A 55,365-nucleotide genomic window follows, 5' to 3' on the forward strand; every position below is an offset into this window, starting at 1 on the left:
GACCATGAGGGTGCCTATGCCGTAGACCCCGTGGACCGCTCCCGCTCGGTTTACAGCGACCTGTCCGACGCGCTGATGTTCACGGTCCGCTCGGTGGTGAAAATCGTGCAGCAGGTGCCGGCCCCATGAAAAAAATCCCGCTTCCCCTGCTTATCCCGCTGGCGATGATACTGCTGGCGGCCGGATTTTATATTTATAACTATGTGACGTTTGTGCATACGCCGCCGGCGTTAACGGACAAGGAAAAACGTATGGTCGATACCCTGTTTACCACCACCAAAGTCCAGTGCGTGGGGCGCTACGTGTTTGAGGTTCCCGCCTCGTTTGAAAATACCCTGACGGACCGCGCCCAGATTAATGAGGTCAGTATCAGCAGCAGGCGGCTCTACCGGCCGGCGTTTGTGCAGCGTATCCGGCTGCGGGAGGAGGTGCTGAAAAACAGCCATACGGTTGACCCGATAGATCGACCTTTTCTTAAGCAGGTGTACCGGCTGAGTGAGAAGGCGGTGATCTTTGATCGTAATAAAAATGAGAGTGCAGCGGGGTTTGGGCGTGTTCTGGAAGGGCACCTGTATATTGACGGGGTGGCATTTATCCTCACTCAGGAGATTACCGATTTAACAGACCCCAGGTATCAAAAAGATAAGGACGAGTTCATCAATGCTGGCGTCAATGCTGGCGATCTTAACACCAAGCTGCAGAAACTGGCGGAGCTACAGGATTTAATGTCCCGTCTGAGCGGGCGAAAAGACGATGAAATCCCGACGCAGCCGGGTACCTGTATTTCGCAAGGGTTTATTCGCGACGGGAACGGGAAGCCGAAGGAAGATATTACCTTTGTCTATCCGCATAATCCGGTCTTTTCTTTTGCTGTCTGGAGCAATAATACCTTAAAAGAAAGCACCACCATGTTGGAGCGAAGCGGTGAAATTCAGTCTTATATTCGCAGTGTTGACGGACGGACGCTGCGGAAGGGGCAAACGCAGATTGCCGGTTTTGATACCAGCGAATGGCTTATCACTGCCCCGCCACAAAAATCATCCGATAATCCGTCAAAACAGTTAATGTTTACTGCTATCGCCAATGAGAAAACGGCGGATTTCAGACATCCCAATCTTGACCTGACGTTGAGTAACGAGATCATGCCTGCGAGCGGTGATAGTTTGCTGACTTACAGCGATGCCGAACTGGTGGAGATATGGGATCGTATCACGGGCTCTTTCCGTCTCAGGAATAATGCGTTCTGAGTAAAATATCGGGCAAGGGGCAAAGATATTTGGTTTGTGTTTTATGGAGACGAACGCAGGAGAAAAGTTACCTGAACGGCGCGCTGGTCGGACGAACAGGGAAGATCGAGCAATCTGTTAAAAAGGGTCGGACATAATCCGGCCCTTTTTAATATAAGGTTCAGCGCAGCCAGACGAAACGTTGCCGGACTGCATAACAGAGGTTACTGAGCGCTTACTTTCTTCTTCACAAACAGCCAGCTCACCAGCAGCAGCGCAATCCAGCCTACCCCAACATACAGCGACACACGCGTATCCGGAAAGTAGCCAATCAGGCCGATAATAAAGGCCAGCGACAGTACGCCCACCATCGCAGTGAACGTACCGCCAGGCATGGCGAACTTCAGCGCCCGCGCCTGCTCTTTGCTCAGCGTCCGGCGGAAGCCAATTTGAGCGAAGAGGATCATTATCCATACCCAGACGGTGGCAAAGGTCGCCAGTGAAGCGATCACCAGGAACACTTTGCCCGGCATAAGATAGTTAAGATAAACCGCGACCAGCATCGCTATCATCATCACCAGCACCGTTACCCAGGGGATGCCGCGACGTGAAACCGTGGCGAACATTTTTGGCGCATGCCCCTGTTCAGCCATACCGTGCAGCATGCGGCCGACGCCAAAGACGTCACTGTTGATAGCCGACAGCGAAGCGGTGATAACCACAAAATTTAAAATAGCCGCAGCGGCGGCAATCCCCATATGCTGGAAAGTCAGCACAAAGGGGCTGCCGTTGGTACCAACCTGATTCCAGGGGAAGATCGACATAATCACGAACAGCGTACCCACGTAAAACACCAGAATACGCAGCGGAACGGTATTGATCGCACGGGGAATTGAGGCTTCAGGATCTTTCGCTTCACCGGCGGTGATACCAATAATTTCTATCCCGCCATAGGCGAACATCACAATCTGCAACGACAGCACCATGCCGATCACGCCGTGTGCAAAAAAGCCGCCGTTGGTCCATAGATTATGGATGCCGGTGGCCTGACCGCCGTTACCAATGCCCCAGAAGATAATGCCTGTCCCGGCCACGATCATGATGATAATGGTGGCGACCTTAAACAGCGACAGCCAGAACTCCACTTCACCAAATACCTTCACGGTCGCCATATTGATCGCGCCGATAATCAGCACCACGCTCAACACCCAGATCCAGTGTGGGACGTCCGGAAACCACACGCCCATATAGATGCCGAAAGCGGTCACGTCGGCAATCGCGACAATCAGGATTTCAAAGCAGTAGGTCCAGCCAGTGATATAGCCCGCCAGCGGACCCAGATAGTCCTGCGCATAACGTGAAAACGAGCTGGCCTGGGGGTTATTCACCGACATTTCACCCAGCGCGCGCATAATAATGTAGGCAATAGCCCCGCCGATAATATAGGCGAGGATAACGCTCGGGCCGGCCATTTTCATGGCATCAGCCGAGCCGTAAAAAAGCCCGGTACCAATTGCCGATCCCAGCGCCATAAAGCGAATGTGTCGGGTACTCAGTCCCTTCTTGAGCGTATTTTTTGTCATTTCTCTGTTTCTGATCCTGCTACGTTTGCCTCCCCGACGCATTAACGACGGGGAAGACGGATGATCGATTACTGTTGCGGCACGTTAGCGGGTTGACCACCGCGAACACGGTCATAGATAGCGGCCACGACCAGCATCGCCAGTGAAGGCGGCAGCCACGCCAGCCCCTGCTCTGCCAGCGGAAGATGCTGGGCAAACGCGGGCAGTATGGACGTCAGCTCACCGGCTTTGATGGCATCAATAATGCCGAACACCAGGCTGATAAGCATTGTTGGTGCGATAATGCGGCTACTTTTGTTCCACCAGCGCAGGGTAAAGCTCAGCAGGATCAGCACGATGCAGGGCGGGTAGATACCGGTTAGCACGGGGACAGAGATGCGAATCAGATGGCTCAGACCGAGGTTAGATACCAGCATGGAGAACAGGCCGAGAATAAATACCAGCTGACGGTAGGTCAGCGGCAGATACTGCTCAAAGAACTCCGCGCAGGCGCAGGTCAGCCCTACTGCCGTTACCATACAGGCTACAAAGATCAGCGCTGCCAGAAAAGTGCTTCCCATGCCGCCAAAGGTCTGCTGCACGTAAGCGTGAAGGATAGCGGCACCGTTGGCGCTTTGTTCAACCAGACCCGCGCTGTTGGAGCCGAGCTTGAACAGCGTCAGATAGACCAGCGTCAGGCCCACACCCGCGATCAGCCCCGCCAGGACGGTATAGCGCGTCAGGAGCTTAGCTTCACTGACGCCGCGAGAACGTGCGGCATTGACAATCACAATGCCAAACACCAGCGCGCCAAGGGTATCCATGGTCAGATAGCCATTGACGAAGCCGGTAGAAAAGGCCGCCTGTTGATAGGCATCCGTGGCCGGTGCCACCCCCCCGGCAGGCCAGATCAGCGCGGCAATCCCCAGAATGGCCAGCGCCACAATTTTCAGCGGCGCGAGAAAATGACCGACGGTATCGAGCAGCTTACCGGGATAGAGAGAGATACCGATAACCAGCGCAAAATAGATCAGGCTGTAGATCAAAAGCGGTAATGAGCCGTCACCGGTCAGAGGAGCAATACCCACCTCGAAAGAGACCGTCGCGGTGCGCGGCGTAGCAAACAGCGGGCCGACGGCCAGGTAGCACACGGTCGCCAGTACCAAACCGGCGGCTTTGCCAATCGGCGTGCTAAGTGCGTCGATGCCGCCGCCCACGCGCGCCAGCGCAATGACCGTAATCACCGGCAGGCCAACGGCGGTAATCAGAAAGCCTATTGCTGCGATCCAGACGTGTGCGCCCGACTGAATACCCACCATAGGTGGAAAAATAATATTACCTGCCCCCACAAACAGGGCAAAGGTCATAAAGCCCAGCGCGAGGATGTCTTTAGAAGATAATCGATTTGTCATAATCAGCGAAGCTGCCTGTACTGGTGTTAAGTGGAATCGTGATGTCAGAAATATCGCCCCGTGTGCGCTGAAAACACCGCCTTATCAAACCGATACAGGGAAATATATTGACCCAACGTCGCTCTGGCAGCGAATGTACGCTGATTTTGATTTTCTAACGGGGGATAATGTAAAAACGGCGCTAAGTAAACCGTTTATAGCGGAGAAAGGCAATACGGGATCGGGAATGCAGAGTGATATAGCGTAAAAAAAAGCTTATCCAGTGAATCTGTTCAGTTTATCGGCTGGTTGCCTTACATGATTTGTATGATTTGCAGGCAGCTCAGGGGGTTTTCCTGCTTTACCGACCTCATAAAGGCACAAAAGGCGCACCCTGGCGCGCCTTTGTGACCCTTTGCGGCGTTTACCAGACCTCTTTAGCGATATCGACCACCAGCCGCAGCTTTTCCCACTGTTGTGCTTCGCTCAGGCTGTTACCCTCTTCCGTCGAAGCGAAGCCGCACTGCGGGCTGAGGCAAATCTGGTCGGGGCTGACGAACTGCGCGGCTTCCGCAATGCGTTTTTTCACCGTCTGCGGATCTTCCAGCTCACCCGTTTTGGTGGTGATCAGCCCCAGCACTACCTGCTGTCTGCCCGGTTTGATAAAGCGCAGCGGCTCAAAGCCACCGGCGCGCTCGTTATCGTATTCCAGGAAGAATGCATCAATATTTACGCTGCCAAACAGAATTTCAGCTACGGGCTCGTAGCCGCCCTCCGAAATCCAGGTCGATCGGAAGTTACCCCGGCAGACATGCAGACCGATGGTGAGATCCTCGGGCTTGCCTTCGAGAGCCTTATTGAGCACCTGCGCATAGATGTGCGCCAGCTCTTCAGGGTCTTCGCCGCGCTCGCGGATTTGTGCCTTTTGGTCTTCGGAGCAGAGATACGCCCAGACGGTATCGTCCAGCTGCAGGTAGCGGCAGCCCGCGTTATAGAAAGCCTGAATCGCATCGCGATAGGTTTGCGCCAGATCGTCAAAATAGGTATTCAGATCGGGATAGACGGTGGCGTCTATCGCCTTACGGCCGCCGCGGAAGTGCAGCACGCTAGGGCTGGGAATGGTCATTTTCGCCATGGCGTCACCGCTGATGCTGTTCAGATAGCGGAAATCTTCCAGCATAGGATGCTGACCAAAGCCCAGCTTGCCCGTGACGCGTACGCTGTGTGCTTTGGTCTGCACGCCGTTAAACTGGATACCCTGCTCTGCTTCATAAAGCTCCACGCCCTCCAGGCCGTCAAAGAAATCGAAGTGCCACCAGGCACGGCGGAATTCGCCGTCAGTCACCACCTTAAGGCCGCAGGCACGTTGATATTCCACGACGTCACGGATGGCCTTATCCTCAGTATGACGCAGCTCTTCGGCGCTGATTTCACCGTTCTGGAACTGCTCACGTGCTTTTTTAATTGCGGCGGGACGCAGAAAACTGCCGACCACTTCGGCACGGTACTGAGCGGAATCTCTTTGCATGTTAGGTTACTCCTGGCCTGCGCGCACGGCGCATAATTTACCGGTGAAATAGTTACAACGGGTTATTTTTAGACTTCTGGATGTCTATATGTCCAGACGCAAGAATGTCATGAGAAAGTTTCAGGCGCAAACGAGTAAAATTCATCACAGCTGAAAAAAATTCATGTTGAGAAGGGTCGGGTAAGGCGGGTGTCTTACAACCGGGGCCATTGCCTGAAGCCGGGGTTACTTCGTTTCCAGCCCGGCCAGCCTTAGCGCGTCCAGACGCTGTGCGTCAGAAAGCGCCAGATAACCTGCCCGATTCACCTGCGTCTGTCCCTGCGGTGAAAGGATATGCCGCAGAAAGGCGGCAGTCAGCGGTGCCAGCGGCTGGTTTGGCGCCCTGTTGACGTAGATATAGAGCGGTCTGGCCCAGGGGTAGCGGCCACTGCGAATATTCTCTGCGTCAGGCGGGATCCAGTCATTCCCTGTGCGCGCGATGGGCAGCGTTTTAACCCCGCTGATATGGCTGCCCATACTGGCATAGCCGATACCGTTCAGCGTGGCGGCAACGGCCTGGGCGACCGCCGCCGCCCCGGGATACTCGCCGATATCATTGCGAAAATCACCGTGGCAGAGCGCCTGCTGCTTAAAAAAACCCCAGGTGCCCGAGGCGGAGTTGCGGCCAAAACGCTGAAGCGCCCGCGTTCGCCAGCCGGGCTGGGTCAGTCCGAGGTCACCCCACTGACGGATGATGGCGGTATCGCCACAGCGGCGGGTAACGGAAAAAATCGCATCGAGCTGGCGGGTATTTAGCCCCGCCAGCGGATTATCCTGATTCACCATCACCACCAGCGCATCCATGGCAACCGGCACGGCGAGGGGCGGATAGCCGTAGCGGGTTTCAAACAGCTGACGCTCTCCCTGTTGCATTGGACGACTCATTGCTCCCAGCTGAGCCGCCCCGGCAGCCAGCGCGGTTGGCGCAGTGGAGGAGCCGGCAGCCTGAATCTGCACGTTCACGCCGGGATACTGACGATTAAAACTCTCTCCCCACAGCGCCATCAGATTACCCAGCGTATCCGAGCCTGCGCTGCTCAAATTCCCCGCCAGCATTGCTTCGTTTGCCCGGGCCAGCAGGCTAAACAGCAGCAGCCCGGCAATAATCAGCTTTTTCATTATTGTTATCCGCATCAGTGAAGAAGCGCATTCTGTGATGATTCAACGCTGACAATCAACTCCGGCGGCAGAACAAAACTGAAACAGGTCTCGTCTCCCGGCTGGCTGCGTATTTCCAGACGACTGTGATGATGACTCAGGGCATGTTTTACAATAGCCAGGCCCAGACCGCTGCCGCCGGTTTGCCGCGATCGGGCTTTATCCACGCGATAGAAGCGCTCCGTCAGGCGCGAAATATGCTCTGCCGCAATGCCGGGGCCGTTATCCCTCACCCTGAACTCAGCCCCTTTCGGCGTGTTCAGCCATGCAATGTCAATCTGCGTGCCGTCCGGCGTATGGTTTATCGCATTGTAAACCAGATTAGAAAATGCGCTGTGCAGCTGCTCTTCATTACCGTAAACCCACAGATGAGGATCGGTGGAGAACTGCAACAGGTGATGTCCCTGACTGAGCGTGGCGGCTTCGTCCTCCAGCCGCCGCAGCATTGCGGGTATATCAACCTGCTCGTCCCTTCCCCGCATGGGTGCGGCTTCAATACGGGCCAGCGTCAGCAGCTGCTTCACAAGCCCATCCATACGGCGGGCTTGGTCCTGCATAGTCTGTAATGCTTTCTGCCGCCGTACGCCTTCCATCTCTGACGTTTCCATCATCTCAAGATAGCCCCCCAGCACCGTTAACGGCGTACGCAGCTCGTGACTGACGTTGGCAAAAAAGTTGCGCCGCGCGCCTTCCAGCTGATGCATCTGCGTGACGTCCCTTGCTACCAGAAGCCACTGCCCTTCGCTATAGGACATAACGCGAAATTCAAGATGGCGCTGGCTATTTAACACCAGCATCAGCGGACGGGTAAATTCGCGCTGGCGCAGATAGCGGGTGAACTCGGGATAGCGCAGCAGGTTGAGGATATTTTGTCCGTTATCTTCGGGCCAGCGCAGACCGAGCATCTGCTGGGCGAGGCCGTTGCACCAGAAGATGCTGCCCTCTTCGGTGGTCAGCACCAGCGCATCAGGCAGGGATTCAGCGCCGCTGCGAAAGCGTTTTATCAGATGACCGAGTTCGCGACGTCGACGGCGGTTTCGCGCCTGCATCTGATAAATACCGTAAAAAAGGGGTTCCCAGCTGCCGCGCCCGCCTGGCGGCGTCATGCTGCGGTCGATCCACAGCCAGTGCGACAGACGCAGGATGTTGGCAAAATGCCAGCCCAGCAGGGCCAGCACGGAGAGCAGCAGCAGCCACGGCAGATAGCCGATCAGCAGGCTGATAGCCAGCGCGGGCAGGCACGCCAGCAGCAGTTCAAGCAGTAATCTCTTCCAGGAGAGGCGTTCCAGCACGGTGGATACTCCGTTGCGAGATCAGTAGCGTGAGGAAAAACGGTAACCTGTGCCGCGCACCGTTTGCACCATGCGATCGTGTCCGGTAAGTTCGAGCGCTTTGCGCAGTCGGCGAATATGCACATCAACGGTACGATCTTCGACGTAAACGTTAGTGCCCCATACGTGATTAAGCAACTGTTCACGGCTGTAAACCCGCTCGGGATGGGTCATAAAGAAGTGCAACAGCTTATATTCCGTCGGTCCCATCTCAACAGGCTGGGTATCGGACATAACCCGGTGAGAGGAGGGATCCAGTTTCAGCCCCTGGATTTCGATCGCTTCTTCCACCGCCATCGGTGAAATGCGGCGCATGACCGCTTTGATGCGGGCGATAAGTTCTTTCGGTGAGAATGGCTTGGTGATGTAGTCATCGGCCCCCACCTCAAGGCCGCGAACGCGATCCTCCTCTTCGCCGCGCGCCGTGAGCATCATGACCGGTATATGCCGGGTCATGGCTTCACGCTTTAAGTGCCGGATAAGCTGAATTCCCGATCCACCGGGTAGCATCCAGTCCAGCAGTATCAGGTCAGGCCAGGGTTCAATGAGCAGGTTGATGGCGCTGTCATAGTCTTCTGCTTCGATCGGATGATAATCGTTTTGTTCCAGAACGAAACAGAGCATTTCACGAATGGGGGTTTCATCTTCAACCACCAGAATGCGCTTAGCCATTATTACTCCTGCTGTGGTAACGGGATTACACTGAGACTTGCGGCGCTATTATGCGTCACTTTTATGACATATTTATGAATAAAGCCCCAGCCCCTGGCGCAATTATGCTGCATGGGACGAATGTCTGCGCTGCCGGTGGGTAATCCCAGCGGGTGTCGGGAGTCGCAGCTACACGCTTCGCATGGTGCCTTTGGCTCCGGCTTCAGGCCGGACGGCCCGGTCGCGAGCGGGCATCCCCGCCCGCCGCTCCCTGAGTGCAGCATCCCTGCTGCCCTCGCCTGGCCTTCCGTCTGGGCCGCTTTGAGTAAAAACGTTTATCTGTCCGCGGGATGCAGAGCTGCTCCGGTAAAACCGTTTATCTGTCCGCAGATTTCCGAGCCTGTTTCCGTTAAGGTTTGCTCTCGCGCAGGATTCGGCTCACTTTTCGATTTAGTTTTTGGTGCCGCTATTCAGGTCATTTATCTGCACCACGAAAAAAACAGTCACAATAAACTGTGCACTCTCAGTCTTCTGATTTTCTTCATATCCTAACTATTTTGGTCATTGCTTATTTCCTGTACACATTCATATCTGGCGAAGAGTTTCCGGGGATCTCCTACACCGCCCTTACCCGCAGCCAGCACAATGCAGTAAGCCGACGGGTGGTGCCCGGTGACAGGCAATCCGCAGCGCTGAGTGGAGAGAGGAAGACCCGGATGGGCCAGCAGGGAGGCTGGCACAAGGGCATGCCGGGACAGGGATGTCACGTCATGCCCGGTCCGCAAGGTCGACGAGCGAAGCGAAGGAACCGTGCAAAGCACGGCGCGAGGACCGCCAGGCACCGGGCACCACTCGTAAGCGACAGCACTGAGCCTTTGCTACACCGGGCACATAACACAATGCATTGCACCCCTGGCGCGATAAATTAGCGCTTAATCAGTCAGGTTATCCCTTTCAGGCTGGGGTTTTGCCGCACGACGTTTATAATCGGCGCATCGGGTTTGCTGACCAAAGGATTTTCATGCGCATTATTCATACCTCCGACTGGCATCTTGGACAGTTTTTCTATACGAAAAGCCGCGCGCCTGAGCATCAGGCCTTCCTCGACTGGCTGCTGGTACAGGCCGTTGAACAGCAGGCTGATGCTATTATTGTCGCTGGCGACATCTTCGACACCGGATCGCCGCCGAGCTATGCGCGTGAACTCTATAACCGCTTTGTCGTAAAGCTACAGCAGGCGGGTTGCCAGCTGGTGGTGGTGGGCGGAAACCACGACTCCGTAGCCACCCTGAATGAGTCCCGCGAACTGCTCGCCTGCCTGAACACCACCGTTATCGCTGCGGCCAGCGACACCCCCGCCGAACAGGTTCTGCTGCTGAAAACCCACGACGGGCAGCCCGGTGCCCTGCTCTGCGCCATCCCTTTTTTACGCCCGCGTGATATCACACTCAGCCAGGCCGGGCAGTCGGGCCATGAAAAACAGCACTCCCTGCTGGAGGCCATCACTCACCATTACCAGCAGTGCTGGCTGGCGGCGCAGGCACAGCGCGACGCCCTTGGCCTCTCGCTGCCGATAATCGCTACCGGACACCTGACGACCGTCGGCGTGACCAAAAGCGACGCGGTACGCGACATCTATATCGGATCGCTGGATGCATTTCCGGCGCAGGCTTTCCCTCCCGCTGACTATATCGCCCTGGGCCATATCCACCGTGCGCAACGCATCGCCAACACCGAACACATTCGCTATAGCGGCTCACCTATCCCTCTCAGTTTTGATGAGCTGGGTAAGGAAAAAAGCGTCTTTATCGTCGATTTCGCCGGGGGGAAACTGAGCCGCGTCGAACCGCTGACTATCCCCCTGTTTCAACCCATGCAGATGATCAAAGGCACGCTGGAAGAGATTGAGCAACAGCTGGCGGCAATTGAAGCTCGCGAGGATGGCAAAAAGGTGTGGCTGGATATTGAGATTGTGACCCAGGACTGGCTGAATGATCTGCAGCGCCGTATCCAGACGCTGACCGAACAGTTGCCGGTTGACGTCGTGCTGCTTCGCCGCAGCCGCGAGCAGCGCGAGCAGACCCTCGCCCGTCAGGATAACGAAACCCTCAGCGAACTGAGCGTGCAGGAGGTGTTCGCCCGCCGACTGGCATCCGAGGCAGGCCGGGATCCCGGGCAGCTGGCCCGTGCCAGCCAGCTGTTTAGCCAGACGCTGGCAGAAATGGAAAATGAAGAGCCTTCATGAAAACTCGGAGGCAGGCTGAACTCCGTCACCAGGAACCATCATGAATACGCTAACGCTGGCTAAAATAAGTCACCGGGGATCACTATGAAAATCCTGACGCTGCGCTTTAAAAATCTGAATTCGCTAAAGGGCGAGTGGAAAATCGATTTCACTGCCGAGCCGTTCGCCAGCAACGGGTTATTTGCCATCACTGGCCCGACCGGTGCAGGCAAAACCACCCTGCTGGATGCCATCTGCCTGGCGCTGTATCACGAAACGCCCCGGCTGGGTAAGCTGTCGAACGCGCAAAACGACCTGATGACCCGCGATACGGCGGAGTGCCTCGCCGAAGTGGAGTTTGAAGTTAAAGGCGTGGCATGGCGAGCATTCTGGAGCCAGACCCGCGCGCGCGGCTCAGCGGAGGGTAACCTCCAGGTGCCTCGCGTCGAGCTGGCCCGCTGCGACGATAACACCATCGTTGCCGATAAGGTGAAGGATAAGCTGGAGATGCTCACCGCCCTCACCGGGCTGGACTTCGAACGTTTTACCCGCTCAATGATGCTGTCGCAGGGGGAGTTTGCCGCCTTCCTCAACGCCCCTGCCAACAAACGCGCGGAGCTGCTGGAAGAACTGACCGGCACGGAGATTTACGGACGGGTTTCGGTCAGCGTCTTTGAACATCACAAGCGTGCCCGCGCCGCGCTTGATACCCTTCTCGCCAGAGCCAGCGGCCTCTCCCTGCTGACGGAGGATGAAGTTACGCAGTTAACCGGGCAGCTACAGCAGCTTGAGGCAGAGGAGCAGGCGCTTACTTCACTTTCGCACCAGCAGCAACATCTGCTTCACTGGCACCGTCAGCAGATGGCGCTAACGGATGCCGTTACCGCCGCCCGTGCTGAGCACCAGCGCTCTGAAGATCGCTGGCAGGCGGCCCAGGCCGAGCTGGGTAAACTCACACTCGCGGAGCCAGCGGAAAAGCTACGGCCCCTCTGGCAGCAGCGTAACCAGCTCAGGCTGGATGCTGACAACCTGCAACAGCAGTTGCAGGCGCTGTCCACCCGGCAGCAGCAGGCGCGCGAACAGCTGGAAAGCAGCACTCAGGCGCTGCAAAAAGCCGAAGAAGCTCAGCGACAGCACGAAATGCAGCGTCAGCAGCAGGAGATGCTGATTACGGATAAGGTCGTGCCGCTGGATAACCGGTTAGCCACGCTGGCTCAGGAGCTGGAAGCTCTGACAAAAGAGGTCAGTGAGTACCAACACTTGCTGACGCAGCGTCGCGCAGCCCTGCAAACCAATCAGCAGGCGCAGCAGGATAAGCTGGCTCAGCAGGCACAGTTTCAGCAGTGGCGGACGGGCCATGCACGACTGGCCGACTGGGGGGAGTCCCTGCAACCCTGGCGGATGCAGTTTGAGCAGCAGCACCAAAGTGAGCAGGCGCTTACTGCGCTGCACCAGAGCCGGACTGAACAGCAGCTTACCGTTACCGCCCTGCAGCAGCAGCTCGATCGGCTGGACCTCACACTTCGCCCGCTGCAACAGCAGAGTGAACTTGCCCAGCGCAAAGTCAGCGAGGCTGAACAACACTACGTCACGCTCCAGCAGCAGGTTTCCGAAACCGCGCTCCAGGCCAAACTGACCAGGCTCCATCAGCAGCGCCCACTTCGGCAAACCCTGGCGCTGCTGGTGCAGCAGTGGCAGCAGCTCGCCGCGCGTCGCCAGCGAACGGAAGAGAGGCAGCAGGCCCTGCGGCAGCAGCTGGAGCAGGCAGAACAACAGCTACAGGCCTTACGCCGCGACTGGAAAGAGAAGCATCAACACCAGCAGGATCTGGATACGCGCTACAGGCTTGAACAACGTATCGTCAGCCTGGAACAGCACCGCGCACAGCTGACTGCCGGGCAGCCCTGTCCGCTGTGCGGAGCCTGTGAGCACCCCGCCATTGCCGATTATCAGGCCCTGCAGCCCTCAGAGACGCAGCAGCGCCTCGCGCAGCTCACCGCTGACGTGCAGCTATTGCATGATCAGGGAACGGCGAAAGGCGTGGAAGTCAAAAACCTGACGCAGCAGCTCGAACGGATGAAACAGGAACGGCAGGAGGCAGATGCCGATGCCGCCCGCCTGCTCAGCCAGTGGCAGACCACCGCTAACGCGCTGTCGCTGTCGCTGGCACCGGAACAGCAGCCGTCGGTTGCGGCGTGGCTGAACGAGGAGGAGCAGCAGGAAACCACCCTTCAGGCGCAGCTCACCCAGCTTCAGCAGGCCGCCCGAATGCTGCAGGAGCATAAGGATGCGCTGATTCAGCAGCAGAACAAGCTTAACGCTCTCCAGCAGCAGCGACAGCTTACCGAACAGCAGCAGCTTACTGCGACCCAGATGCTGAATGAGCGCGAGCAGCGTCTGACGCAGGCGCAGCAGCAGCTTGACCATCAGCGCGCCACGCTGGCCGCCTCGCTCGATAAATGTGGGCTGACGCTGCCAGAATACGGTGAGCATCAGCGCTGGTTAACACGCCGTGAAGAGGAGTGGCAGCAGTGGCAGCAGACGGAGCAGGCGCTAACTCACCTTGGCCCTGAGCTGGCCGCGCTGGCTACCCAGCAGCAGGCGCTGGCCGAAGCCATTGCTGACAGGCAGGCCAGTCTGGAGGGGCTGGAGAAGCGCCTTCAGGCGAAAACCGCCGAGCTGACTGAAGTCAAACAGCGGCGTCACCGTGCCTTCGGCGAGCAGCAGACGGCGGAGGTGCAGCAGCAGCTCAGACGTACGTCAACGCTGCGAGCGGAAGCCTGTCAGGTTCTGCAACAGCAGTGGCAGCAGCAGCAAAACCAGTTAAATACCCTGACCGGCCAGCATAATTCACTGACTGAGCAGTTATCTACGCTGGCCGACCGGCTGGCACAGCGGGAGCAGGCCTTTAATACGGCGCTGGCGGCCAGCCCTTTTAGCAACGAAGCTGAGTTTACTGCCGCCCTGCTGGAGGAAGAGCATATCCAGCAGCTGCAGAACCAGCATAAAGAGCATCAGGCACGGCGACAACAGACCGCCACTCTGCTGCAACAGGCGGAGAAAAACCTGGCGCAGTGGCTTGAGACCCGGCCGGAGGCGTTTCCAGAGGATGCCAGCAGCCTGCAGGTCGCGGTCGACGATACGGCGCGGGCGCTGCGGGAAAATGCCCAGCGCCAGGGCGAAGCGCGTCAGCAGCTTAACAGCGACGCGGCCCGCCGGCAGCAGCAGCAGGCCATGCTTAGCGAGATTGCCGTCAGCGAACGCCAGGTTGAAGACTGGGGCTGCCTGAATGACCTTATTGGCTCCAGCGGCGGCGACAAATTCCGCCGCTTCGCCCAGGGGCTGACCTTGGATCACCTGGTATGGCTGGCAAATAATCAGCTTATTCGTCTGCACGGACGCTATATGCTGCAGCGCAAGGCAGGTGAAGCGCTGGAGCTACAGGTGGTGGATACCTGGCAGGCCGACGCCCTGCGCGACACCCGCACCCTGTCCGGGGGGGAGAGCTTTCTGGTTAGCCTGGCCCTGGCGCTTGCGCTCTCCGACCTGGTCAGCCACAAAACGCGCATTGAGTCGCTGTTTCTCGACGAAGGCTTTGGCACCCTGGATGCGCAAACCCTGGACACGGCGCTGGATGCGCTGGATGCGCTCAATGCCAGCGGCAAAACCATTGGCGTGATAAGCCACGTCGAGGCGATGAAAGAACGTATTCCCGTTCAGATAAAAGTACGTAAAATGAACGGACTGGGCTACAGTAAGTTGGAAACTCCCGCGCATTAATATTGCGGCGGCGGGTCGGAAAGCGTTCACTTAAGGAGAAGTAAACCATGGAAACCATCAGTCATCAGCTCGACAACGGCATTGCCCTGACGCTCAGAAAACCCCTCTCTACGCTGGGTAATCTGCCAGTCATTATCCTGTGCCACGGCTTTTGCGGCATTCAGGAAATTCTGTTGCCGCCCTTTGCTGAAGCTTTTACCCGGGCAGGATTTTGCACTATCACCTTTGACTACCGGGGCTTTGGGGACAGTGCAGGCGAGCGTGGGCGTCTTGAGCCCGCCATGCAGATCGAAGATATTCTTACGGTTATCGACTGGGTGAAACAGCACCCTTTCTTTAATAATCAGCGTATCGGTCTGTGGGGCACCTCCTTTGGCGGCTGCCACGTATTTGGCGCGGCGGCGGACAACGCCGATATCCGCTGTATTGTCAGCCAGCTGGCTTTTGCCGACGGCGAGGATATCGTTACCCGGCACATGTCGGCGGAGGAGAAAGAAGGTTTTATCGCCACGCTAACGAAAATGGCAGACAAAAAGCGCGCGTCGGGTAAAGAGATGTTCGTTAACATCACGCGCGTGCTAAGCGATGAGGAATCAAAGGCATTTTTCGAGGAAAATAAGACGCGCTATCCGGCGATGGATATCAAGATCCCCTTTCTCACCGTCCGGGAAACGCTCCAGTATAAACCCGCTGAAAACGCCGCGCGCGTCACCTGCCCAACGCTGGTCGTGGTGGCCGGCAAGGATAACGTTAACCCTGCCGCTCAGGGGCAGGCCCTGTATAACGCGATAAAAGCGACCGATAAGCAATTTTATTGTGAAGAAAACGCCCACCATTATGACGTCTACAGCGGCGCACATTTTGACAGCGTTATTCAGGTCCAGCTCGACTGGTTCAAAACGCACCTTTAACTGACATTATTTGCCCGCAAAAGGATCGCCACGCGCGCGATCCTTGCTTACCAGGATCGCCATCATGATGGGCGATCCTGCATCCTGTTCATCGTGCGTCCTGCCGCTGCAATCCGCGAATAATCTGTAAATCTCCCAACCGCAGCGGATTACTCTGTCAGCCTCTCGCTAACGCGGTAAACTGGCGGATAACTTCGAAATTTTCTATCAGGGTGAGAAATGGCATCAAACGGGAACCGGTTCGCACTTATCGCGATGGGAACAGCGGGCATGTTGCTACTGCTGGCGGGATGTCAGTCAGCGCCAAAAGAGCGATCTTCGCTGACAGACTGGCAGGCTCAGGGAAAGAAAATTTGTGCAATCCGCAGCAGCGTTACGCAGGATGCGTGCGTGTACAGTTACGTTATGCGTGAAGGGATCCAGTCTGAATTTCCCGAAGCCGCCCGCTATAAAGGCCGTCAGTGCACGCTGGAAGTAGCGTATGGCAAAAATCATCGTTATAGCGTGCTCAGTACCGCTGGCGACGAGGCGCTTTGCCTGAAGGCCTGGAGCCTGGTCAGCAGCAATGACAACCTGCCACCGCCACCGCCCACCCTGTCAGGTCATACCATTGTCACTGTTGCGCCGCGCTGATGAACAGGATAGCCGTGCTGGCTGCGCATGGTTATCGCGCGCGCTCCGGGCAGGCCTGCGGCTTCCTGAGGCCTGTCTCGCGAAGCGGTGCGGAATACCGCTCCACGTTGCTCTGTACGCGGATTGCACCGCCTGAGACAATTTAGCTGGCCAGCTCATCCTGACGCCACTGGCGGGGGCTGATGCCAAACCAGCGACGAAAGGCACGTGAGAAAGCGCTGACTTCCGAGTATCCCAGCAGCAGCGCCATTTCAGAAATCGGTAGCTGCCGCTGCTGAAGATAATGCGTCGCCATTTCACACCGCACTTTGTCCACCAGCGTGCTAAAGGTTAAGCCCTCTTCTCGCAGCCGCCGCTGTAGCGACCAGCTTGACATGCCCAGCTTCTCCGCCACCTCCTCCAGTACCGGTTCGCCCTTCAGCAGCAGCAGATGAACCTGATTACGGGCGCGATCGGCAAGGCTCTGCTGCGGTGTGGCACGGTTCAGACGACGAATCGCATCCTGCATCACGGTCAGCAGCATCGGATCGCTGTCCGGCATCGCCCGGGTGAGATCTGGTTTGGCGATCAGCAGCGAGTTATAGGGTTGATCAAACCAGACGGGTGCATCAAACACTTTGCAGTGTTCATGCCACTGCCCCGGGCGGGGATGCTCAAAATGAACTTCACGCGGTGCCCAGTGCTTACCGGCCACGTGGCGGATCAGATTCAGGAACATGCCCAGCGTCAGCTCGGCATCCTGACGGCGGCAGAGTATTGCACCGTGGCGTACCTGATAGTCCAGACGCCAGCAGTCGCCCTTATCCACCAGTCGGGTCAGGGTATTATGCTGATGATAAGGAAAGGCGTTCACCACATTATGCAGCGCCTGCTCCAGGTTTGCGGAGCAAAGCCCCACGTAGCCAATCAGTCCCAGCGACTGTGGCTTAAACTGTTTGCCATAGTGCAGACCAAAGTTATCAAATCCCGAAGCGCGCGCGGCCTCCTCCATCACCCGGCAGTAGTTAATTAACCCCAGGCTGAGCGTCGGGCTGGCCAGCTGTTCAGGGTCAATGCCGCTCATGCCAAAGATACGGTCGGCGTCGCCACCCTTCTCGCTGATAAATTCGCTCAGGCCGCTGGCTGCGGCGGCCAGCACGCCCCGGTTGCATACCTCGCTGGCGTTCAGCGCTTTCATCACGGCGGGCTGTTTAATAAGGCCACTTTCCATCATCATCGCCTCAGCGTTGGGAACAGGCTGAGGATGCAGCAATTATCGTACCAATCCGCAAAGTTTAGAAAAACAGCCAGTTACGCCGCCTTCCGGCGGCCGCGGCACTGCCCTGGCGCGGCGTCTGCTCGCCCGCAGTGCATTAGCAACGCAGGCAGTCATCAGCAGCACTCTCCCCCGCTGGCAGCCTCTGCCCACGCGGGCCTGGGCCCGCCCTTACGCGCCAACGGGCAGCGCATCGGTTTCCAGATAGCGTCGGCACAGGCGCACGCTGTGATCCGCCCACTGCGGTCCCAGACTGCGGGCCATCCCGGTATCCGCGTGGGATCCCACCCAGGCCAGCAGTTGGATCCGTCGCTGGATCAGCAGCGTCGGCACCAGCGCCATCTCCTCATCGTTGATGTGTCCTGCACGCTCATAGCCCGTTATCCAGTGATCCACCCACTGCGGCGCACGGGGGTGATGCTCAACAAAGCTGATCGCCGCCGCCAGATCGTGGAGATACCAGCCAAAGCCGCAGTCGTCAAAATCGATCACCCGCGTTTCACCCTTACAGAGCAGCAGGTTGGTCAGGCGCAGATCGGCGTGGATCAGTCCGTAGCGCGATCCCGCTTTACCGAAACGTTCCAGCGCGCTTCCTGCCTGCGTAATGGCCTGCTGCACCGTTTGATGATCGGCCCCGCGCAGGCCGGGCGCGTCTTTCCAGTCACCCCAGTGGCTTTGTGGGCTGACCATCGTGTGATGATCCCAGATAATGCGCTGGAAGCCGGCTGGCTTTTGCCAGCACCTGCTGTGCTGATGCAGCCGGGCCGTAATCTGCCCAAGCTGCTGGAAGGCACGTGGATCGACATCGGTTCCGGGCATCTCGCCGTCGATCCAGTGAAATAACACCGCATACCGTTCGCCTCCGTTTGCCAGCGGCAGCGACTGCACGCGCTGCCCTGTTTCATCCGGCACGGCCTGCGGCACAACAATCCCGGTTTCGCGCAGGGCATCCAGCCAGTTTAGCTCGCTCTCAATATCGCCGTGCTGATGATAGTCGCCGCGATGCAGACGCAGGGCGTAGCGCACGCCGGCGACCTCCAGCAGAAAAGTGGCATTTTCGGAGCGGCACAGCAGGCTGAGCTTTCCCTCCCGCGCAAAGGGATAGTGGCTTATCGCCTGTCGGGCCAGCGCCATCAGTGCGCTGTTATCGAGATGTTCAGATTGCCTTGCTGTCATAATGTGGCTCCCCTATGGGTATGGGTTATCCGATGTGGTGATATCAGCATGGCAACCTGGAATCGGACTGGCTTGACGACGGACGACACTCTTTTGACTTTAGCGTGCATCCGGCGTTTCAGACGGCAGGGAGTTGACCGCAGAGCACAAAATTGATCACGGCAGCGTCAAGTTTATTCAGTGCACCCGACGGCATTATCGACAGACACGCTTCTGACGGGGATATCAGTATGACAAGCACGTTAAAGCCCACCCTGGGCACCATACATCTGTGGGGTATTGCGGTAGGTCTGGTTATCTCCGGCGAGTATTTTGGCTGGAGCTACGGCTGGGGCGTCGCGGGTACGCTGGGCTTTCTGGTCACCACCCTGATGGTCGCTACCCTCTATACCTGCTTTATATTCAGTTTTACCGAGCTTTCCACGGCTATTCCTCATGCTGGCGGCCCTTTTGCCTACAGCCGCCGCGCCTTTGGTGAAACCGGCGGACTGATTGCAGGCATGGCGACGCTGGTGGAATTTGTCTTCGCGCCCCCGGCCATTGCCATGGCGATTGGGGCTTACCTTAACGTGCAGTACCCGCACCTCAATCCCAAATATGCCGCCGTGGGCGCCTATATTCTGTTTATGCTGCTGAATATTCTGGGCGTCAAGCTGGCAGCGATGTTTGAACTGGTGGTGACCGTGCTGGCGGTAATGGAGCTGCTGGTCTTTATGGGCGTGGTGGCCCCCGGTTTCAGCATGGCGAATTTTGTCGCACACGGCTGGGCGGGCAGCGATCATCCAGGAGTGGCCGCCGTGTCCGGAATTTTTGCCGCTATCCCGTTTGCGATCTGGTTTTTCCTGGCGATTGAAGGCGCAGCGATGGCCGCCGAAGAGGCCAGAGATCCGAAGCGGACCATCCCTCGCGCTTATATCGGCGGTATACTGACGCTGGTGGTACTGGCCGTAGGCGTCATGCTGATGGCGGGCGGTGCGGGCGACTGGCGCAGGCTGTCAGATATTAACGATCCCCTGCCGCAGGCGATGAAGATGGTGGTGGGTGAGCATTCGGGCTGGATGCATATGCTGGTGTGGATTGGCCTGTTTGGGCTGATTGCCAGCTTCCACGGCATTATTCTGGGCTACTCCCGTCAGTTTTTCGCCCTGGCGCGCGCGGGCTATCTTCCCGCTGGCCTTGCGAAGCTGTCGCGCTTCCAGACGCCGCATCGTGCCATTATCGCGGGCGGACTGATCGGCATCGTCGCCATCTTCAGCGACGGCTGGATCAATTTGCAGGGCATGACGCTGACGGCGGCGATGATCACCATGGCGGTGTTCGGCGCAATTGTTATGTATGTGATGAGCATGCTGAGCCTGTTTCGCCTGCGCCGAACCGCTCCCGAGCTGGAGCGTAGCTTTCGCGCACCGGGATATCCGATTGTACCGGGAATTGCACTGGTGCTGGCGCTGGTTTGTCTGGTCGCGATGCTGTGGTTTAACCCGGTTATAGGAGGGCTGTTTGTCGCTTTTATGGCGGTTGGATATCTCTACTTCCTGATGACCAAAAAACAGCGTGCCCGCGCCCCGCGCGATGCCATGCTGTTTGGTGAGTAACCCCGATACCGACTTAATGATGCGCGTAATCGCCTTACGCGCAGTGATAACGCTAAAGAGGCCAGAGCCAGGCCGCGCCACGAACGCCGCTGGAGTCTCCGTGCCGGGCTTTGAGAATGGGCGTTTCGCATTCGCCGCCAAACACCCACTTTTTAATAAGCTGCGGCAGGGTCTGATAGAGACGATCGACGTTGCTCATCCCGCCCCCCATTACGATCGCATCCGGGTCGAGAATATTTACCACCTGCGCCAGCGATTTAGCCAGCCGCAGTTCATAGCGGCTAATCGCCAGCTCGGCCAGCGGATCCTGCTGCGCCAGCAGGCTGATGATATCCGCGCCCTTACGTTTAATGCCGCTCAGACGATGATAGTCGGTGCCAAAACCGGTACCGGAAATATAGGTTTCGATACAGCCGGATTTGCCGCAGTAGCACGGGACTTCATCACGATAGCGCTGCTCATCTTCATCCATCCAGGGCAGCGGATTATGCCCCCACTCTCCGGCATTGCCGTTACGGCCGGCATGTGCCTGCGCATTGAGCGCCACACCGGCCCCGCAGCCCGTACCAATAATAACGGCGAAGACGGTCTGCTGGCCCTTCGCTGCACCGTCCACCGCCTCGGATACCGCCAGGCAGTTAGCATCATTGGCAATGCGTACCTCACGGGCCAGCATCCTGTGCAGATCCTTATCCAGCGGCTGGCCGTTAAGCCACGTAGAGTTGGCATTCTTAACCCGATGAGTAAAGGGAGAAAGGGTGCCGGGTATACCCAGCCCCACGCTGCCACGCTGCCCGGTCTTCTCCTCAGCCAGATTCACCAGGCCGATAATCGCCTCCAGCGTTTTGGTATAGTCATTTCTCGGGGTGTCCACCCGGTGGCGAAACAGCGTCTCTCCCCGGTCGGAAAGCGCAATCACCTCAATTTTCGTTCCACCTAAATCTATTCCAATACGCATTGTTATTCCTCATTTTTTTGCGCCCGTCCCTTAACCTTAGAGTGGCATCAACCTAAAGGCAATGAAACGCTGCCGCCGATTCGCTATCATGCGCGCTGTCGTTGAAACCGCGCGCCTGATGCGCGCATGGAGAGGGAAAGCATAATGCTGTGGTTTAAAAATTTAATGGTATATCGTCTGAATCGTGAGATCCCGCTGGCGGTTGACGAGATGGAAAAACAGCTTGAGGCCTTCACCTTCACTCCCTGCGGCAGTCAGGATATGGCGAAAACCGGCTGGGTATCGCCAATGGGGCCGCGAGGCGATGCGCTGACCCACGTTAATAAAGGTCAAATCCTGATCTGTGCCCGTAAAGAAGAAAAAATTCTGCCTTCGCCAGTGATTAAACAGGCGCTGGAAGCCAAAATTGGCAAGCTCGAAGCCGAGCAGCAGCGGAAACTGAAAAAAACCGAAAAGGACTCGCTGAAGGACGAAGTGCTGCACAGCCTGCTGCCTCGCGCCTTTAGCCGCTTCAGCCAGACCTTTGTCTGGATCGACACTGTCAACAATCTGATCATGGTTGACTGCGCCAGCGCAAAAAAAGCCGAAGACACGCTGGCGCTGCTGCGTAAATGTCTGGGTTCGCTACCAGTTGTCCCGCTGACGATGGAAAACCCCATTGAACTGACCCTGACTGAATGGGTGCGCTCAGGTGACACGCCAGCCGGATTCGCCCTGATGGATGAAGCCGAACTCAAAGCCCTGCTGGAAGATGGCGGCGTTATCCGCTGTAAGAAACAGGACCTGGTCTGCGATGAGATCGCTAACCATATTGAAGCCGGTAAGCTGGTGACCAAACTGGCGCTCGACTGGCAGGAGCGCGTTCAGCTGCTGCTCTCTGACGACGGATCGCTGAAGCGTCTGAAGTTTTCAGATACGCTGCGCGAGCAGAATGATGATATTGACCGTGAAGATGTCGCGGCGCGCTTCGATGCAGATTTTATCCTGATGACCAGCGAACTGGCGGCGCTGATTGTGAATACCGTCGAGGCGTTAGGCGGGGAAGCTCAGCGTTAATTCACGAGGGGAACAGGGGCGGTGGTATCGCCCCTGGCAAGCTTAATCTTTCAGATAGCGACACAGGTAAGAAGAGGGTTCAGCCACCTGCACGTGAAACTCGCTATGGCCCGGAACGTTAAAGACCTGGCCCGGCTCGAACAGCTTCCATTCGGTTTCACCCGGCAGCAAAACCTTTAGCGACCCGCTCACCACGGTCATCTCTTCCGGCTGGCCGGTGCCGAAAGCATACTCTCCCTCTGCCATCACCCCTACGCTGGCACGGCCCGTACTGGCGCTGTCAAAACCAATCGATTTCACCTTTCCGTCGAAGTACTCACTGACGTTGAGCATATCACTATCCTTACATTGTATTGAAAGACAAAGGTATTATGGCGGAGCAAAAAAGCCGGGCTTCCCGGCTTAATCCAGCAGGTCCGCTGCCAGTTTCGCAATAAGCATATTTGACAGCACTACCGGGATCCCAAGCAGTTTTTGTAAAAAATCACGATGCCGCTGATGATACCCCAGGCAGTCCAGTACCACCACGTCTGCCCCTTTCTCCTGAAGCAACAGCGCCGCATCAATCAGCTCCTCGTCGTTCAGCGCCCACGGGCTGGCGACGGCAAAGTGAGGCCGCTGGCTCAGGCTGCGCCATTTGCGTGCCTGCTCCGCAAGAAATTCTTCCCGCGCCACGACAATACCCACCTGATGTCCGGCAGTAATTGCTTCGACCAGGGGGGGCAACAGGCTGTAAGGCTCCAGCAGGACGGCACTGCGGGTAACAAGGTTCTTATACTCCCCACTACAGAGCAACAGCAGCGTTTCATATCCCTGCTGCTCAAGCTCGTCAATGCGCTTTTGCAGTTCAGCCTCAACGCGTGCGGCGGACAATATCAGGTGGCTGCCCTCTTCCAGTCGCGCCATAACGACGCTCTCACCGTTAATGGGAGCATACAGGCTTTCAATTTCCGCAGCAGTGAGATTATCCAGCAGGCCGACGTGAACAATCTGCTCTTCAGTCATCAGCTCGGTCAGCAGCGGTTTCAAATCGCTGCCCGAAGCCGTGCCAAGGGTCAGGGCGACCAGTCGTTTTGTGGTCGCAGTCGTGCCAGTGGGGGCTGCCTGATTTACCGCTGACTGCTGGAAGTGTTCATCGTCGGGGGACGTCATCGGTGCAGTGAGCGTCTCCTGCCCGGTCGGGGACAAGGTCTCTGGTGATGAAAGGGGCTGGGTCAAATAATCAATCAATGCTCTGTCCAGTAGAATTTTTTATTAACACGCGTTCGCGCAGCCGGCGATCAACGCGAGTGTAACTTAGCCGAAAAATAAGGGGATGCCGCTGCCGGGTCAAGTGAGTATCCGATGAAACAGCCCAGATTTGCCAGCAGGATAAGTCAGAAACGTCGCCTTCCCCCCAATTTAGATCCAGTTATTCTCGTTAACTCTGCACATTAAGCGACTTAAGTAGGACTTAACCGCCAGATAAGCTAAATGCCGGGGGCGAATTCCGAATTTAAACATGCACAGCTGACAGAATTAAAAAAAGCGCTTTACGGCGTCCCTGCCTGTGACGTCACTCTTTCTCTTTATCTTCATAGCGCGCCTTAGCATCCTGCGCTTCCTGCTCTGATTCATGTTCACTGATAAGCGTTCCGGCCTTAGGGTGATCAGCACGCAGCTCATACCAGGTTACCGTGCTGCCGGAAACCCCTTTCTCTACAGGAATAATTGTCGCGACACGAGGATACGGTGGTCTTGTTGGCATATAACTCCCCTTCCTTTATCAATAAGATTTTGCCGGCCGGTGAAGCCGGACCCCATCAGGTCTGAATTAAGTATAGACAATTATTGACATTTTCCGGGAATAATCAAACCGCACGCGCCAGTGAGAGGGAATGAATAATCGCTTCCACGACGCTCTCAGGCGTTTGCATTGCGTTAATCACCCCATGGGCCGCATCATGGTAAAGACCATCGCGGGCCGCCAGCACCTCGATCATTTCATCAGCAATAGGGCGACCCGTAAGCGTCGGGCGCTGGTCCTTTTCTGGATAGGCCTCAAGGCGAGCGGCAAGCACGCCAGCATCGGCGTTAAGATACAGCACGCTTCCCTTTTCGCGCATATAACGACGATTTTCCGCCGCCAGTACCATGCCGCCGCCGGTCGCGATCACCGTAAAGGGTGCGGTCACATCTTTAAGAGCCTGGGTTTCACGCTGTCGAAAGCCACTCCATCCCTCTTCCGCCACGATCTCCGCAACGGTACGCTGTGTGATGAGCTGAAGATGACTGTCGGTATCACGAAAGGTGTAGCCCAGCGCTGAGGCTAATGCCTGACCGACGGTGGTTTTTCCGCATCCGCGTGCGCCAATCAGATATAGGGGTAACGACATAGCTGGCACTTCCTCACCCGTTTGCGGCACGCACCGCAACATCAGGCCGATAATGATTAACTTTGCACCGCATGATACCGATAAAATTCCTGCACCACCAGTAGTAACGTTTTCCTTACACCGTATGCGCAGCATAATGCTTAAAAGCCGATATTTTACATAAGGTTAATGTATGTAAAGATTACTATACATAAACACTCTTTTAAGCCACTCTGCTGGCAACATTTCCTTACCCGAAGGGCATTTACTTTCCTTCCGGGTGGCTCAAAATAGCGTTATCGCCCGTTACGGAGGATTACCTGTGCAGATCGAAGAACAAAAGTTAATAGAAAGTCTGTTTGGCCGTTTAAAGCAGGCTGAGACTCAGTCGGGCCCGCGAGATGCGTCAGCTGAAAAGCTGATTCAGCAGCAGCTGCAATCGCAGCCGGGTGCACCTTACTATATGGCTCAGGCTATCCTGATTCAGGAAGCGGCCATGAAACAACTGAACAATCGCGTCAGCGAACTGGAAGCGAAGCTGGCGCAGCAACAGCCTCAGCAGAGCAGCGGCGGATTCCTTTCCGGCCTGTTCGGCGGCGGCCAGCGTCAGCCACAACCGACGCAGCAGGCACCTCAGCAGTCTGCGTGGAACAGTGCGCCTTCTCAGCCGCAACCGCCTGCATACGCGCCTCAGCCGGCAGCGGCTCCCTCTGCCTCGCGCGGATTTCTGGGCGGCGCGCTACAAACCGCGGTTGGCGTGGCCGGTGGCGTGGTGATGGCGGATATGCTGACCAGCATGTTCCATAAATCACAGCCGGAAGAGATTGTGAATATTATCAATGAGCCTGCCATGCCGCAGGAGAGCTTCGATAATAACCTTGATACCTTTAACGGTAACGACGGACAGTTTCTGAATCAGGACGCCGGGCTACAGCAGGATAACGGTAGCAGTGACTTTGCCGGCTTCGGCAATGACGGCTATGACGATGATGACTTCGGAGACGACGACAGCTTCCTCTGATCCTGCCAGCGGGTGGCGGTATGCCACCCGCTACGCTTTCTCTCAGCCACTATTTTTTTGCGAACGCAGCCATTTATCCAGTTCATTCGCAAACTGCTGCCGGTCGCGCTGGTTTAGCACCGCTGGACCACCCGTTTGTACGCCACTGGCGCGCAGAGTATCCATAAAATCACGCATGGTCAGCCGCTCGCGAATGGTGGCCTCACTGTAGCGCTCCCCGCGAGGATTCAGCGCCACGGCGCCCTTTTCCATCACCTCCGCGGCCAGCGGAATATCCGCCGTTACCACCAAATCGCCCGTCTCAGCGCGCCGTACGATTTCGTTATCCGCCACGTCAAACCCTGCCGCAACCCGCAGCGTGCGCAGAAAGCGCGACGGCGGCACGCTTAGCGACTGATTAGCAACCAGCGTCACCATCATCTGCTCGCGTTCGGCGGCACGGTAAAGCACCTCTTTGATCACTTTTGGACACGCATCGGCATCTACCCAGATTGGCATCGCCCTTTCCTTCTACATAAAGACAACATCGTTAAACACGATCTTGCCGTTCTTTTCTGAAATGGCAAATGTAATCTGCTGCCATGACGCCCTCTTTTTACTGACTCGCGATCCACGCTGAATTAAGGTAATGAATGCAGTAAGCTGTTTACAGCGTAAAAACCAGATCAATAGGGAGCAGAATGATGGATAAGAAAATCGGCTTTATCGGCTGTGGCAATATGTCGCAGGCCATTATCGGCGGGCTGGTCTCGTCTGGTCAGATTAAGGCTGAGGATATTTGGGTTTTCGACCATAAGCCCGCAACGAATCAGGCCATGCAGCAGAAATATGGCATCACCCCCGCCGACAGCGCGGAGCAGGTAGCAAAACAGGTCGATATCCTTTTTGGCGCCGTCAAACCTAACGTCATTCTTAACGTGCTGAATGACGTGGCGGGCAGCCTGAACAAGGATACCGTCGTCGTGTCCATTGCTGCGGGTATTACGCTGGATGCGCTGGCTGGCGTGCTGGGTCACGACCGTAAACTGATCCGCGTAATGCCAAATACGCCTGCGCTGGTCAATGAGGGGATGACCTCCGTGACGCCCAACGTACTGGTGACGAAAGAGGAAGCGGACGACATCGTGGCTATTTTCCGCGGCTTTGGTAAAGCCGCGCTGGTGCCGGAATATATGATCCACGCCGTCGTGGGCGTGAGCGGCTCTGCGCCAGCCTATGTCTTTATGTTTATTGAGGCGATGGCAGACGCAGCCGTGTTGGGCGGCATGCCGCGCGCGCAGGCGTATGAGTTTGCGGCGCAGGCGGTGAAGGGATCCGCACAGATGGTACTGGAAACCGGTAAGCATCCTGCCGAACTGAAAGATATGGTCTGCTCGCCAGGCGGCACGACCATTGAAGCGGTCAGAGTGCTGGAGGAGAAAGGCTTTCGCACGGCAGTGATTGAGGCAATGCAGAGCTGCATGGCGAAATCGGACAGCATGAGTAAATGAACAGATATCTGCCGGCTAAATAGCTGTTCCGGATAGTGCTATCGGTGCGCCATGCCAGCTAGCAGACCGTCGTGCGCAAGGATGCGCACGTCCAGGCTCCAGGGAGAGAGCCACGCGGTATCTGCATTGCGCATGGCGCAAAGTCTGCGAAATGTCACAGATTTTCACCAGAACGGCACCGGCCAGACCAGCCGTATTTATTCGCTTAGCGCTTTTTCTGCCAGCGCTGCGGTTTCCTGAAGGTTCATCGGCTTCTCCATTCTTTTGAGCAATTCAGCCGTAAAGGTATACATTCCGCAGGACGCGGCGGCCACCAGCCTGCCCTCCTGACCATAGAGCGCAATAAACTTATCCTCTAACGATCCTACCAGCTGATAGCTATCCCACTCGCTGGCGTGCCCCAGGTATTCGTAGCGCGTCCCAAACTGTGCGGTCCAGAAAAAGGGCACCCGCTCAAAGGTTTCACCCTTATGCAGCATATTCTTAGCCGCCGTCCTGCCCTGCTGTTGAGCCACGCGCCAGTGTTCGATACGCTGATATCCCTGTGGAACGGGATAGCTGACAATATCCCCCGCAGCCCAGACGTTTGGCGCGACTTCCAGCGTTTCGTTGGCAGTCAGGCTGCCGTCGTCACGCAGAGGAATATCGTGAATAAACTGCGTGCCCGGCGCGACGCCCGTTGCCAGTAGCACCACGTCGGCCACGATGCGCTGACCGTTCTTTAACGTCACGGCGCTGACTTTGCCGTTATCGCCCTCCAGGCCCGCGACGTCGCCGTCAATAAACCGGACGCCCTTGCTTTCATGTAATCTGCGGAACCAGGCTGCCAGCTGTTCACCAAAGGGCTTCCTGAACGGCAGCGGATCGCGGGCGATGACCTGGACATCCACCTGCTGGCTACGCAGTGCAGAGGCCAGTTCCATGCCAATAAAGCTATTGCCGACGATCGCCAGTTTTTTTGTGCTATCCACGTCCTGCAGCAGCCTGTCCGCCTGCTCAATACTGCGCAACACATGCACGCCGGCGAGCGCTTTGCCTTCAAGATCCGGGCGCTGGGGAATGCCCCCGCTGGCAATCAGCAGTTTGTCATAGCGGAGCTGGCTGCCGTCCGCAAAGCGCAGGATCTGCTGGCGGCTGTCGAGCTGCTCAACATCGCCCTTTTTTTGCTCAGCGAAGGCGAAGAAGTCCTCATCCAGCGGGGACGGAACCTCATCTATAGCCATATTGCCGGAGGGGACAAACTTAGTCAGTACGGTGCGGTCATAGGGCGCTTCCGGCTCGCGGTCGACGATCACCAGCGTGCCTGTAAAGCCCTCCCTGCGGAGCGTCCAGGCGGCGGCGCTCCCCGCGGCCCCCGTGCCCAACACCACGTAAACCGGCGCGTCCTGTCCCGTTGAGGCAGAGAAGGAGTAAAGCGGTGGCAGAGGCTCGGGATCGATCTGCACCATACCGTTTTCAATTTTGACCGGGTAACGCTGTAAATCGCTTAACGCCAGGGGTTCACAGAGGCTGCCGTCCTTCAGGCTGAAGTTAGCTTTATGCCAGGGGCAAACCAGTCTGCCATCATAAATTGCCCCCTGCTCCAGCGGCGCGCCTGAGTGCGGGCATTTTGCCTGAAAGGCCTTAACGGCCTCACCTTCGCGGATCAGAAGTATGTCGGTATTACCGATCGGTACCCTCACCGGCTCCAGTTCGGGAAGATCCTGTAAAACGATTGCATTTTGATAGCTCACGACAATGCTCCTTATTATTTTCGCGCGACATTTTTTGCGCTGTAATTTTATGACATGCAGGTTAAGCCTGGCATTGACGAGGATATTTTTAATGAACCGGGCAGGATCAAAGCGTAAATTACTGGCTAAGCAGCTGTATTTCGGAGGGTTTAAAAGTTTAAGAAAATATGAATGTTAAGCGTGGGCGATCAATGGGCCTCGTCGGGCCCATTGCTGTTAGCGCTTTTTCAGGCAGCTACTCATAAAGGTTTTACGCTCGGCTCCCTTAAGTGATTTCTCACTGGCCTGAGCATTACAGGTTGTCATTTTCGCCTGCTGCGGCGTGATTTTACCTGCGGCACTGTCTTTTTTCAGACACTGGCTCATAAAGGTTTTACGGGCATCCCCCTTCAGCGATTTTTCACCCGCCTGTTGGTTACAAACGGTCATTTTTTGCTGCTGCACGGTTTTTTCTGCCGCGTTCGCGTATCCACCCGCTAAAAGGGAGAGTCCCAGTGCTGCGGCAAGGCAGGTTGTCTTTATCATTTGCTACCTCTTAACGAATAATTTTCATGTTAATTCTGGCAGGGATTTCTGCGTAAGCAAAAAATTCACGCATTAATACGCTGTGGCGATCGCAAAACTGTCTGTGAGTAACACTCAGACCGGGAGCCCAGGGGCAGGATGGCTCCCGGACGACAGGGGAAAGTCAGTGACGAGGGTGGAACAGCAGCCGCTGAATGTAATTTTCCAGCAGAGAGGCATCGGTGCCAGGGGTGGCATGTTCATCTGACGCGAGTTTCATCGCTGTACTGACGCTGTCGGTGATTTGCCGAAGATGATCGCCATCCAGTTTACGCAGCAGGGCAGTGACCACAATTTCCAGTGCTTCTACCTGTGCTACCAACTCTTTGGACTCTTCTTCTTTTTCCGCCAGTCTGACCAAAAGTTCTGAAATAAGGATTTTCATGTGAATGTCTCAGCGGTTAAAGGCGGAACGTTACCACCACCGTTGGCAAAAGAGAATAAGCCACAACAGGAATTTTTATGCCATATACGATAATCTAATCAATAACCTGGCGATATCGGTGCGATTAAACGGATGTTAACGAAGGGGGAAAGGGAGGGGAACCAGGTACTGATGGGGGACGGTAAACCAGAGGCGCTATGCCTCTGGTTGAGTGGGGCTTAGCGGCCAGCGCCCATATCAAAGCCACCGCGTGGGCCGCCGCCGCCGCCCGGAGGTGGGAACAGGCAACCGCTCAGAGCGGTAACCAGTGCAATCACACTTACTGCTTTAATTAAACGACTCATTATTATCACCTCATGGTAGCGTTGGCGGTGATAGTAAGCGGCCACGTCACTCCCCACAATGCGGAATCGTCCGGTTAAGGGCCATATTTACCCAGGGTAACGACGCTTAACGCTTTACTGTCATAAAGCCGCGATAAACCTGCCTGTTCGCGCAAAACGCCCGTTGTCAGCAAACAGGAACGTCGCTTAATGCCCTGCCTGACCGCGCGCTACTCTGCGCCAGTGCCAGACCAGCTGTAGCGTATTAGCCAGTACCACGGCTGCGGTGGCCGCAAAAACCCAGCGAAATCCACCCACGGCGGAAACGCCAGCGCCAATGAGCGGCCCCACTACGTTGCCGAGGTACATAAACGACTGGTTATACCCGAAGATGCGCCCTGTCACCCTGTCGCTGGAGTGACGTAGCAGCAGGGTCTGCACCGCGGGCATCATCGCCCCTTCGGCAAAGCCCATCAGAAAACGCAGTATGCCCAGCTGAACGACACCATTTACCCATGACATCCCTATAAACAGTATGACGGTCAGCGCCAGAGCAGCAAAAAGAATGCGTTCGGCACCGATTCTGTCGCCAAGCTTACCCAGCCGGGGAGCCGAGAGCAGCGCAGATACGCCCGGAATAGCCGCCACCAATCCGCTAATAAACGCAATATTGTGCGCGTCAGGCGCGAGCTGACGTACAAAAAGCGTCAGGATGGGACTTACAGAGCCATTGCAGAGCTGAATAACCATTGTGGTAAAAAAAAGGCTGATAATCAGCCCGGGGTGGGACAGCGTACGAAATACCCCGCCCCCGCTGAGCTTATCCTCACGGCTGGTGCGTTTCACGCCACCCTCTTTTATCAGAAAGAGGGTAATGAGGAAGCTGGTGAGCAGCAGAGCCGAGGTGACAAAAAAGACCGCGCGCAGCCCCACCCAGTCGGCCAGAAAGCCGCCCATTAGCGGCCCCATAATCACCCCGCAGATTTGCGCCGTTGACACCATACTCAGCGCCCATCCGCTACGGTCGCGTGGCACCTGGGTTGCCACCAGCGCCAGCGCGTTAGGAATATAGCCGGAGGTCAGCCCCATCAATGCCCGCAGCAAAAACAGCTGCCAGACGTTGGTGACAAACGCCTGCAAAAAAATCACCAGGCCCATTCCCAGGGAGGCGCGCAGCAGCATCAGCTTCCGCCCTTTTCTGTCAGCCAGGCTGCCCCACATCGGCGAAACGACCGCGGAAATCAGGAAAGTGATACTGAAAATCAGGCCGGACCACAGGGTAAGCGCCCTGGGATCGGTTACGCCAAGCTGTTCAACGTAAAGGGGGAGAAAAGGAATGATCTGACTGATAGCCAGCCCGGTAAACAGACAGCCAAACCAGACAGAGATGAGGTTAACTTTCCAGGATTCCATTGGCGGGTATACATAACCTTATGGCAACAGCGTAAGAACCCCCATTAAACCGCGTTTAGGCTGAATGATAAACGCAAAAAACCCGCCATAGGGCGGGTTTTTTCACTTTCAGCATTAGCAATCGAGGGAAACCCTTATTGCTCACTGCAAGTGGGCGTCTCTGAAAACTTACAGCGCAGTTACGTTAGCTGCAGCTGGACCTTTCTGGCCGTTTTCGATAGAGAACTCAACTTTCTGGCCTTCTTCCAGCGTCTTGAAGCCGCCGTTCTGAATTGCAGAGAAGTGTACGAATACATCTTTGCTGCCGTCGGTTGGAGAGATAAAGCCGAAACCTTTCTCAGCGTTGAACCATTTTACTAAACCAGTCATTTTGTTAGACATTTGTCTTTCCTTCAAAAATTAATAAGCCGCAAGGGCACGGGGTTTGTCAACAGGGCGGACTTATGAGGCACTTAAGAAGGAAGTCAGGAAGAAGAGATATCTGAGATAGCGCTTTAACTGATAACTGCTTTAATAAATTTGCTCGCATACGTTGTCTGTTTCAAAACCGACGGTGCATTTACTCATAATGACGAAGTCAGCACAAGCATTCAGTGATAAAAAAAACGGCCTCATAGGTATCTTGTTGAAATTTATTGATTTTATTTTTATCAATTTTTCACCCTCGATTCCATTATCCCTAAACACACAGGTCATTAACTTTATCATCACTAAATTTCGCATTTTTTAACCTTACTGCCGGACCATTTATCAGGATAATTTCCCTTTAACACTACGCAGGAAAAGGATGCCAGGGCATCATAATGGCGTCACTCTTCTGTCTGATATCTCAAGGAAAGAAAGCATGTCTGAACTGATGAAGGCCGTGGGCCTCGGATTAGTCGTTATTCTGCCGCTCGCCAACCCTTTAACCACCGTGGCCCTGTTCCTGGGGCTGGCGGGGGATATGAATTTTAGCGAACGGAACCGACAGTCGCTGCAGGCATCCATTTACGTGTTTATCATTATGACCGTCGCCTTTTATGCGGGTAATGCCGTGATGGATACCTTTGGTATTTCTATTCCGGGATTACGCATCGCAGGTGGTCTGATAGTCGCCTTTATTGGCTTTCGTATGCTGTTTCCACAACAGCAGGCGGGCCACTCGGTTGAGGCGGAACACAAGCTGGATGAGCTGAGCGAAAGTAAGACGGTCAATATCGCCTTCGTGCCACTGGCCATGCCCAGCACCGCCGGGCCAGGCACCATTGCAATGATCATCAGTGCAGCCTCTACCGTTCATCACAACAGTGAATTTACCCCCTGGGTGCTGGCCGTTGCCCCCGTCCTGACCTTCTTTATGGTGAGTCTGATTTTGTGGATTTCCCTGCGAAGCTCAGGTGCGATTATGCGCCTGGTCGGTAAAGGTGGCATCGAAGCCATATCCAGACTCATGGGCTTCCTGCTGGTGTGCATGGGCGTACAGTTTATTATTAACGGTATGCTGGAAGTGATCAAAACCTATCCCGCCAGTTAAGCGGGCTACTGAAGCGAAAAGAAAATATTTCTGATTGTTGCTGGACTTCCTGCCAGCCCCATCCAAAATATTAATATCCTTTATGATAACCGATCATAGGGAGGGGGCCTGCGTCGTGAGCTAAGCGGAACGCGCGTAGGAATGATTACCCGAACTTACCGGTGCAACGCCGGTGGTTCGGTGCCGTTTATCCGGAGCAGGCTATGGGCCGCCAATCAGCGGGTGCAGGACGCGCCATCACCGATTACTTTAATAGTCCGGCCTTTCATGCACCGGCTGAAAGTGAACTGCTGGCGGTGATAATGACCGAACTGCTCCGCAGCGGCAGGCCAGCCACCCGAAAAGCACTCATCAGCAGCGTGATCGTCAGGCTTGAAAGCGAAGCGGATGAGGCGTTACAGCAGGGATATCGCAATTTGCTTTATCGCATGCTGGATGAAAACCGGTAATCACGACATAGCGCCCATCGCGTCGCTGTTAATTATCGTCCCAGGCCACCGCCCGCCAGGTCTTCTTAATTCACTTATTCCCCCCATAGCCGTATGGCGACCTTACCCAAATTTACAGTCGCAATAGTTACTAAAGGAAATTACAGGGTTATCATACTCTTGACTTTCCAAAATCAGCGCAGGCAGCTCTGTCGGACCTAAGGATAACATTCAAGGGAAATGAATATGAAAAAGCCATCTCTCCTCTTTTGTGCTGCCCCACCTCAATCCTGCTACTGCTTCCTGCGAGGTCAGTATGTTTCAGGGTGAACCCTACAGGCCAGTTTGGCTGCTGCCGCTGATGATAATCGTGGTCATTGGCCTTTATCTGTTGGCAATACAGCGCGCACCGCATCCCCCGGTGGGTTTTGCCGGGGTGTTGATGCACACCATCGACGGCAGGAGCGTTACGCTGGCGACGCTGAGCGAAAAACAACCCCTGCTGCTGTTCATTTGGGGTACGGGATGCGGTGCCTGTCCGTTTACCCTCCCTGCCGTGATGGCGCTTGGCGATAAGGGGAGAAATGTCGTTATCCTGGTACGGCAATCGGGGGATGATATTCACGTTATTCGTCAGTTGCAGAGTAGAAACCTGGCGCTGCCGGTGGTGAACGATCCCGACGGCACGCTAACGGCAGACTGGGAGATCGGCACCCTGCCCGCCATCCTTATTCTTTCGAAGGGAAAAATAGTCTCTTCCACGACGGGCTGGACCAGCGAATGGGGCATTCGCCTGCGCCTGTGGTGGGCAAAAAAATCACAATGACAGGCCCAGGCCGGCCATCTGCCGGCCTGGGGGTTAGCCGCAGTAGGCGCGAGTGATGTTGCCCTGGGCGTCGCCCATAAAGTTAAGTCGGTTCAGGTTAAAGTCCATCGTTACCGCAGAGTTATAGGGGATGGCCCGCACGGGATGCTCAAACCTGAGCGAGTCGACCGACGAGAGGGGTTTACCCACGAACTGCTGATACTCAGACGCGCCGCAGCGGTCCATCTCCGGATCAACCTGGGTATCCTTTGCGCCCGATTTTCCAGACGACTGGCAACCCGCCAGCCCTGCCAGCATGATACCCATCGCGATTTTTCCATAGCGGTTCATTTATTAACTCCTGTTTTGCAATTAACTGTGGCGATTAAGCGGCAGATTAGCAGATTTTCGCCGCAGTTGAGAACCGCTTTTGATTTTGCCCCCGCCCCCAGCTGACCTCAGGCAGAGGGCACAATTGGCTTAGTGAGTTCAGGCCTGGATGCCTGTTATTTAAGATAAATCTTAGATAAGGAGAGGCTGATGGAAGTCATCGTTCTGGTCTTATTTGCCGCAGTCATGACGCTGGTCGCGGTCAGGGTTCGCTAATTAAGCCCAACCCGGTTCACGTATACGAAAACGCGATGGGTTGGCGCGCAGCGAAAGGAGAAATCAGTTACCCTTAGCAGACGCCCTGATCGTCTCTTTAATCTTCGCCGCTTGCCATATGCAATACACCCATCTCCAGACGCTTATTGCCCTGACCGCGCTTTCACTGCTGCTCTGCTACGCACGTCTGGCTTCAAATGGACTTAAGCTGCCCATCCTGCTTCATATGCTGAACAATCTGATCGGCGTCTCTCCCTGGCTGTGGATCGCTGCTACCCGCTAATCGCCTGCCAAAGGATAAGCTTTTATAACCAGTATGATTTTCTTATAACCAAAACACATATCTATAGCGAATAATCTACTATTTATCTGGCACAAGGGTCATCTACACTCGCGCAAAACATTATAAGGACAACACGCTATGAAGATTGCGGTTCCATCAATTCTTGCCGTGGCGCTGGCCGCGTCATTTAACGCCTCTGCCGCCACGCCCCCGGATACGCTGGTTATTGCCCAGTCTATTGATGACGCCAGCAGTTTTGACCCGGCAGAGGGGTTTGAGCTCACGTCGGTGCAGGCTTTTACTAACCTTTATCAGCGTCTGATCCAGTCAAATCCTGAGAACCCGACCGAGCTGACGCCTACGCTGGCCAGCGTCTGGCAGCCCGGCAGTGACAACCGTAGCCTGACGTTTACCCTACGCAAAGGGGCTAAATTCGCCTCGGGCAATCCGGTTCGCCCGGAAGATGTGATCTTCTCACTTGGCCGCGTGGTAAAGCTGAACCTTGATCCCTCCTTTATTCTTACCCAGCTTGGCTGGAACAAAGACAACATCGACGCGCAGCTGAAAAAAGTGGATGACCAGCACGTACAGGTTAACTGGACGGCAGACGTCAGCCCCACCTATGTGCTGAGCCTGCTGGCCGCGCCGGTCGCCTCCGTTATTGATGAAAAAACCGCCCTGGCCAACGCGCAGAAAGGCGATTTCGGCAATAAGTGGCTGGCCATGCACTCGGCGGGCAGCGGCCCGTTCCAGATCCGCAAATATATCCCGCACGAAGTGCTGCTGCTCTCCGCTAACGCCAGCTCACCGGGCGGCGCGCCAAAGCTGAAAAACGTCCTGATTAAAAACGTGCCTGAACCGGCAGCCCGCCGCCTGCTGCTTGAGCAGGGCGATGCGGATATAGCCCGTAACCTGGGCGCCGATCAGATGGCCGCGCTGAAGAATAAACCCGGCGTGAAGCCGCTGGCTATCCCCATGGCCTCGCTTTACTACATGCAGTTCAATACCGAAGCCAGTCCGGTGCTGAAAAACCCGGCCCTGTGGGAAGCCTCGCGCTATCTCTTCGACTATCACGGCATTGCTGATCAGCTGCTGAAAGGTCAGTTCCAGGTGCATCAGGCATTTCTGCCGGAAGGATTCCTCGGTGCGCTGAATGACAATCCCTATACCTATGACCCGGACAAAGCCAAAGCTATTCTGAGCAAGGCCGGGCTGAAAAATGTCAGCTTTAAGCTGATCGTCAGCAATCAGCCGCCCTACCTTGATATCGCGCAGGCGCTCCAGGCAAGCTTCGCCAGAGGCGGCGTGAAGGTCGAGCTGATCCCGGGGATCAGCAGCGAAGTCGCCACTACGGTTAAGGCGCATCACTATGACGCCACGCTAAATGCCTGGGGAGCCGATTATTTCGATCCCAATACCAATGCATCGGCCTTTGCCTATAACCCGGAAAACGGCAGCACTACGCTGGCCTGGCGTTCCAACTGGCATATTCCCGAGCTGAACAAGCAGACGCTGGCCGCCACCGCAGAAAGCGACAAGACCAAACGCATCGCGCTTTATCAGACTATGCAGCGCGAAGTACAAAAGAGTTCACCCTATGTGATTGGCTTACAGGCGCGTAATCTGATTGCCGTGCGTGACAATCTGAAAGGCTACGTACAGGGTATCAACCCGGATATGGTCTACTACGGCCAGGTCAGTAAATAATGGCAGACGCTGCGGTGACCCGCAGATCCGCCCGGGTATTCTGGCTGCGGGGCGGACGTCTGCTGACCGGCATCGCCTCGCTGGCGGTGACGCTGCTTGGCCTGCTGGCCTTTACCTTTATGCTGTCGCACCTGTCGCCGGTCGACCCGGTGCTGCAAATTGCGGGCGACCACGCCAGCGAATCGACCTATGCCCAGGTGCGTCGCGATCTGGGGCTGGACCAGCCGGTGCTGATACAGTTCTGGCACTACCTGACGCATCTGGTACACGGCGATTTAGGCATTTCCCGCCTCACCAGCCAGCCGGTCGCAGGGGATCTGCTGCGCACCTTTCCCGCCACCCTTGAACTGGCAACCTGTGCGATGATCCTCGGTGCGACACTGGGTATTATGCTGGCGCTGCTGGCGGCGTGGAAGCCAGGCAGCCTGCTGGATAACCTGGCGCGTCTGGTTTCACTGCTGGGTTACTCGGTGCCGGTATTCTGGCTTGGCCTGCTCGGGCTGCTGCTGTTCTATGCGGTACTGCACTGGTCAGCCGGGCCGGGTCAGCTGGATGACGTCTGGATTTATACGCTGGAACCCAAAACGGGCCTGGTACTGATTGATAGCTGGCTTTCAGGCGACACGGAGATGTTCCGCAATGCCATCGCCCATCTCTGGCTGCCGGTGGTGGTGCTGGCGCTGCTGGCAATGGCGGGCATAACCCGACTACTGCGCGCGGCGCTGCTGGAAGAGAGCAGTAAAGAGTACGTCACCCTCGCGCGCGCTAAAGGCGCCAGCCGGGGGCATATTCTGCTACTGCACGTTTTCCCCAACGTCCGCGGTACGCTAATCACGGTGCTGGCGCTCTCCTATGCCACCCTGCTGGAGGGTTCGGTCCTGACGGAAACGGTCTTTGCCTGGCCGGGCGTGGGGCGCTATATGACCAACGCGCTATTCGCCTCTGATACGCCCGCTATTCTGGGTTCAACGCTGCTAATTGGCGGCTGCTTTATCACGCTGAATGCCCTGGCCGACGCGCTGACTTATCTTACCGATCCGAGAACCCGATGACGCAGAACCTGACTGAACTTGAAAGCGTCCCGCCTCGTGGACGCCAACGCCCCCGCGTCACCTCACTGGCCATCGGCGGTACGCTGGTCGCGGTGCTGGTGCTGGCCGCGCTGCTGGCTCCGCTACTGGCCCCCTTTGACCCCAACGCGCAGCTGATGACTGCCCGCCTGCTACCGCCCTCTTCTGCTCACTGGCTGGGTACCGACGGCTTTGGCCGCGATCTGCTCTCCAGAGTGATTTACGGCGCCCGTCCGACGCTACTACTGGTCGCGCTGATCCTGGTGCTTACCATTCCGGTCGGCATGCTGATTGGCATTTGTGCGGGTTATTTAGGCGGCTGGACCGAACGGGTGCTGATGCGCATTACCGATATTTTCCTGTCGCTGCCGAATCTGGTTATCGCACTGGCGCTGGTGGCGATGCTGGGTCCGGGACTGATGAATGGCGCCCTGGCACTGGCGCTAACCAGCTGGCCTCCGTTTGCCCGGCAGGCGCGCGCGGAAACTCTGGCGCTGCGCCGCAGTGACTATCTGGCCGCGGCCCGTATGCAGGGCATCAACGGCCTGCGCCTGATGTTTGGCCATATTCTGCCGCTCTGTATGCCCGGTGCGGTGGTTCGCGCCGCGCTCAGCCTGGGCGGTATCATTCTCTCCGCCGCCGGGCTGGGCTTTTTGGGAATGGGCGTACAGCCGCCGACCGCCGAATGGGGCTCGATGGTGGCCGAGGGCAGTAAAGTGATTTTCGATCAGTGGTGGGTGGCTGCCGCCCCCGGCGGCGCGATTCTTTTCGCCAGCCTCGCCTTTAACCTGACGGGCGACGGCCTGCGTGACCGACTGGATACCCGACATGCCAACTGAAAATTCTCCTCTGATCGTGGCGGACCGCCTGCGTATCGCCAGCGCCAGCGGTGCCACGCTGGTCAACAATATCAGCTTCACGCTGGGTCGCGAGCGCGTGGCGCTGGTGGGCGAATCCGGCTCCGGGAAATCGTTAACCGCGCGCAGCCTGATGGGGCTGCTTTCCCCCTCGCTGCGGCTAAATGCGCAGACGCTGAACGTGGTGGGTGAAGATGCCCTGGCGCTAAGCGAAGGCCAGTGGGCACCGCTGCGTGGTGGCCAGCTGGCTATGGTGATGCAGGACCCGAAATATGCGCTTAATCCAATGCGCACCATCGGCTGGCAGGTAGCGGAGCCGCTAAAGCTCCACGCGAGCCTCAGCCGGGCGGAGATAAAAGAGAAGGTCTGCGAGATGCTCGACGCGGTCGGCCTGCCTCAGCCGCGCCAGCTGATGAGCCGCTATCCCCACCAGCTGTCAGGCGGAATGGGTCAGCGGGTAATGCTGGCCATTGCGCTGATAGCCGATCCCCAGCTGCTGATCGCGGATGAACCGACCTCGGCGCTGGATCACGCAATGCGTGACCAGGTGCTGGCGCTGATCCGCCGGATGGTGGAACAGCGAAATATGGGGCTGTTGCTGATCAGTCACGATCTCCAGCAGGTTGCCGAACACTGCGAACGGGTGATGGTGATGTATCAGGGTGAAATTCTCGACCGGCTACCCGCGGCCGATCTGCCGCGCGCGACCCATCCCTATACCCGCACGCTCTGGTCATGCCGCCCCAGCCTGGCAACCAAAGGACAACCGCTGCCGGTGCTAGACCGCGCGGCACTGGAGGCACACCGTGAACATCATTGAGCTGAACGACCTGAGCGTCTCCCACCGGCTGGGCTATGAAACCCGCACCGTCGTTCACGACGTCTCGCTGACGGTTGCGGCCGGGTCCTGTTTTGGTCTGGTCGGTCCGTCGGGCTGCGGCAAGTCCTCGCTGCTCTGGGCGCTGGCCGGGCTGAATCCTCACTGGCAGGGAAAGATGACGCTTGCAGGTCATCAGGCCAGGCCGGGGAGCGCGTTTACCGGCCAGCTTCGTCAGGACGTGCAGATGGTCTTTCAGGATCCCTATGCCTCACTGCATCCACGCCACAGGCTGCGGCGCACCCTGGCGGAGCCGCTAAAGCTGCTGAAGAAAAAGGATATCAACCCGCGCATCGACGCTGGTTTCCGCCACGCGGGGCTGGATCCGGCGCTGGCCGACCGCTATCCGCACCAGCTGTCGGGCGGCCAGCGCCAGCGCGTGGCTATCGTGCGGGCGCTGCTGCTGGAGCCGAAGATCCTGCTGCTGGACGAGCCCACCTCCGCGCTGGATATGTCCGTGCAGGCTGAGATCCTCAACCTGTTGAACCGTCTGAAGCAGGAGGATAAGCTGACCATGGTGCTGGTCAGTCACGATCCGCAGGTTATCGATCATATGTGCGATCGCGCGGTGCATATGGATCGGGGATACATTGTGTCCTGAGGGAAAGGCATAATCTGTTAATCAGCTAACCCTTGCCGGAATCAGCATTTCCCCCCGCTGCGTTTGCCCCTATAGTCCTGATAACGCTACTCTTCCAGGACACCACGATGCGAAAAATCCTTACGCTTACTGCGGCGGTCACGCTGGGCTTAGCCCAGCTGGCCCATGCCGCTACGCCAGCCGATACGCTGGTGGTCGCCATTCCGCTCGACGGCATTATCAGCTTCGACCCCGCTGAAAGTTTTGAAACGGTCAGTACCAGCAGCCTGATTAACGTGTATCAGGGGCTGGTCGCTACCGATCGCACCGATCAACGCAGGCTGGATCCCGCGCTGGCCAGCGCCTGGCAGCCGGGCGCAACCGATCGCAGTCTGCTCTTCACCCTTCGCCCGGACGCCAGGTTTGCCAGCGGAAATCCGGTTACCGCACAGGACGTGGTGTATTCGCTGAGCCGGGGCGTGAAACTCAATAAGACGCCGGCGTTTATTCTCGGCGAATTTGGCTGGACGCCGGAAAATATCGACGGCCAGCTGATCGCACAGGGTGACCATCAGGTAGAGATCCGCTGGACTTCGGCGATTGGCCGCGATCTGGCGCTGCGGCTGCTCAGCGCGCCAGTGGCCTCGGTGGTGGACAGCAGGCTGGCGCAGCAGCATGCCAGCAACGGCGATTTTGGCAACGGCTGGCTGCGCAACCACTCGGCGGGCAGTGCGGCCTACGCCATTCGCAACTTTGTCCCGCAGCAGGCGCTGGTGCTGGAGGAGAACCCGCACGCGGTGCCGCTGCCGAAGCTGAAGCGGGTTATCCTGAAAGGGGTATCCGATCCCGGCTCCCGCCGCCTGCTGTTGCAGCAGGGGGATGCCGATGTCGCCTATGAGCTGGGGGCCGATCAGTTTGATGCGCTAAAAAACGTCTCCGGGGTGAAGGTCGCCAGCTTTCCGTCCAGTCTGATTTATTATCTGGGCTTCAACACGCAGAACAAACAGCAAACCGCGCTGGGGAACCCGGCGCTGTGGCAGGCCGCCCGCTGGCTGGTTGATTACGATGGGATTTCAAAGGATCTGCTGAAGGGCCAGTTTCAGGTGCATCAGACATTTTTGCCCGACGGGTTCGATGGTGCCCTTACCCGTCAGCCTTTCCACTACGATCTGAATAAAGCAAAAACAATTTTACAGCAGGGTGGGATCAGGCCCGGCACGCGCTTCTCACTGACCATCGTAAACCAGCCGCCCTACACCGATGTCGCACAGGCTCTCCAGGCCAGCTTTGCCAAAGCCGATATCCATATTGATATCCAGCCGGTGGCGGAAGCCGAGCTGTGGGCAAAAATGCGCGGGCGCGACTTTCAGTCGATCTTTATTTATTGGGGGGCGGACTATGTTGACCCCAATACCAACGCCAGCACCTTTGCTTACAACGTGCCAAATGGCCCGAAAACCCTGGCATGGCGGCTGGGATGGACCATTCCAAAGCTCAGTGAGCAGACGCGTGCCGCGGCGGCTGAGAGCAATGTAAAAACCCGCAACGCGCTCTATCAGCAGTTGCAGACGGAAATCCAGCAAAACTCTCCCTACGTCGTCACGCTCCAGGGACAAAAGCTGGTTGGGCTGCGCAGTAATATTCAGGGGGCGCAGCAGGGGATCGGCACCAGCATGCTCTATTACGATCGGGTGAGTAAAAATTGACGACAGGCGCTCAGCACGGGCGGCGAAATGCCGCCCGACGCTTATGAGATGGCAGATTCCGAACTTTTCTTCTGCTTATCCGCTTCAAAGTGGGCTTTGAACTGCTCATAAATAGAGATCATATTAGAGGCATCGCCCTGTAATGGGCTGAGTTTGCCCGCACGGACCAGTTCAATAACCAGCTGGAGCGCAGCCTGCTTTGGGCTGGTAGAGGGATGTGCAATTTCCGATGACATAATGTATTCCATGAGTTTGACAGAGAAGTTAATTTTAACAACTTTCGCCTCAGCCGGTGAGTTTTTTCCTTCCTCGTGGCTGCACTCCTTTGATTTCTCCCCGGACGCCTTACTATCTGCCATCAACGACGCATGACGGACTATTTTTGCTGTTTTTTCAGCCACACCTGCATCTGGTCAATTTCTGGCTGCTGCGCCTTGATAATCGCCTCGGCCAGCCTGCGCATTTCAGGATCTTTACCGTATTTCAGCTCGGTCTTCGCCATATCAATGGCGCCCTGATGATGGGCAGTCATACCCTGAGCGAAAGCCACGTCCGGATTCTGCGACGTCATCCCCTCCTGCATGTTGTGATGCATTTTGTCCATACCGCTCTGATAACTTTGCTGAGCAGCAGCCGTCCCCTGGGTCTGGTGGGCTGGCATAGACATCCCGTCATCCGCCATGGCAGCGGCGGACAGCAGAAACGTGGACATAACCGCAGTTGTTATAATCTTCATCAACTCTTTCCTTCGACTGTGAGCAAAATGGTAGCAGTTATCCTCTACCTTCCAGCAGGGGGAAGGTCAAGGAGAAATAGCCTGATAATCCCTACTTGTCGACCACAAAAACCGCACTTAATTGGGTAATAACAAAAAACTTGTGTGACAGCAAAAAAACGACTACTTTTCATCAGGTAACGAATTATGCATTTGCACGGCCTCGGGAAGTGCTGCTGGGTTTCCCACTTCCCGAGGCACTTTTTTACCGCAGAAGTTGAATTCTTTGCCGCGGATGTTGAATTCCTCAGGTCACCTCTCAGAAATGTCGCGTAAAATCGCAGAAGGTTTCAGGCATCGCAATAAATCAGTCCGCGATCGTAATCCCTGAACAGATCCACAATAAATAAGAAAACTCTGGTGGCAGGAATGTCGGCTTCATCCGATATTTCAGCAATGTTTGCACCCTGTTAGCTTCAGCAATGGCGGTATACAAACTAAGCGATCCAATATTCCAATCGGAATTGCCTGCTGCTGGCGTTTCATTTTCACCTTTTGGTCATGTTTACTATGAATAAATTATGCCGTGTCGCTGTGATGAAAATTATGATGGTGTCTGCCCTCGTCTTCATTCCACTGGTTAACGCCGCCGGGGCTGAACGGGTTACCCTGAGACTCTCGCAGGAGCAGGATGGCGGAGAAGCGGGTCGCGCCTGCATGTATATCCATCAGGGAAAAGCGGAGTATCGCGTGGTTCAGGCCAATGAAGTCTGCCCGGCCACCCTCACCGTTGAACGCGCTTCCCAGCCCGGCTGAGAAGCCAGGGTTATTTTTATGCCCCGAGATTCGTCAGCGCGACGGAGTGTGATACCTTTAGCGTATTGGCGATCGTCTGGCTTTTGGCCGGATGAGGCTTCTTAACGGGGAGTTAGGCGTTGAAAATAATGAATATTAAGCTGCTGTCTTTGGTAGCTACCTTTCTGGTTATTTTGTTGCATACCGCAGCGATACCTTTTAGCTATTTCCATTTAGCCTGGTCCGTGTCCGTCATGTATGAAGCCCTGGGGCGTATTGCATTTCCTCTTTTTTTGCTCATTGCTGGCTATATTTCCCTGAACAAAAATGAATCCCTGCTTAGTACGCTTAAAACACGCGTGCTTAACCTGGTTATTCCGCTGGTTGCCTGGTCGGTAATTTACATTTTTTACAGCCATTCCTTCAAGGGCGATACCACACCGGTTAGCCTGCTGGAACTGCTCAGTACGCCTGCGTATCCCCATCTGTGGTTTATCTATACCCTGATCCTGCTCTACCTGGTTACCCCGCTGCTAAATACTTTTATTCAAAATGGCAGCCAGCCGCGAGTGAATTATACGCTCACCGTGTGGTTTGTGTTGGCCTCGGTTTATATGCTGTTTGATAACGTAAAAGCCAATTTACTGGAAGGGCATGCCATTCCCACGCCAAGCAATATTGACATGGTGGTGTACCTTTCGGGTTTTTATATTATCGGCGGCGTTGTACGACGTTTTAACATCAACCCCAGGGTAATCATTTCAGCGATTATCTTTATTCTCTCTGCCATACTGACGGCGGTCATGACCTACTCGCTATCAATCAGTACGTTTAAACCGAATGAAGTTTTCCTGTTTTATTCTGCGCCGACCCTTGTCGTCGTTTCGCTGGCCTGCTTCTTTATGCTGCTGAATGCGCCAATAAACTATGGCCGACGAAGCATTCTGCTGATCAAAACGCTATCGCGTCTGAGCCTGGGGATATTTTTTGTTCACCTGATGGTGCTGGAAATATTACTGCGCCTGCTGGATATTAATTTTGAGGGTTACTATTCAGCGCTGACGATCCCGGCAGTCGCACTGGTATGTTATATAATTTCTGCCGCGATTTGCTGGCTGCTGCATTTTATTCCCTGGTTGCGCAGGATCATCTGAGCAATAACAAAAACGGCCGCTGGCATAAGCGGCCGCTCGTCCGGCAATCCGGGCCGGGCATCGCCACCGTCAGTAAAGAGCCGAAGCAAATCTGTGGGGCTGATTGAGTGCTTTACGCGCAATCCAGTAAAGCAAAATTCTCTCTTCGTCATTATCCTGATCCGCCATCGCCAGCAGCTTCAATGCCAGCGTAGCTTTGTTGACGGGCTGGCCGGTAATGCTCAGATCCACTACCGCTTTGCCAATGATGTTACAGACTTCCTCATCACTTGAATCGGGTATATCGATTGCATTACTCATCTTCTCCTCCTGTCATGGTTGAAATTTAAGCCTGGCAGAGAATACGGAGATTGCCATCTCATATTAACCCCCCGGTCAGGCCGAATCAGCTACCCGCGTCCCGCGAATAACAGCGATAGACCCACGCGGGCGGCAAATTGCACAGTACGCGCGTACGGTGCCAGGCAAAATGGTCCGATATCAGCGGTTCAGAGAGAGAGGTGTACTGGAACTGAACGAACACGCCGTGGGGACTGAGCAAAGCGGCCGCACGCGCCAGAATGGTGTCCCGTACCGCCTGGGGCAAAGAGAGCAGCGGCAGGCCGGAAAAGATAGCATCGTACTCGTGGCTCAGCGTCTCTGCCGATGCCGTGGTGATGGTCAGCCGCGGATCGTCAATATCCTGAAGCCTGGGAATAAAGCGGGTGTTCGTTTCAAACGCCAGCAGCTCGGCATCGGGCCGCATCCGGGAGAGCAGGTGTCGGGTCAGAACGCCATCACCCGCCCCCAGTTCGGCAATGCGCTGACAGCTCCCCCACTCAACGGCATCGGACATGGTTCTGCACAGGAAGCCGGATGAGGGCGCAATGGTGCCTGTTTTGCGCGGATCGGTGAGAAACTCCTGCAAATAACCGGTCTTATCTTTGATATAGGAAAATGCAGACAACAGCATACTAACTCCCAGAATGAAATAAGTTCGTCCAGTAGGCCACAGTAAGCTTAATGAGTTCTTAAAAGTCAGGGAATAAAGCAGGAAACTCGGATTAGTCGCATTAAGTATGTCAGTGCGGCGGTGAAAGTTCACATCCTGTAACGCGCTTACATATCACCATACAGCGCATTTTCCGCCACCGCGATTTGAGTTAAGTAAAACCCCTGTCAATTTCCACTAAAAAAGTGACCGGTTTTATTCCTAAAATAGCAGCGAAACTCTTCATTGCTCTGGATCTTTTTTCCAGCCAGCCGAAGATGTGGTCGCTGAGGCTATTTTCAGTCCCTTTTCTGGGGATAATCCGATAAATAAACCGGGCTAACGAAGCGGCTGGCTTCATCAGCATTAAAGCGGCGCGCCATTAAGGTAATGACAGCCTGAAAACTCCAGCTATTAACCGGATCTGTTTACTTCGTCCCTCCATCAGCTAAGCGGTAAAAAGCGATTTTTCCGCCTGTATCAAACCCCTGCATTTGAATTTATGCTTCAGCCGCGATCACCCCACTACTGTCTGAGGATAAATAAAAATGAAAAAAATAACCGCCCTTGTCCTGTTTCTGACCCTTACCGGCAGCAGCAGCGTATTTGCTGCACCTGAAGCCGGGGTAGCCGCAGGTAGCGAGGCCACGACTATGGCGCAGGGTAACTCAAACGCTATGGGCGTTGGCGCCGTGGCTGCACTGCTCGGCGTGGCGCTGGCCACGATGGGCGGCGGCGGCGAAGGTTCTAATACCGGCACGGCGACCACCACCACCGCGACCATGGCACATTAATTCCGCCCGCCTGCAGGCAAGGGGGACTTTTCCCGCCAGCAGGCAGCGGGTAATTTCCTGACCGGATGAGCATCGCGGGCGACTTGCAAATCGCTATCCTCGGTGACGTGTTTACCTGTAATCCGGCTTTGAGGACGTCACTACCCGCAGCGGTATTCTGCTGGCTGCCTCTTCAGCGAAGGCGCCCTGATACCGGGTCTGCCGGACAGCGCGACGGCCGTTAACCGTCTCACCTCGCCGCCACGCAACGCAACGCCTCAGTGTGGCTCGCGTCAGCTATACTCAACGCTGGATGTCTATCTTTAAAAGAGTGAGCTATGTTGATTGGCTTTGTTTTACTTGTGAGCGCCTGCGGGCATGATGCCTGTGACGCCCTGCCCGTTTCCGAGCATATTTTCCCTGACAAAAAAGCCTGTGAGCAGATGGCCGATCGCATACATCAGCGTCGACCCAATGCAGTGCTGCTGTGTGGGGAAGTCTATCGGGATCGCCAGACGTCCGAAGCCCCCCGGCAGCATTAACGCACCCGCTTTCAGGTGTGGTGTCAGCCATGGCAAAAACGCCTGCTTGCGGCTAAGGCAAGCTTCGGCCTCCTCCGGCTGGTATCAAACTTCGCATGATCCTACCACCTTTTATCCGCCGTCCAGGCCTGGGAGACTTTTTGCGGGCTGCGACTGTCCCAGCCATCTTCAGCCAGACGCGCTATTTCAATGGCTGACTGGCACGTTAAAGGGGGCAATGGCGGGTGTTTTTCACTCTGTGCAGAAATGTCATGCTTAAAATCCCGATAGCTGAGGCATGGCGTCAGGCACGAGTCCTACTCTTTTTCGCTGCTCTTCGCCACTTCATCAACCCAGCTGGTAACGGCCAGCAGGCGGTTAACATGCGTTAACAGCAGATCGACATCCGACTGCATCACCTGCTCGCCGGCAGAAGAAGCGGTGGCGATAGCATTGTGAATGTTTTCAGAAATGGAGGAGCTCCCCTCTTTACCCGCAGTAAGCACCAGTGCCGCCAGCAATAAAGACTGGGCCTCAACCTGTGCCGTCAGTTCTTTGGCACCCACTTCGATATTGGCCATTTTTAATAAAATATCGATCACTAACTGCTTCATGTTACGTCCCCAAATTATTTTGGTAAGAAATTACCATCTCGCAGCGCTTCGAGTAAATATAAACTGACAAAAATAAGCGCCTTCCCGATCTGCGAAGAAACAAAATAAGTATATTCATATCAAACATTTATATGATTTTACTGGTAATCCTTACCGGGAAATTTTCTGAAAAAGATCCTCTCGCTGGCGGAGCGGGAGATTTCGTCTAAATTTAATCAGCCGGCCCCCTTCGGGCAGGGTGTCGGCTCACTTCCTCTACTTGATTAACGTTTCAATACGTTATGCCGCCCTGAGAGGCCCAGGGCGCTGTATCTTGTAAAACGCCCAAATAATGAATAGAAAAACGGAGAGGTTAATCCGTCATGGATAAAACACATTTTTATCAACGACTCATGCGCTGGCAGCATCTGCGCTTTAACGACGTTATTGTACGAGAACGACCAGAAACACCAGCATGGGATAAAAAGTACGAAATTTACATACAGGACAAATCGCGCACCAGCGCGCAGCTCTATATTCGTACCACGCAGGCTGGCGAAAATATCTCGCAGGTCAGGGAAGAATATCTGCGCTGGCTGAATGAGTACCATGAGCACTGTGACACCGACCGGCATTCACGGTCTCCGGAAAGCACGCCGCTACCGCGCTCGCGCGCTGGTGGGCCTCACCGGGTGGCGCATCATTCTGTCGCTGGCTGGCCGCTTACCGCAGCCAAATCAGCTCATAACTTTCAGCATTAGTTCCTCCTGCCGGCGTCCGCTCCGGCAGTCATTCCCCTCCCCCGCCCCTGTCTGCTGACGAATAAAAAAATTATATTTCGTACTTTTCCTACCAAATTTGTCATCGTAGAGTAAATTTAGGGTGCATGTGATCTTTGTCACATGAAAATCACAAAAATAGCATTATTCGGGGAGTCGCAAGTGACAGACAAATCATACGGCGGAACCACCGGCGAGGCGCCCAAAACGCCGCAGTCGACGGAACCGCTGGTAAAAGTAATTGCCTTTATTGCCACTCTGGGTGGTTTGCTATTTGGCTATGACACCGGTGTTATTGCCGGTGCGCTGCTGTTTATGAAGCACGATCTGCATCTGACCTCACTGACCACCGGTATGGTCACCAGCTTCCTGATTCTTGGATCGGCGATTGGCGCCATTGCCGCCGGACGGGTTGCAGACCGCTTTGGTCGTAAAAAAATCATTCTCGCCATGGCGCTCATTTTTATCCTGGGGACGCTGGGCTGCGCCCTGGCGCCGAACGTGGTAATGATGATCACCTTCCGCTTTATTCTTGGACTGGCGGTAGGCGGCGCAGCCGCAATCGTTCCCATTTATATCGCCGAAATCGTCCCGGCAAATCGCCGCTGGCAGTTTGTTACCCTGCAGGAACTGATGATCGTCTCCGGTCAGCTGATCGCCTATACCAGTAACGCAGCCATCAATGAAGTCTGGGGTGGCGAAACGACCTGGCGCTGGATGTTGGGGGTGGCCTGTATTCCGGCGGTTATTCTGTGGGTCGGCATGCTGTTTCTGCCCGATACGCCGCGCTGGTACGCCATGCATGGCCGCTACAGTGAAGCGCGCGACGTGCTTGAGCGCACCCGCAAATCACGCATGGTGGAAAGAGAGCTGGGTGAAATTCGCAAATCGATGTCATCGAAGAGTGAAAAACACGCCCGTCGTCAGAAAACCATTTCAGTATGGATGAAACGACTGGTTGCCCTGGGTATCGGTATTGCCATGCTGCAACAGCTTTCCGGCGTGAATACCATTATGTTCTATGCGCCTACCATGTTGCAGTCAACCGGGCTTGGCACGAATGCCTCGCTGCTGGCAACCATTGCCAACGGGGTGATTTCCGTCATCATGACCTTTGTCGGGATTATGCTACTGAGCCGCTTTGGCCGTCGTCCGCTGCTGCTGACCGGGCAAATCGGCTGCACCTGTACGGTGTTGGCCATTGGGCTTATCACCTGGCTGATGCCGGAGACGGTCAACGGCCATCCGGATACGGTGCGCAGCTATATGGTGCTGGCGGGTATGCTGGTATTCCTGTGCTTTCAGCAGGCTGCGCTGTCGCCGGTCACCTGGCTGCTGCTGTCCGAAATGTTCCCGATGCGCATCCGCGGCATGGCTAACGGTATCTCGGTGTTTGCCATGCAGATGACAAACTTCTCGATTGCCTTTATGTTCCCAATCCTGCTGGAGCACGTCGGGTTGACCTTCACCTTCTTTGCCTTTGCGGCGATAGGGGTGGCGGGAGGAATATTCGCTATCTTCTTCGCCCCCGAAACCCAGGGTAAGACGCTGGAGCAGATTGAGAAGCACTTTAAAAAGCATTTACAGGACGATCCGGCCCCACAGAGCGGCAGCTAATCGCCCGTGCGCAGGGACGCGCACCCTACAATCCCCCCTTTCATACTCGTCTCATGGCGAAGTCGCTATTTAAGTGCCAGAATTATCCTATCTTATTGATGGAGAAAGCCATGTTCAAATTTTTACGCGCTCTTTTTTCCAGTCCGGAACTGTTACTCCAGGTAATGAGTCAGCGCGATATCGAAGAGTCAATTGAAGACGGCGAACGCATCCTGATCGACGAAGACGGCACCGCTGCGGTTAATCTGTGTAGCAAAGAAGTCAAAGATGATTTTGCCCGTCACGTCAATGCGTTGAAGAGGGCATAAGATGGGTACGGCAATATTTATGGTGCTGATGGTGTGCGGGTACTGGTACACCAGCCGCGACCTCTCAACCCGATTCAAAATCAAACGCTCGTTTGGCTGGGACGTCTATTTCCTGGTCGCCCTGTACGGCTGTATTTTCGTTCTCCAGGGCGTCATTGCCACCGGCATCGTCTGGCTCATTCTTCTGGCCGCTTCGGGCATTATGAATGCCATTCCTCAGCTGGGTGATGGCCTGCATCACCACTGGCAGGTCGAATTTATGACCTGGAGTTTCCTCGGTATCCAGGCCCCGGTCGTTATCATGCTGACCTTTGCCGTCATTTTTTGCATTTATCGTTCAAGCTGGTCAGGCAGCGCGCGGCTCGACAGCAGCGGACGAAAAAAACTTTATAAAAAGCTGTCCCGCTCCAATGGCGTTGAGGGGCTGCTGTTTCAGTGTATGGAGGAGGGAGAGCTGGCGTGGATCACGCTGAAATCTCGCCGTATCTATATCGGAATGGTCCATACTGCCTCTTTTGAGAATGCATCCGTCTGCAATATTGTGATGATCCCAATGCTAAGCGGCTACCGCGAGGGCACGGCGCTGGATCTGCGCATTGAACATAACTACAGCAAATGGTACGCCGATCACGGCATTACGCTGGATTCAGAACCTAAGTCGGCGATGGCCTTTCGTAAAGTCATCATGGTTGATCAAATAGAGAGCCTGTCACTCTTCGATGCGGCCAGCGCCAGCGCTATCGATCTGATGAAGGGCGGCACTCCGCACTAAAAAAAGCGCTTTGCATACCGGGTAAGATTCACATCATGCTCCGCCGGGCGCAGTGATGCGCGCGTCGGCGCTGTAGAACGAGTGAATCAGAGAAACAGCGAGACCAGCCAGAATCCGGCAAAGGTCATCAGTAGCGATCCCAGCACATGGGTCAGCACCGAGATCATCGCCCAGGCATAGTTACCCGCCTGCAACAGCGCCACAATCTCCAGTGAGAAGGTCGAAAAGGTGGTCATGCCACCGCAGAGCCCGGTGGTAATCAACAGCTTCCAGGCCGGATCGAGGTGAGGATTGCGCATAAACCAGGCCATTGCGCCGCCGATAATAACCCCCCCGACCAGGTTTACGACCAGCGTGCCGGGCGGCAGATTGGGGAACAGCGCATTCAGACGAACCGCCAGCAGCCAGCGAATGATGCAGCCGGCAGAACCGCCAACGACCACGGCGACCAGTGATTTGATCATAATGCCCTCAGAAAGAAAATTGCGCGCCAGACGCAGCAGGAAAGTGGTTTCAGCCTAATCATCGCCGACGTGCAATGCAAGAATAAGCTACCCTGTTAACTACAATATATTATTGAAAGCTATCATTAATCTTTGCAAATGACAGGAGAAGCTGTAAACCGATGCGCCTTTCTGAAGAACTGCAACACGACATGCTGCTGGGTCTGTGCTGCCTGCCCGCCATCATCGCTATCTATCTGGCCGGTTTCACCTTTGATCGCGTGCCGGTGGCCAGCGTGATTGCCGGTGGCGCGCTGACCCTGGCCTTTGGCGCAAATAAAACCTGGGGCGACTCTTCCTTTTCGCTACTGCTGACCACCACGCTGGGACTGGCCTTCTCCTCCTGGCTTGGCTGCCTGACCGGCAACGTGCTGCCGATCTATATTGCGGGTGCTATGCTCTACGCGGGAATTTATGTGGCGCTGGCTGACGTCGACAGCAGCGCCTGGTGGATGGTACTGCAGTGGTCAATAGCCTATCTGGTGTCGGGTTACTATGCGGGTACTCCGGAACATGCGCTGGATCGCGCGGCACTCACCGGCTGCGGCGGTATCATACAAATGCTTTTCCTGTATGGTGTATTCCGTCGCTACCCCTTTAATTTGAAAGAGATTAACCCCCGCGCGTGGCTCACCTTTTTTAACACCACCCGGCAGCTCTATAAGCGCAAAATCCACCTGCGCTGGTCTGTTTTCTGGGCGCTGCTTTCTATGGGGCTGGCGCTAAGCACGGTCCAGCTGCTGCACCTGAAAAACGGTTACTGGGCCGGGATGACCCTGCTGCTCTGCCTGCGTAACAACTATCGGGACACGCTGTCGCGGGTTCAGGCCAGAGTGCTGGGGACGCTGATGGGCAGCATCCTGGCCGCTTCGCTGATTTCAACCTGGCATAATCCGCTGTTTCTGGTCTGCGGCTTTATTACCGCCGGCTATATCGCGTTTACCTTCTCCTACTCGCTTATTTCAAAGTCATATTTCGTTTTTACTTTTTTCGTCACGTTGATGGTGGTGTTTATGATTTCCAGCCTGGGTCTTTCTCAGTCTGGCGTAGCCACCCACCGACTGGAAGCCACCGCGCTGGGTGGAATTTTCGCGCTGGTTGCCATCGTGTTTACCCGTCTCTTTACCCGGCGGCAGGTGATAAAAAGTTAACGCGGACGGCGCTAAGCGGGCGTTTCAGGAAAAAAAGGGAGCAAAACAAGCACAGATGAGACAAGGGAGGATCGCTGCCGGTTTCAGGGGCACAGCGCCGTCTCTGGCAGAGGATCAGCAGTCGCTGTCATCATCCGGCAGGAGTGATTCGATAAAAGCACTTTGCGCGGCGCTTAATTCCCAGCCTTCCAGTATTTTTTTATTATTTAAAGGCTTACCCTGGTTATCCCCGCCGGGGGTTTGCGTGCTTTCTGCGGCCGACCCGTTATTCAGGGGGCCATTTTCATTCACAATCTCTTCAGCTTCATTCATGACCACACTCCCCAGGCCACTATCCCCCAAAAAATAAAGCAACAGGCAATGATGACCAGCCAGGTTTTCCCTCTGCGGGATAAACGACACTTCATACAGATTCCTTACCTGTTTTTAATGTCAGCACAGTATAAACAATCAAAAATATCGATCAACTTTCAGACTATCCCTAGGGACAGCAGGGGCTAATTAAGAATTCCCTTCTGTTTCTTTGAGATAATATGAGGCGTGGCGCTGCGCATACGCACAGCGTCCGACGGGATGGGAAGCGATTAACCTGCGTGTGAATTCAGATTTACTTTAGTTTTAAGAAAGGTCGACGTGGGCAAAACGCCCTCAGGGCGCCTGCTGTTCATTATCTTCCGCATGGGCGGTTTCAGCACTGTTTTCGTCGGTATTGATCATTACCGCCTGAATCTCTTCTTCAGTATTGGTCGGATTAAGTGCGGCTGCCAGTGGCGAACTGGCCATGGTGTCCGGCATCGGTACGTGCGGGACGGGTGGCTCGCTGCTCTCCTGATGCGTGGTGCTGCGATACCAGCTCATTCCTGCAATCACCACGCCACACAGGCAGAAAAAGAGGTAGAGCATATTGCCGCCCAGCGGCTGCATAATGGCCCCAATTGCCAGCGGCCCAATACAGGCCCCCACGCCAAAGGCCATCAGCAGACAGGCGGTGAGCGAGACCCGGCGTTCGGGCACAATGCTGTCATTCGCCATCGCCACCACCAGCGGATAGAGCGAAAACTGCATCATGCTGGCGATAAATGCGGCGCAGACTACGGTCATGTAGTGGAAATGAGCCGGCAGCGTCAGCGGTAGCGCGGCCAGAGCATAAAGCAGACCGGTGAAAAACAGCAGGCGGTGACGGTCTACGCGATCTGAAAGCCAGCTAAGGGGAAACTGCGAAACCAGCCCGGCAAAAATGGTGATGCCCATAAACAGGCCGGATTGCTGCGTACTGAATCCCAGCAGACTGGTGTAAACCGGCGCCATCCCATAGAAAGCCCCGACCGCCATTCCAATGACCAGCGTCATAAAGAGAATTTTCGGAATGGCTTTGAAAAAATAGCCAAGCTCCATCGGCGCAGGCGACATGGGCTGTACATTGGTGCGGGTGGTGAGGGCGATAGGCACAAGGCACAGCGCGAAGCAGAGGGCGACAATCAGCAGGCTGCTGCTGCCGGAACCGATCTGCGTCATCAGGATTATCTGTCCTGCGGAAAGTCCCAGGTAAGTTGCCACCATATAGAAGCCAAATATCATGCCGCGCTGCCCCGGCTCAGCCTGATCGTTAAGCCAGCTCTCCAGCACCATATACTGGCACATCATGCACAGGCCGATAATCAGCCGCAGAAAGATCCACATCGGCAGAAAATCGGTGAGCCCGTGCCCCAGAACCGAGGCGGTAATGATCCCGGCGCAGGATACGTAGGCGCGTATATGCCCGACGCGGGCAATCAGATTATGTCCAACCTTGCCGCCGATGACCAGGCCAATATAGTTCGCGGCAATAATCGCCCCAATCACCGCGCCACTCACCTGCTGATGAGCCAGCCGCAGCGAGACATAGGTGGTCAGCAGGCCAGAGCCCAGCAGCATTAGCAGCGTGGTGGTATATAAGGGTAAAAAAGCACCCAGCACTTTCTTCATGACGGCTCCCTGTCGCGCGTATTCCGGGAAAACTACTCTGAGCCGTTAACAATAGACGTAATCTGGCAACGCAGGCAAGCTTGCAGAGTAATCCCACCTGCATTGATACTCAGTCCTGATTGAATCGCTGCGCAATAAACGCCGCCGCACGTTGTACGCCATTAGTGCTCAGCGTATGTGACACGCCCGGCTCAAACGGGGTACTGACCGCCACCCCCGCCTCGGCCAGCGAGGTGGCAGCCCGCTCGCTCTCTTCCCACGGGGTCACCGGATCAGCCTTGCCGTGGATCAGCAGCGCGGCCGCGCTGACAGCGGGATGGTAAGGCCCGGGAGACGCCAGGCGCCCGGAGAAGGCGACCACGCCATGCAGTAAAATAAGGAGTTTTTTCACGGTTACAGACTCTCCTGCAGCCCATAGTCACTCAGGTCAGGCCCGACTGGCACAATGCCGGTGGGGTTCAGCGCCCTGATGGAGTAGTAGCCCTGTTTAATGTGATCGATACTGACCGTCTCGCGTACGCCCGCCACCGCCAGCACGCTTCGGGTATAGCCGTGCA

At 55.8% G+C, this 55,365-nt stretch carries 60 protein-coding genes (1 of these 60 running past the window's edge); 28 read left to right on the forward strand and 32 right to left on the reverse strand.

What is annotated here, in order from left to right; translation table 11 throughout:
- Positions 1-125 precede the first annotated feature (125 nt).
- Entirely contained in the window at positions 126-1,247 is a 1,122-nt protein-coding gene (locus ACLRGG_RS16550) for a Tli4 family immunity protein (protein ID WP_416250796.1), read from the forward strand.
- A 203-nt stretch (positions 1,248-1,450) separates the two neighbouring features.
- Here ACLRGG_RS16550 and proY read toward each other — a convergent pair whose 3' ends face one another.
- The 6 genes from proY to phoB all read right to left on the reverse strand — a co-directional run bounded on the left by proY (position 1,451) and on the right by phoB (position 8,907).
- Positions 1,451-2,809, reverse strand: coding sequence for a proline-specific permease ProY (gene proY, locus ACLRGG_RS16555; RefSeq protein ID WP_416250797.1), 1,359 nt, complete (start codon positions 2,807-2,809; stop codon positions 1,451-1,453).
- A 68-nt stretch (positions 2,810-2,877) separates the two neighbouring features.
- Entirely contained in the window at positions 2,878-4,200 is a 1,323-nt protein-coding gene (gene brnQ, locus ACLRGG_RS16560) for a branched-chain amino acid transport system II carrier protein (RefSeq protein WP_416250798.1), read from the reverse strand.
- Positions 4,201-4,603: 403 nt separating this feature from the next.
- On the reverse strand, positions 4,604-5,707 hold the full coding sequence (locus ACLRGG_RS16565) for a cobalamin-independent methionine synthase II family protein (RefSeq protein WP_416250799.1): 1,104 nt from the start codon (positions 5,705-5,707) through the stop codon (positions 4,604-4,606).
- A 225-nt stretch (positions 5,708-5,932) separates the two neighbouring features.
- A complete protein-coding gene (locus tag ACLRGG_RS16570; protein WP_416250800.1) occupies positions 5,933-6,865 on the reverse strand; it encodes a PstS family phosphate ABC transporter substrate-binding protein in 933 nt (310 codons plus the stop codon).
- Positions 6,866-6,879: 14 nt separating this feature from the next.
- Positions 6,880-8,196, reverse strand: coding sequence for a phosphate regulon sensor histidine kinase PhoR (gene phoR / locus ACLRGG_RS16575; RefSeq protein WP_416250801.1), 1,317 nt, complete (start codon positions 8,194-8,196; stop codon positions 6,880-6,882).
- A 21-nt stretch (positions 8,197-8,217) separates the two neighbouring features.
- Entirely contained in the window at positions 8,218-8,907 is a 690-nt protein-coding gene (gene phoB, locus ACLRGG_RS16580; RefSeq protein ID WP_416250802.1) for a phosphate response regulator transcription factor PhoB, read from the reverse strand.
- A gap of 1,000 nt (positions 8,908-9,907) precedes the next feature.
- On the opposite strand from phoB, the gene sbcD reads away from it, so the two are divergent.
- The 4 genes from sbcD to ACLRGG_RS16600 all read left to right on the forward strand — a co-directional run bounded on the left by sbcD (position 9,908) and on the right by ACLRGG_RS16600 (position 16,434).
- Complete coding sequence (sbcD, locus tag ACLRGG_RS16585) at positions 9,908-11,131, forward strand: exonuclease subunit SbcD (protein WP_416250803.1); 1,224 nt, start codon at positions 9,908-9,910, stop codon at positions 11,129-11,131.
- Between the two features lie 84 nt (positions 11,132-11,215).
- Positions 11,216-14,890, forward strand: a complete 3,675-nt coding sequence (locus ACLRGG_RS16590; RefSeq protein ID WP_416250804.1) for an SbcC/MukB-like Walker B domain-containing protein — start codon at positions 11,216-11,218, stop codon at positions 14,888-14,890.
- A 47-nt stretch (positions 14,891-14,937) separates the two neighbouring features.
- Positions 14,938-15,801, forward strand: a complete 864-nt coding sequence (gene uilS, locus ACLRGG_RS16595; RefSeq protein WP_416250805.1) for a UilS family quorum-quenching N-acyl-homoserine lactonase — start codon at positions 14,938-14,940, stop codon at positions 15,799-15,801.
- A gap of 219 nt (positions 15,802-16,020) precedes the next feature.
- Positions 16,021-16,434, forward strand: a complete 414-nt coding sequence (locus tag ACLRGG_RS16600; protein ID WP_416250806.1) for a cell envelope integrity TolA C-terminal domain-containing protein — start codon at positions 16,021-16,023, stop codon at positions 16,432-16,434.
- A 142-nt stretch (positions 16,435-16,576) separates the two neighbouring features.
- On the opposite strand, the gene qhpR is transcribed toward ACLRGG_RS16600, so the two are convergent.
- Positions 16,577-17,644: an AraC-like transcriptional regulator QhpR gene (gene qhpR / locus ACLRGG_RS16605; protein WP_416250807.1), complete on the reverse strand. Its 1,068-nt coding sequence runs from the start codon at positions 17,642-17,644 to the stop codon at positions 16,577-16,579.
- Positions 17,645-17,860: 216 nt separating this feature from the next.
- Positions 17,861-18,865, reverse strand: a complete 1,005-nt coding sequence (locus tag ACLRGG_RS16610) for a phosphotransferase enzyme family protein (RefSeq protein ID WP_416250808.1) — start codon at positions 18,863-18,865, stop codon at positions 17,861-17,863.
- Positions 18,866-19,095: 230 nt separating this feature from the next.
- Between ACLRGG_RS16610 and eat the strand changes: the two genes are divergently transcribed.
- Positions 19,096-20,460, forward strand: a complete 1,365-nt coding sequence (gene eat / locus ACLRGG_RS16615) for an ethanolamine permease (RefSeq protein WP_416250809.1) — start codon at positions 19,096-19,098, stop codon at positions 20,458-20,460.
- Between the two features lie 52 nt (positions 20,461-20,512).
- Here eat and mak read toward each other — a convergent pair whose 3' ends face one another.
- Entirely contained in the window at positions 20,513-21,418 is a 906-nt protein-coding gene (gene mak, locus ACLRGG_RS16620) for a fructokinase (RefSeq protein ID WP_416250810.1), read from the reverse strand.
- A gap of 144 nt (positions 21,419-21,562) precedes the next feature.
- On the opposite strand from mak, the gene rdgC reads away from it, so the two are divergent.
- On the forward strand, positions 21,563-22,474 hold the full coding sequence (gene rdgC / locus ACLRGG_RS16625; RefSeq protein WP_416250811.1) for a recombination-associated protein RdgC: 912 nt from the start codon (positions 21,563-21,565) through the stop codon (positions 22,472-22,474).
- Positions 22,475-22,516: 42 nt separating this feature from the next.
- Here rdgC and ppnP read toward each other — a convergent pair whose 3' ends face one another.
- The 4 genes from ppnP to aroL form a co-directional block, all read right to left on the reverse strand.
- Complete coding sequence (ppnP, locus tag ACLRGG_RS16630; RefSeq protein ID WP_416250812.1) at positions 22,517-22,807, reverse strand: pyrimidine/purine nucleoside phosphorylase; 291 nt, start codon at positions 22,805-22,807, stop codon at positions 22,517-22,519.
- A 69-nt stretch (positions 22,808-22,876) separates the two neighbouring features.
- A complete protein-coding gene (locus ACLRGG_RS16635; protein ID WP_416250813.1) occupies positions 22,877-23,704 on the reverse strand; it encodes an AroM family protein in 828 nt (275 codons plus the stop codon).
- A 325-nt stretch (positions 23,705-24,029) separates the two neighbouring features.
- Complete coding sequence (locus tag ACLRGG_RS16640; protein WP_416250814.1) at positions 24,030-24,221, reverse strand: YaiA family protein; 192 nt, start codon at positions 24,219-24,221, stop codon at positions 24,030-24,032.
- Between the two features lie 103 nt (positions 24,222-24,324).
- Positions 24,325-24,849, reverse strand: coding sequence for a shikimate kinase AroL (gene aroL, locus ACLRGG_RS16645; protein WP_416250815.1), 525 nt, complete (start codon positions 24,847-24,849; stop codon positions 24,325-24,327).
- A gap of 301 nt (positions 24,850-25,150) precedes the next feature.
- Here aroL and ACLRGG_RS16650 point away from each other — a divergent pair, with 301 nt between their 5' ends.
- On the forward strand, positions 25,151-25,849 hold the full coding sequence (locus ACLRGG_RS16650) for a DUF2076 domain-containing protein (protein WP_416250816.1): 699 nt from the start codon (positions 25,151-25,153) through the stop codon (positions 25,847-25,849).
- Positions 25,850-25,891: 42 nt separating this feature from the next.
- On the opposite strand, the gene ACLRGG_RS16655 is transcribed toward ACLRGG_RS16650, so the two are convergent.
- Positions 25,892-26,347 carry a YaiI/YqxD family protein gene (locus ACLRGG_RS16655; protein ID WP_416250817.1) on the reverse strand — a complete coding sequence of 152 codons (456 nt, stop codon included), beginning with the start codon at positions 26,345-26,347 and terminating at the stop codon, positions 25,892-25,894.
- Positions 26,348-26,529: 182 nt separating this feature from the next.
- Here ACLRGG_RS16655 and proC point away from each other — a divergent pair, with 182 nt between their 5' ends.
- Positions 26,530-27,339 carry a pyrroline-5-carboxylate reductase gene (gene proC / locus ACLRGG_RS16660; RefSeq protein WP_416250818.1) on the forward strand — a complete coding sequence of 270 codons (810 nt, stop codon included), beginning with the start codon at positions 26,530-26,532 and terminating at the stop codon, positions 27,337-27,339.
- Positions 27,340-27,536: 197 nt separating this feature from the next.
- Here proC and ACLRGG_RS16665 read toward each other — a convergent pair whose 3' ends face one another.
- The 6 genes from ACLRGG_RS16665 to cspE all read right to left on the reverse strand — a co-directional run bounded on the left by ACLRGG_RS16665 (position 27,537) and on the right by cspE (position 32,138).
- Positions 27,537-29,072 (reverse strand): FAD-dependent oxidoreductase, encoded by a 1,536-nt coding sequence (locus ACLRGG_RS16665; RefSeq protein ID WP_416250819.1) that lies wholly within the window; start codon positions 29,070-29,072, stop codon positions 27,537-27,539.
- 216 nt (positions 29,073-29,288) lie between these two features.
- Positions 29,289-29,597 (reverse strand): PsiF family protein, encoded by a 309-nt coding sequence (locus ACLRGG_RS16670; RefSeq protein ID WP_416250820.1) that lies wholly within the window; start codon positions 29,595-29,597, stop codon positions 29,289-29,291.
- Positions 29,598-29,760: 163 nt separating this feature from the next.
- Entirely contained in the window at positions 29,761-30,021 is a 261-nt protein-coding gene (gene iraP / locus ACLRGG_RS16675) for an anti-adapter protein IraP (protein ID WP_416250821.1), read from the reverse strand.
- Positions 30,022-30,239: 218 nt separating this feature from the next.
- The gene (locus ACLRGG_RS16680; protein ID WP_416250822.1) at positions 30,240-30,365 is read right to left on the reverse strand and encodes a hypothetical protein; all 126 of its coding nucleotides are present in this window, start codon (positions 30,363-30,365) and stop codon (positions 30,240-30,242) included.
- Between the two features lie 186 nt (positions 30,366-30,551).
- Positions 30,552-31,757 (reverse strand): multidrug efflux MFS transporter, encoded by a 1,206-nt coding sequence (locus ACLRGG_RS16685; RefSeq protein WP_416250823.1) that lies wholly within the window; start codon positions 31,755-31,757, stop codon positions 30,552-30,554.
- Positions 31,758-31,925: 168 nt separating this feature from the next.
- The gene (gene cspE, locus ACLRGG_RS16690) at positions 31,926-32,138 is read right to left on the reverse strand and encodes a transcription antiterminator/RNA stability regulator CspE (RefSeq protein ID WP_013200976.1); all 213 of its coding nucleotides are present in this window, start codon (positions 32,136-32,138) and stop codon (positions 31,926-31,928) included.
- A 463-nt stretch (positions 32,139-32,601) separates the two neighbouring features.
- On the opposite strand from cspE, the gene ACLRGG_RS16695 reads away from it, so the two are divergent.
- The 3 genes from ACLRGG_RS16695 to ACLRGG_RS16705 all read left to right on the forward strand — a co-directional run bounded on the left by ACLRGG_RS16695 (position 32,602) and on the right by ACLRGG_RS16705 (position 34,527).
- Positions 32,602-33,273: a MarC family NAAT transporter gene (locus ACLRGG_RS16695; protein ID WP_416250824.1), complete on the forward strand. Its 672-nt coding sequence runs from the start codon at positions 32,602-32,604 to the stop codon at positions 33,271-33,273.
- Positions 33,274-33,476: 203 nt separating this feature from the next.
- Positions 33,477-33,722, forward strand: a complete 246-nt coding sequence (locus ACLRGG_RS16700) for a biofilm development regulator YmgB/AriR family protein (RefSeq protein ID WP_416250825.1) — start codon at positions 33,477-33,479, stop codon at positions 33,720-33,722.
- A 295-nt stretch (positions 33,723-34,017) separates the two neighbouring features.
- Positions 34,018-34,527: a redoxin domain-containing protein gene (locus ACLRGG_RS16705; protein WP_416250826.1), complete on the forward strand. Its 510-nt coding sequence runs from the start codon at positions 34,018-34,020 to the stop codon at positions 34,525-34,527.
- Between the two features lie 33 nt (positions 34,528-34,560).
- Here ACLRGG_RS16705 and ACLRGG_RS16710 read toward each other — a convergent pair whose 3' ends face one another.
- Complete coding sequence (locus ACLRGG_RS16710) at positions 34,561-34,857, reverse strand: I78 family peptidase inhibitor (RefSeq protein ID WP_416250827.1); 297 nt, start codon at positions 34,855-34,857, stop codon at positions 34,561-34,563.
- A 295-nt stretch (positions 34,858-35,152) separates the two neighbouring features.
- Between ACLRGG_RS16710 and ACLRGG_RS16715 the strand changes: the two genes are divergently transcribed.
- The 7 genes from ACLRGG_RS16715 to ACLRGG_RS16745 all read left to right on the forward strand — a co-directional run bounded on the left by ACLRGG_RS16715 (position 35,153) and on the right by ACLRGG_RS16745 (position 42,192).
- Positions 35,153-35,395 (forward strand): CPBP family intramembrane glutamic endopeptidase, encoded by a 243-nt coding sequence (locus ACLRGG_RS16715; protein WP_416250828.1) that lies wholly within the window; start codon positions 35,153-35,155, stop codon positions 35,393-35,395.
- Positions 35,396-35,533: 138 nt separating this feature from the next.
- Complete coding sequence (locus tag ACLRGG_RS16720) at positions 35,534-37,102, forward strand: ABC transporter substrate-binding protein (protein WP_416250829.1); 1,569 nt, start codon at positions 35,534-35,536, stop codon at positions 37,100-37,102.
- A complete protein-coding gene (locus tag ACLRGG_RS16725) occupies positions 37,102-38,154 on the forward strand; it encodes an ABC transporter permease (RefSeq protein WP_416250830.1) in 1,053 nt (350 codons plus the stop codon). The genes ACLRGG_RS16720 and ACLRGG_RS16725 overlap by 1 nt, the downstream gene beginning before the upstream one ends.
- On the forward strand, positions 38,151-39,011 hold the full coding sequence (locus ACLRGG_RS16730) for an ABC transporter permease (protein WP_416250831.1): 861 nt from the start codon (positions 38,151-38,153) through the stop codon (positions 39,009-39,011). Before ACLRGG_RS16725 ends, ACLRGG_RS16730 begins: the two co-directional genes overlap by 4 nt.
- Positions 39,001-39,849, forward strand: coding sequence for an ABC transporter ATP-binding protein (locus tag ACLRGG_RS16735; RefSeq protein WP_416250832.1), 849 nt, complete (start codon positions 39,001-39,003; stop codon positions 39,847-39,849). Before ACLRGG_RS16730 ends, ACLRGG_RS16735 begins: the two co-directional genes overlap by 11 nt.
- Positions 39,842-40,507, forward strand: coding sequence for an ABC transporter ATP-binding protein (locus tag ACLRGG_RS16740; protein ID WP_416250920.1), 666 nt, complete (start codon positions 39,842-39,844; stop codon positions 40,505-40,507). Before ACLRGG_RS16735 ends, ACLRGG_RS16740 begins: the two co-directional genes overlap by 8 nt.
- A gap of 107 nt (positions 40,508-40,614) precedes the next feature.
- Positions 40,615-42,192: an ABC transporter substrate-binding protein gene (locus ACLRGG_RS16745; RefSeq protein ID WP_416250833.1), complete on the forward strand. Its 1,578-nt coding sequence runs from the start codon at positions 40,615-40,617 to the stop codon at positions 42,190-42,192.
- A gap of 41 nt (positions 42,193-42,233) precedes the next feature.
- Here the strand turns inward: ACLRGG_RS16745 and ACLRGG_RS16750 are convergent, their stop codons facing one another.
- Both ACLRGG_RS16750 and copM read right to left on the reverse strand, forming a co-directional pair.
- Positions 42,234-42,428: a hypothetical protein gene (locus tag ACLRGG_RS16750; RefSeq protein ID WP_067705562.1), complete on the reverse strand. Its 195-nt coding sequence runs from the start codon at positions 42,426-42,428 to the stop codon at positions 42,234-42,236.
- Between the two features lie 140 nt (positions 42,429-42,568).
- Entirely contained in the window at positions 42,569-42,928 is a 360-nt protein-coding gene (gene copM / locus ACLRGG_RS16755; RefSeq protein WP_416250834.1) for a CopM family metallochaperone, read from the reverse strand.
- A gap of 585 nt (positions 42,929-43,513) precedes the next feature.
- Between copM and ACLRGG_RS16760 the strand changes: the two genes are divergently transcribed.
- Together ACLRGG_RS16760 and ACLRGG_RS16765 are read left to right on the forward strand one after the other, a co-directional pair.
- Complete coding sequence (locus tag ACLRGG_RS16760; RefSeq protein WP_416250835.1) at positions 43,514-43,723, forward strand: hypothetical protein; 210 nt, start codon at positions 43,514-43,516, stop codon at positions 43,721-43,723.
- A 128-nt stretch (positions 43,724-43,851) separates the two neighbouring features.
- Positions 43,852-44,856, forward strand: a complete 1,005-nt coding sequence (locus tag ACLRGG_RS16765; RefSeq protein ID WP_416250836.1) for an acyltransferase — start codon at positions 43,852-43,854, stop codon at positions 44,854-44,856.
- A 69-nt stretch (positions 44,857-44,925) separates the two neighbouring features.
- Here the strand turns inward: ACLRGG_RS16765 and ACLRGG_RS16770 are convergent, their stop codons facing one another.
- Both ACLRGG_RS16770 and ACLRGG_RS16775 read right to left on the reverse strand, forming a co-directional pair.
- Entirely contained in the window at positions 44,926-45,156 is a 231-nt protein-coding gene (locus tag ACLRGG_RS16770; RefSeq protein ID WP_416250837.1) for a hypothetical protein, read from the reverse strand.
- Positions 45,157-45,241: 85 nt separating this feature from the next.
- Positions 45,242-45,808 (reverse strand): class I SAM-dependent methyltransferase, encoded by a 567-nt coding sequence (locus tag ACLRGG_RS16775; RefSeq protein WP_416250838.1) that lies wholly within the window; start codon positions 45,806-45,808, stop codon positions 45,242-45,244.
- 566 nt (positions 45,809-46,374) lie between these two features.
- Between ACLRGG_RS16775 and yjbE the strand changes: the two genes are divergently transcribed.
- Positions 46,375-46,620: an exopolysaccharide production protein YjbE gene (gene yjbE / locus ACLRGG_RS16780; protein ID WP_416250839.1), complete on the forward strand. Its 246-nt coding sequence runs from the start codon at positions 46,375-46,377 to the stop codon at positions 46,618-46,620.
- A gap of 317 nt (positions 46,621-46,937) precedes the next feature.
- Positions 46,938-47,141, forward strand: coding sequence for a hypothetical protein (locus ACLRGG_RS16785; protein WP_416250840.1), 204 nt, complete (start codon positions 46,938-46,940; stop codon positions 47,139-47,141).
- 101 nt (positions 47,142-47,242) lie between these two features.
- Here the strand turns inward: ACLRGG_RS16785 and ACLRGG_RS16790 are convergent, their stop codons facing one another.
- Together ACLRGG_RS16790 and iraP (ACLRGG_RS16795) are read right to left on the reverse strand one after the other, a co-directional pair.
- Entirely contained in the window at positions 47,243-47,359 is a 117-nt protein-coding gene (locus tag ACLRGG_RS16790) for a DUF1348 family protein (protein ID WP_416250841.1), read from the reverse strand.
- Between the two features lie 78 nt (positions 47,360-47,437).
- A complete protein-coding gene (gene iraP, locus ACLRGG_RS16795) occupies positions 47,438-47,734 on the reverse strand; it encodes an anti-adapter protein IraP (RefSeq protein WP_416250842.1) in 297 nt (98 codons plus the stop codon).
- A 362-nt stretch (positions 47,735-48,096) separates the two neighbouring features.
- Between iraP (ACLRGG_RS16795) and ACLRGG_RS16800 the strand changes: the two genes are divergently transcribed.
- The 4 genes from ACLRGG_RS16800 to ACLRGG_RS16815 all read left to right on the forward strand — a co-directional run bounded on the left by ACLRGG_RS16800 (position 48,097) and on the right by ACLRGG_RS16815 (position 51,189).
- Complete coding sequence (locus tag ACLRGG_RS16800) at positions 48,097-48,474, forward strand: hypothetical protein (RefSeq protein WP_416250843.1); 378 nt, start codon at positions 48,097-48,099, stop codon at positions 48,472-48,474.
- A 180-nt stretch (positions 48,475-48,654) separates the two neighbouring features.
- Positions 48,655-50,109 (forward strand): sugar porter family MFS transporter, encoded by a 1,455-nt coding sequence (locus ACLRGG_RS16805; protein WP_416250844.1) that lies wholly within the window; start codon positions 48,655-48,657, stop codon positions 50,107-50,109.
- 110 nt (positions 50,110-50,219) lie between these two features.
- The gene (locus tag ACLRGG_RS16810; RefSeq protein ID WP_067705068.1) at positions 50,220-50,417 is read left to right on the forward strand and encodes a hypothetical protein; all 198 of its coding nucleotides are present in this window, start codon (positions 50,220-50,222) and stop codon (positions 50,415-50,417) included.
- 1 nt (position 50,418) lies between these two features.
- Complete coding sequence (locus tag ACLRGG_RS16815; RefSeq protein WP_416250845.1) at positions 50,419-51,189, forward strand: hypothetical protein; 771 nt, start codon at positions 50,419-50,421, stop codon at positions 51,187-51,189.
- 86 nt (positions 51,190-51,275) lie between these two features.
- Here ACLRGG_RS16815 and crcB read toward each other — a convergent pair whose 3' ends face one another.
- A complete protein-coding gene (gene crcB / locus ACLRGG_RS16820; protein WP_416250846.1) occupies positions 51,276-51,653 on the reverse strand; it encodes a fluoride efflux transporter CrcB in 378 nt (125 codons plus the stop codon).
- Between the two features lie 161 nt (positions 51,654-51,814).
- On the opposite strand from crcB, the gene ACLRGG_RS16825 reads away from it, so the two are divergent.
- Positions 51,815-52,843: an FUSC family protein gene (locus tag ACLRGG_RS16825; RefSeq protein ID WP_416250847.1), complete on the forward strand. Its 1,029-nt coding sequence runs from the start codon at positions 51,815-51,817 to the stop codon at positions 52,841-52,843.
- A gap of 114 nt (positions 52,844-52,957) precedes the next feature.
- Here ACLRGG_RS16825 and ACLRGG_RS16830 read toward each other — a convergent pair whose 3' ends face one another.
- The 4 genes from ACLRGG_RS16830 to ACLRGG_RS16845 all read right to left on the reverse strand — a co-directional run.
- Positions 52,958-53,155: a YciX family protein gene (locus ACLRGG_RS16830; RefSeq protein ID WP_416250848.1), complete on the reverse strand. Its 198-nt coding sequence runs from the start codon at positions 53,153-53,155 to the stop codon at positions 52,958-52,960.
- A gap of 336 nt (positions 53,156-53,491) precedes the next feature.
- The gene (locus ACLRGG_RS16835) at positions 53,492-54,808 is read right to left on the reverse strand and encodes an MFS transporter (RefSeq protein WP_416250849.1); all 1,317 of its coding nucleotides are present in this window, start codon (positions 54,806-54,808) and stop codon (positions 53,492-53,494) included.
- Positions 54,809-54,917: 109 nt separating this feature from the next.
- Positions 54,918-55,199: an alpha/beta hydrolase gene (locus ACLRGG_RS16840; protein WP_416250850.1), complete on the reverse strand. Its 282-nt coding sequence runs from the start codon at positions 55,197-55,199 to the stop codon at positions 54,918-54,920.
- A 2-nt stretch (positions 55,200-55,201) separates the two neighbouring features.
- Positions 55,202-55,365 carry the 3' end of a glutathione S-transferase family protein gene (locus ACLRGG_RS16845; protein WP_416250851.1) on the reverse strand. Its footprint extends 808 nt past the window's final position, so the window shows 164 of its 972 coding nt (coding positions 809-972); its start codon lies off the right edge, out of view; it ends in the stop codon at positions 55,202-55,204.

The sequence above is a fragment of the Erwinia sp. PPS120 genome (genome assembly GCF_047918655.1).
Taxonomy (GTDB): Bacteria; Pseudomonadota; Gammaproteobacteria; order Enterobacterales; family Enterobacteriaceae; genus Erwinia; species Erwinia tasmaniensis_A.

What these genes read in the sequence shown, in the direction of transcription:
- iraP (WP_416250821.1), bottom strand. Translation starts at nt 30,021, where the DNA reads ATGAAAATCCTTATTTCAGAACTTTTGGTCAGACTGGCGGAAAAAGAA.
- ACLRGG_RS16750 (WP_067705562.1), bottom strand. Translation starts at nt 42,428, where the DNA reads ATGTCATCGGAAATTGCACATCCCTCTACCAGCCCAAAGCAGGCTGCG.
- ACLRGG_RS16600 (WP_416250806.1), top strand. Translation starts at nt 16,021, where the DNA reads ATGGCATCAAACGGGAACCGGTTCGCACTTATCGCGATGGGAACAGCG.
- ACLRGG_RS16730 (WP_416250831.1), top strand. Translation starts at nt 38,151, where the DNA reads ATGACGCAGAACCTGACTGAACTTGAAAGCGTCCCGCCTCGTGGACGC.
- iraP (WP_416250842.1), bottom strand. Translation starts at nt 47,734, where the DNA reads ATGAAGCAGTTAGTGATCGATATTTTATTAAAAATGGCCAATATCGAA.
- rdgC (WP_416250811.1), top strand. Translation starts at nt 21,563, where the DNA reads ATGCTGTGGTTTAAAAATTTAATGGTATATCGTCTGAATCGTGAGATC.
- ACLRGG_RS16785 (WP_416250840.1), top strand. Translation starts at nt 46,938, where the DNA reads ATGTTGATTGGCTTTGTTTTACTTGTGAGCGCCTGCGGGCATGATGCC.
- yjbE (WP_416250839.1), top strand. Translation starts at nt 46,375, where the DNA reads ATGAAAAAAATAACCGCCCTTGTCCTGTTTCTGACCCTTACCGGCAGC.
- ACLRGG_RS16735 (WP_416250832.1), top strand. Translation starts at nt 39,001, where the DNA reads ATGCCAACTGAAAATTCTCCTCTGATCGTGGCGGACCGCCTGCGTATC.
- cspE (WP_013200976.1), bottom strand. Translation starts at nt 32,138, where the DNA reads ATGTCTAACAAAATGACTGGTTTAGTAAAATGGTTCAACGCTGAGAAA.
- ACLRGG_RS16590 (WP_416250804.1), top strand. Translation starts at nt 11,216, where the DNA reads ATGAAAATCCTGACGCTGCGCTTTAAAAATCTGAATTCGCTAAAGGGC.
- ACLRGG_RS16815 (WP_416250845.1), top strand. Translation starts at nt 50,419, where the DNA reads ATGGGTACGGCAATATTTATGGTGCTGATGGTGTGCGGGTACTGGTAC.
- ACLRGG_RS16640 (WP_416250814.1), bottom strand. Translation starts at nt 24,221, where the DNA reads ATGCCAACAAGACCACCGTATCCTCGTGTCGCGACAATTATTCCTGTA.
- brnQ (WP_416250798.1), bottom strand. Translation starts at nt 4,200, where the DNA reads ATGACAAATCGATTATCTTCTAAAGACATCCTCGCGCTGGGCTTTATG.
- crcB (WP_416250846.1), bottom strand. Translation starts at nt 51,653, where the DNA reads ATGATCAAATCACTGGTCGCCGTGGTCGTTGGCGGTTCTGCCGGCTGC.
- uilS (WP_416250805.1), top strand. Translation starts at nt 14,938, where the DNA reads ATGGAAACCATCAGTCATCAGCTCGACAACGGCATTGCCCTGACGCTC.
- ACLRGG_RS16720 (WP_416250829.1), top strand. Translation starts at nt 35,534, where the DNA reads ATGAAGATTGCGGTTCCATCAATTCTTGCCGTGGCGCTGGCCGCGTCA.
- copM (WP_416250834.1), bottom strand. Translation starts at nt 42,928, where the DNA reads ATGAAGATTATAACAACTGCGGTTATGTCCACGTTTCTGCTGTCCGCC.
- ACLRGG_RS16745 (WP_416250833.1), top strand. Translation starts at nt 40,615, where the DNA reads ATGCGAAAAATCCTTACGCTTACTGCGGCGGTCACGCTGGGCTTAGCC.
- eat (WP_416250809.1), top strand. Translation starts at nt 19,096, where the DNA reads ATGACAAGCACGTTAAAGCCCACCCTGGGCACCATACATCTGTGGGGT.
- qhpR (WP_416250807.1), bottom strand. Translation starts at nt 17,644, where the DNA reads ATGGAAAGTGGCCTTATTAAACAGCCCGCCGTGATGAAAGCGCTGAAC.
- proC (WP_416250818.1), top strand. Translation starts at nt 26,530, where the DNA reads ATGATGGATAAGAAAATCGGCTTTATCGGCTGTGGCAATATGTCGCAG.
- ACLRGG_RS16810 (WP_067705068.1), top strand. Translation starts at nt 50,220, where the DNA reads ATGTTCAAATTTTTACGCGCTCTTTTTTCCAGTCCGGAACTGTTACTC.
- ACLRGG_RS16705 (WP_416250826.1), top strand. Translation starts at nt 34,018, where the DNA reads ATGTTTCAGGGTGAACCCTACAGGCCAGTTTGGCTGCTGCCGCTGATG.
- aroL (WP_416250815.1), bottom strand. Translation starts at nt 24,849, where the DNA reads ATGTCGTTACCCCTATATCTGATTGGCGCACGCGGATGCGGAAAAACC.
- proY (WP_416250797.1), bottom strand. Translation starts at nt 2,809, where the DNA reads ATGACAAAAAATACGCTCAAGAAGGGACTGAGTACCCGACACATTCGC.
- ACLRGG_RS16685 (WP_416250823.1), bottom strand. Translation starts at nt 31,757, where the DNA reads ATGGAATCCTGGAAAGTTAACCTCATCTCTGTCTGGTTTGGCTGTCTG.
- ppnP (WP_416250812.1), bottom strand. Translation starts at nt 22,807, where the DNA reads ATGCTCAACGTCAGTGAGTACTTCGACGGAAAGGTGAAATCGATTGGT.
- ACLRGG_RS16825 (WP_416250847.1), top strand. Translation starts at nt 51,815, where the DNA reads ATGCGCCTTTCTGAAGAACTGCAACACGACATGCTGCTGGGTCTGTGC.
- ACLRGG_RS16700 (WP_416250825.1), top strand. Translation starts at nt 33,477, where the DNA reads ATGGGCCGCCAATCAGCGGGTGCAGGACGCGCCATCACCGATTACTTT.
- phoB (WP_416250802.1), bottom strand. Translation starts at nt 8,907, where the DNA reads ATGGCTAAGCGCATTCTGGTGGTTGAAGATGAAACCCCCATTCGTGAA.
- ACLRGG_RS16570 (WP_416250800.1), bottom strand. Translation starts at nt 6,865, where the DNA reads ATGAAAAAGCTGATTATTGCCGGGCTGCTGCTGTTTAGCCTGCTGGCC.
- sbcD (WP_416250803.1), top strand. Translation starts at nt 9,908, where the DNA reads ATGCGCATTATTCATACCTCCGACTGGCATCTTGGACAGTTTTTCTAT.
- ACLRGG_RS16610 (WP_416250808.1), bottom strand. Translation starts at nt 18,865, where the DNA reads ATGACAGCAAGGCAATCTGAACATCTCGATAACAGCGCACTGATGGCG.
- ACLRGG_RS16655 (WP_416250817.1), bottom strand. Translation starts at nt 26,347, where the DNA reads ATGCCAATCTGGGTAGATGCCGATGCGTGTCCAAAAGTGATCAAAGAG.
- ACLRGG_RS16670 (WP_416250820.1), bottom strand. Translation starts at nt 29,597, where the DNA reads ATGATAAAGACAACCTGCCTTGCCGCAGCACTGGGACTCTCCCTTTTA.
- ACLRGG_RS16770 (WP_416250837.1), bottom strand. Translation starts at nt 45,156, where the DNA reads ATGAGTAATGCAATCGATATACCCGATTCAAGTGATGAGGAAGTCTGT.
- ACLRGG_RS16565 (WP_416250799.1), bottom strand. Translation starts at nt 5,707, where the DNA reads ATGCAAAGAGATTCCGCTCAGTACCGTGCCGAAGTGGTCGGCAGTTTT.
- mak (WP_416250810.1), bottom strand. Translation starts at nt 21,418, where the DNA reads ATGCGTATTGGAATAGATTTAGGTGGAACGAAAATTGAGGTGATTGCG.
- ACLRGG_RS16550 (WP_416250796.1), top strand. Translation starts at nt 126, where the DNA reads ATGAAAAAAATCCCGCTTCCCCTGCTTATCCCGCTGGCGATGATACTG.
- ACLRGG_RS16695 (WP_416250824.1), top strand. Translation starts at nt 32,602, where the DNA reads ATGTCTGAACTGATGAAGGCCGTGGGCCTCGGATTAGTCGTTATTCTG.
- ACLRGG_RS16800 (WP_416250843.1), top strand. Translation starts at nt 48,097, where the DNA reads ATGGATAAAACACATTTTTATCAACGACTCATGCGCTGGCAGCATCTG.
- ACLRGG_RS16710 (WP_416250827.1), bottom strand. Translation starts at nt 34,857, where the DNA reads ATGAACCGCTATGGAAAAATCGCGATGGGTATCATGCTGGCAGGGCTG.
- ACLRGG_RS16760 (WP_416250835.1), top strand. Translation starts at nt 43,514, where the DNA reads ATGATGGTGTCTGCCCTCGTCTTCATTCCACTGGTTAACGCCGCCGGG.
- ACLRGG_RS16680 (WP_416250822.1), bottom strand. Translation starts at nt 30,365, where the DNA reads ATGAGTCGTTTAATTAAAGCAGTAAGTGTGATTGCACTGGTTACCGCT.
- ACLRGG_RS16835 (WP_416250849.1), bottom strand. Translation starts at nt 54,808, where the DNA reads ATGAAGAAAGTGCTGGGTGCTTTTTTACCCTTATATACCACCACGCTG.
- ACLRGG_RS16725 (WP_416250830.1), top strand. Translation starts at nt 37,102, where the DNA reads ATGGCAGACGCTGCGGTGACCCGCAGATCCGCCCGGGTATTCTGGCTG.
- ACLRGG_RS16765 (WP_416250836.1), top strand. Translation starts at nt 43,852, where the DNA reads ATGAATATTAAGCTGCTGTCTTTGGTAGCTACCTTTCTGGTTATTTTG.
- ACLRGG_RS16775 (WP_416250838.1), bottom strand. Translation starts at nt 45,808, where the DNA reads ATGCTGTTGTCTGCATTTTCCTATATCAAAGATAAGACCGGTTATTTG.
- ACLRGG_RS16830 (WP_416250848.1), bottom strand. Translation starts at nt 53,155, where the DNA reads ATGAATGAAGCTGAAGAGATTGTGAATGAAAATGGCCCCCTGAATAAC.